At 44.6% G+C, this 57,671-nt stretch carries 40 protein-coding genes, 25 tRNA genes and 1 pseudogene (1 of these 66 running past the window's edge); 18 read left to right on the forward strand and 48 right to left on the reverse strand.

What is annotated here, in order from left to right; all coding sequences use genetic code 11:
- Nucleotides 1–141 precede the first annotated feature (141 nt).
- The 28 genes from QUB14_RS07225 to QUB14_RS07360 form a co-directional block, all read right to left on the reverse strand.
- Nucleotides 142–714: a dihydrofolate reductase family protein gene (locus QUB14_RS07225; protein ID WP_333215962.1), complete on the reverse strand. Its 573-nt coding sequence runs from the start codon at nt 712–714 to the stop codon at nt 142–144.
- Nucleotides 715–1,208: 494 nt separating this feature from the next.
- Nucleotides 1,209–1,661, reverse strand: a complete 453-nt coding sequence (locus tag QUB14_RS07230) for an HNH endonuclease (RefSeq protein WP_333215964.1) — start codon at nt 1,659–1,661, stop codon at nt 1,209–1,211.
- A gap of 186 nt (nt 1,662–1,847) precedes the next feature.
- Nucleotides 1,848–1,922 (reverse strand) — tRNA-His (locus tag QUB14_RS07235).
- 4 nt (nt 1,923–1,926) lie between these two features.
- Nucleotides 1,927–1,999 (reverse strand) — tRNA-Ala (locus QUB14_RS07240).
- Between the two features lie 5 nt (nt 2,000–2,004).
- Nucleotides 2,005–2,081, reverse strand: a tRNA-Ala gene (locus QUB14_RS07245).
- A 5-nt stretch (nt 2,082–2,086) separates the two neighbouring features.
- Nucleotides 2,087–2,163, reverse strand: a tRNA-Ala gene (locus QUB14_RS07250).
- 7 nt (nt 2,164–2,170) lie between these two features.
- Nucleotides 2,171–2,244, reverse strand: a tRNA-Arg gene (locus QUB14_RS07255).
- Between the two features lie 333 nt (nt 2,245–2,577).
- Nucleotides 2,578–2,650: transfer RNA gene (locus QUB14_RS07260), tRNA-Arg, on the reverse strand.
- A gap of 82 nt (nt 2,651–2,732) precedes the next feature.
- A tRNA-Gly gene (locus tag QUB14_RS07265) sits at nt 2,733–2,804 on the reverse strand.
- 180 nt (nt 2,805–2,984) lie between these two features.
- A tRNA-Gly gene (locus tag QUB14_RS07270) sits at nt 2,985–3,055 on the reverse strand.
- Nucleotides 3,056–3,060: 5 nt separating this feature from the next.
- Nucleotides 3,061–3,137 (reverse strand) — tRNA-Thr (locus QUB14_RS07275).
- Between the two features lie 173 nt (nt 3,138–3,310).
- Nucleotides 3,311–3,384 (reverse strand) — tRNA-Leu (locus QUB14_RS07280).
- 51 nt (nt 3,385–3,435) lie between these two features.
- A tRNA-Leu gene (locus QUB14_RS07285) sits at nt 3,436–3,511 on the reverse strand.
- A 4-nt stretch (nt 3,512–3,515) separates the two neighbouring features.
- Nucleotides 3,516–3,588 (reverse strand) — tRNA-Pro (locus QUB14_RS07290).
- 4 nt (nt 3,589–3,592) lie between these two features.
- Nucleotides 3,593–3,673: transfer RNA gene (locus QUB14_RS07295), tRNA-Leu, on the reverse strand.
- 130 nt (nt 3,674–3,803) lie between these two features.
- Nucleotides 3,804–3,877: transfer RNA gene (locus tag QUB14_RS07300), tRNA-Gln, on the reverse strand.
- Nucleotides 3,878–3,912: 35 nt separating this feature from the next.
- On the reverse strand, nt 3,913–4,599 hold the full coding sequence (locus tag QUB14_RS07305) for a hypothetical protein (protein ID WP_333215966.1): 687 nt from the start codon (nt 4,597–4,599) through the stop codon (nt 3,913–3,915).
- Nucleotides 4,600–4,679: 80 nt separating this feature from the next.
- Nucleotides 4,680–4,754 (reverse strand) — tRNA-Asn (locus QUB14_RS07310).
- A gap of 6 nt (nt 4,755–4,760) precedes the next feature.
- Nucleotides 4,761–4,833 (reverse strand) — tRNA-Phe (locus QUB14_RS07315).
- A gap of 4 nt (nt 4,834–4,837) precedes the next feature.
- Nucleotides 4,838–4,924, reverse strand: a tRNA-Ser gene (locus tag QUB14_RS07320).
- A gap of 8 nt (nt 4,925–4,932) precedes the next feature.
- Nucleotides 4,933–5,006 (reverse strand) — tRNA-Tyr (locus tag QUB14_RS07325).
- 34 nt (nt 5,007–5,040) lie between these two features.
- A tRNA-Tyr gene (locus QUB14_RS07330) sits at nt 5,041–5,122 on the reverse strand.
- Between the two features lie 8 nt (nt 5,123–5,130).
- A tRNA-Glu gene (locus tag QUB14_RS07335) sits at nt 5,131–5,207 on the reverse strand.
- Nucleotides 5,208–5,213: 6 nt separating this feature from the next.
- A tRNA-Trp gene (locus QUB14_RS07340) sits at nt 5,214–5,288 on the reverse strand.
- A gap of 3 nt (nt 5,289–5,291) precedes the next feature.
- Nucleotides 5,292–5,366, reverse strand: a tRNA-Met gene (locus QUB14_RS07345).
- Between the two features lie 102 nt (nt 5,367–5,468).
- A tRNA-Cys gene (locus QUB14_RS07350) sits at nt 5,469–5,542 on the reverse strand.
- Nucleotides 5,543–5,617, reverse strand: a tRNA-Glu gene (locus QUB14_RS07355).
- Between the two features lie 4 nt (nt 5,618–5,621).
- Nucleotides 5,622–5,695: transfer RNA gene (locus QUB14_RS07360), tRNA-Asp, on the reverse strand.
- Nucleotides 5,696–6,036: 341 nt separating this feature from the next.
- On the opposite strand from QUB14_RS07360, the gene QUB14_RS07365 reads away from it, so the two are divergent.
- Nucleotides 6,037–6,336: a glutathione S-transferase family protein gene (locus QUB14_RS07365; protein WP_333215968.1), complete on the forward strand. Its 300-nt coding sequence runs from the start codon at nt 6,037–6,039 to the stop codon at nt 6,334–6,336.
- A gap of 122 nt (nt 6,337–6,458) precedes the next feature.
- The gene (locus tag QUB14_RS07370) at nt 6,459–7,283 is read left to right on the forward strand and encodes a biotin--[acetyl-CoA-carboxylase] ligase (RefSeq protein WP_333215970.1); all 825 of its coding nucleotides are present in this window, start codon (nt 6,459–6,461) and stop codon (nt 7,281–7,283) included.
- A gap of 282 nt (nt 7,284–7,565) precedes the next feature.
- Here the strand turns inward: QUB14_RS07370 and QUB14_RS07375 are convergent, their stop codons facing one another.
- Both QUB14_RS07375 and pdxA read right to left on the reverse strand, forming a co-directional pair.
- Nucleotides 7,566–11,177: an OmpA family protein gene (locus QUB14_RS07375; RefSeq protein ID WP_333215972.1), complete on the reverse strand. Its 3,612-nt coding sequence runs from the start codon at nt 11,175–11,177 to the stop codon at nt 7,566–7,568.
- 120 nt (nt 11,178–11,297) lie between these two features.
- Nucleotides 11,298–12,395 carry a 4-hydroxythreonine-4-phosphate dehydrogenase PdxA gene (gene pdxA, locus QUB14_RS07380; RefSeq protein WP_333215974.1) on the reverse strand — a complete coding sequence of 366 codons (1,098 nt, stop codon included), beginning with the start codon at nt 12,393–12,395 and terminating at the stop codon, nt 11,298–11,300.
- Nucleotides 12,396–12,465: 70 nt separating this feature from the next.
- Between pdxA and petM the strand changes: the two genes are divergently transcribed.
- The 3 genes from petM to QUB14_RS07395 all read left to right on the forward strand — a co-directional run bounded on the left by petM (nt 12,466) and on the right by QUB14_RS07395 (nt 14,664).
- Nucleotides 12,466–12,570, forward strand: a complete 105-nt coding sequence (gene petM / locus QUB14_RS07385; RefSeq protein WP_071587849.1) for a cytochrome b6-f complex subunit PetM — start codon at nt 12,466–12,468, stop codon at nt 12,568–12,570.
- A gap of 197 nt (nt 12,571–12,767) precedes the next feature.
- Nucleotides 12,768–13,745, forward strand: a complete 978-nt coding sequence (locus tag QUB14_RS07390) for an NmrA family NAD(P)-binding protein (RefSeq protein ID WP_333215976.1) — start codon at nt 12,768–12,770, stop codon at nt 13,743–13,745.
- 1 nt (nt 13,746) lies between these two features.
- Nucleotides 13,747–14,664 (forward strand): NAD(+) kinase, encoded by a 918-nt coding sequence (locus tag QUB14_RS07395; RefSeq protein WP_333067431.1) that lies wholly within the window; start codon nt 13,747–13,749, stop codon nt 14,662–14,664.
- A 730-nt stretch (nt 14,665–15,394) separates the two neighbouring features.
- Here the strand turns inward: QUB14_RS07395 and QUB14_RS28715 are convergent.
- From QUB14_RS28715 to era, 9 genes and pseudogenes are all read right to left on the reverse strand, one after another.
- A complete protein-coding gene (locus tag QUB14_RS28715) occupies nt 15,395–15,550 on the reverse strand; it encodes a hypothetical protein (RefSeq protein ID WP_445251819.1) in 156 nt (51 codons plus the stop codon).
- Nucleotides 15,532–15,780 carry a PIN domain-containing protein gene (locus QUB14_RS07400; RefSeq protein WP_333215978.1) on the reverse strand — a complete coding sequence of 83 codons (249 nt, stop codon included), beginning with the start codon at nt 15,778–15,780 and terminating at the stop codon, nt 15,532–15,534. Before QUB14_RS07400 ends, QUB14_RS28715 begins: the two co-directional genes overlap by 19 nt.
- Entirely contained in the window at nt 15,777–16,016 is a 240-nt protein-coding gene (locus QUB14_RS07405; protein ID WP_333215980.1) for a DUF2281 domain-containing protein, read from the reverse strand. The genes QUB14_RS07400 and QUB14_RS07405 overlap by 4 nt, the downstream gene beginning before the upstream one ends.
- Before the next feature lie 213 nt (nt 16,017–16,229).
- Nucleotides 16,230–16,520 (reverse strand): annotated as a pseudogene (locus QUB14_RS28720) (hypothetical protein); the annotation flags it as partial.
- Nucleotides 16,521–16,644: 124 nt separating this feature from the next.
- Nucleotides 16,645–16,866 (reverse strand): hypothetical protein, encoded by a 222-nt coding sequence (locus tag QUB14_RS07410; protein ID WP_333215982.1) that lies wholly within the window; start codon nt 16,864–16,866, stop codon nt 16,645–16,647.
- 258 nt (nt 16,867–17,124) lie between these two features.
- Complete coding sequence (locus QUB14_RS07415; RefSeq protein ID WP_333215984.1) at nt 17,125–18,201, reverse strand: ATP-binding protein; 1,077 nt, start codon at nt 18,199–18,201, stop codon at nt 17,125–17,127.
- A gap of 329 nt (nt 18,202–18,530) precedes the next feature.
- Complete coding sequence (locus tag QUB14_RS07420) at nt 18,531–19,052, reverse strand: HNH endonuclease signature motif containing protein (RefSeq protein ID WP_333059568.1); 522 nt, start codon at nt 19,050–19,052, stop codon at nt 18,531–18,533.
- A 337-nt stretch (nt 19,053–19,389) separates the two neighbouring features.
- On the reverse strand, nt 19,390–20,940 hold the full coding sequence (locus QUB14_RS07425; protein WP_333215986.1) for an ATP-binding protein: 1,551 nt from the start codon (nt 20,938–20,940) through the stop codon (nt 19,390–19,392).
- A gap of 182 nt (nt 20,941–21,122) precedes the next feature.
- Nucleotides 21,123–22,034, reverse strand: a complete 912-nt coding sequence (gene era, locus QUB14_RS07430) for a GTPase Era (RefSeq protein ID WP_333216100.1) — start codon at nt 22,032–22,034, stop codon at nt 21,123–21,125.
- A gap of 508 nt (nt 22,035–22,542) precedes the next feature.
- Between era and QUB14_RS07435 the strand changes: the two genes are divergently transcribed.
- Nucleotides 22,543–22,974 (forward strand): hypothetical protein, encoded by a 432-nt coding sequence (locus QUB14_RS07435; protein ID WP_333215988.1) that lies wholly within the window; start codon nt 22,543–22,545, stop codon nt 22,972–22,974.
- 440 nt (nt 22,975–23,414) lie between these two features.
- Here QUB14_RS07435 and QUB14_RS07440 read toward each other — a convergent pair whose 3' ends face one another.
- Nucleotides 23,415–23,687: a hypothetical protein gene (locus QUB14_RS07440; RefSeq protein WP_190656983.1), complete on the reverse strand. Its 273-nt coding sequence runs from the start codon at nt 23,685–23,687 to the stop codon at nt 23,415–23,417.
- A 251-nt stretch (nt 23,688–23,938) separates the two neighbouring features.
- On the opposite strand from QUB14_RS07440, the gene QUB14_RS07445 reads away from it, so the two are divergent.
- From QUB14_RS07445 to QUB14_RS07460, 4 genes are all read left to right on the forward strand, one after another.
- Nucleotides 23,939–24,496: an NUDIX hydrolase gene (locus QUB14_RS07445; RefSeq protein ID WP_333215990.1), complete on the forward strand. Its 558-nt coding sequence runs from the start codon at nt 23,939–23,941 to the stop codon at nt 24,494–24,496.
- Between the two features lie 81 nt (nt 24,497–24,577).
- Nucleotides 24,578–25,333 (forward strand): ATP-binding cassette domain-containing protein, encoded by a 756-nt coding sequence (locus QUB14_RS07450; protein ID WP_333215992.1) that lies wholly within the window; start codon nt 24,578–24,580, stop codon nt 25,331–25,333.
- Between the two features lie 53 nt (nt 25,334–25,386).
- Nucleotides 25,387–25,848 carry a DUF29 domain-containing protein gene (locus QUB14_RS07455; RefSeq protein WP_333215994.1) on the forward strand — a complete coding sequence of 154 codons (462 nt, stop codon included), beginning with the start codon at nt 25,387–25,389 and terminating at the stop codon, nt 25,846–25,848.
- A 33-nt stretch (nt 25,849–25,881) separates the two neighbouring features.
- The gene (locus tag QUB14_RS07460; RefSeq protein WP_333215996.1) at nt 25,882–26,532 is read left to right on the forward strand and encodes an ABC transporter permease; all 651 of its coding nucleotides are present in this window, start codon (nt 25,882–25,884) and stop codon (nt 26,530–26,532) included.
- Here the strand turns inward: QUB14_RS07460 and QUB14_RS07465 are convergent.
- Nucleotides 26,519–27,154 carry a DUF1802 family protein gene (locus QUB14_RS07465; RefSeq protein ID WP_333215998.1) on the reverse strand — a complete coding sequence of 212 codons (636 nt, stop codon included), beginning with the start codon at nt 27,152–27,154 and terminating at the stop codon, nt 26,519–26,521. The genes QUB14_RS07460 and QUB14_RS07465 overlap by 14 nt on opposite strands.
- Nucleotides 27,155–27,639: 485 nt before the next feature.
- On the opposite strand from QUB14_RS07465, the gene QUB14_RS07470 reads away from it, so the two are divergent.
- Both QUB14_RS07470 and QUB14_RS07475 read left to right on the forward strand, forming a co-directional pair.
- The gene (locus QUB14_RS07470; RefSeq protein ID WP_333215999.1) at nt 27,640–33,573 is read left to right on the forward strand and encodes an AAA family ATPase; all 5,934 of its coding nucleotides are present in this window, start codon (nt 27,640–27,642) and stop codon (nt 33,571–33,573) included.
- Nucleotides 33,566–35,110: a response regulator gene (locus QUB14_RS07475; protein ID WP_333216001.1), complete on the forward strand. Its 1,545-nt coding sequence runs from the start codon at nt 33,566–33,568 to the stop codon at nt 35,108–35,110. Before QUB14_RS07470 ends, QUB14_RS07475 begins: the two co-directional genes overlap by 8 nt.
- A gap of 549 nt (nt 35,111–35,659) precedes the next feature.
- Here the strand turns inward: QUB14_RS07475 and QUB14_RS07480 are convergent.
- The 7 genes from QUB14_RS07480 to QUB14_RS07510 all read right to left on the reverse strand — a co-directional run bounded on the left by QUB14_RS07480 (nt 35,660) and on the right by QUB14_RS07510 (nt 47,943).
- Nucleotides 35,660–36,940 carry a glycosyltransferase family 4 protein gene (locus QUB14_RS07480; RefSeq protein ID WP_006634596.1) on the reverse strand — a complete coding sequence of 427 codons (1,281 nt, stop codon included), beginning with the start codon at nt 36,938–36,940 and terminating at the stop codon, nt 35,660–35,662.
- A 116-nt stretch (nt 36,941–37,056) separates the two neighbouring features.
- Nucleotides 37,057–37,785, reverse strand: coding sequence for a class I SAM-dependent methyltransferase (locus QUB14_RS07485; protein ID WP_333216003.1), 729 nt, complete (start codon nt 37,783–37,785; stop codon nt 37,057–37,059).
- A 135-nt stretch (nt 37,786–37,920) separates the two neighbouring features.
- On the reverse strand, nt 37,921–43,266 hold the full coding sequence (locus tag QUB14_RS07490) for a glycosyltransferase (RefSeq protein WP_333216005.1): 5,346 nt from the start codon (nt 43,264–43,266) through the stop codon (nt 37,921–37,923).
- 42 nt (nt 43,267–43,308) lie between these two features.
- Nucleotides 43,309–44,808: a methyltransferase gene (locus tag QUB14_RS07495; protein ID WP_333216008.1), complete on the reverse strand. Its 1,500-nt coding sequence runs from the start codon at nt 44,806–44,808 to the stop codon at nt 43,309–43,311.
- Between the two features lie 15 nt (nt 44,809–44,823).
- The gene (locus QUB14_RS07500) at nt 44,824–46,236 is read right to left on the reverse strand and encodes an ABC transporter ATP-binding protein (RefSeq protein ID WP_333216010.1); all 1,413 of its coding nucleotides are present in this window, start codon (nt 46,234–46,236) and stop codon (nt 44,824–44,826) included.
- Between the two features lie 134 nt (nt 46,237–46,370).
- Nucleotides 46,371–47,222 carry an ABC transporter permease gene (locus QUB14_RS07505; RefSeq protein WP_445251820.1) on the reverse strand — a complete coding sequence of 284 codons (852 nt, stop codon included), beginning with the start codon at nt 47,220–47,222 and terminating at the stop codon, nt 46,371–46,373.
- 181 nt (nt 47,223–47,403) lie between these two features.
- A complete protein-coding gene (locus QUB14_RS07510) occupies nt 47,404–47,943 on the reverse strand; it encodes a hypothetical protein (RefSeq protein ID WP_333216012.1) in 540 nt (179 codons plus the stop codon).
- A 74-nt stretch (nt 47,944–48,017) separates the two neighbouring features.
- Between QUB14_RS07510 and ruvB the strand changes: the two genes are divergently transcribed.
- The 6 genes from ruvB to QUB14_RS07540 form a co-directional block, all read left to right on the forward strand.
- Entirely contained in the window at nt 48,018–49,106 is a 1,089-nt protein-coding gene (gene ruvB / locus QUB14_RS07515) for a Holliday junction branch migration DNA helicase RuvB (protein WP_006634589.1), read from the forward strand.
- Between the two features lie 12 nt (nt 49,107–49,118).
- Nucleotides 49,119–49,682: a Uma2 family endonuclease gene (locus QUB14_RS07520; RefSeq protein WP_333216014.1), complete on the forward strand. Its 564-nt coding sequence runs from the start codon at nt 49,119–49,121 to the stop codon at nt 49,680–49,682.
- 109 nt (nt 49,683–49,791) lie between these two features.
- On the forward strand, nt 49,792–51,546 hold the full coding sequence (gene recN, locus QUB14_RS07525; RefSeq protein WP_333216016.1) for a DNA repair protein RecN: 1,755 nt from the start codon (nt 49,792–49,794) through the stop codon (nt 51,544–51,546).
- A gap of 602 nt (nt 51,547–52,148) precedes the next feature.
- Nucleotides 52,149–55,358 (forward strand): GAF domain-containing protein, encoded by a 3,210-nt coding sequence (locus QUB14_RS07530; protein WP_333216018.1) that lies wholly within the window; start codon nt 52,149–52,151, stop codon nt 55,356–55,358.
- A 453-nt stretch (nt 55,359–55,811) separates the two neighbouring features.
- Nucleotides 55,812–56,360 (forward strand): inorganic pyrophosphatase, encoded by a 549-nt coding sequence (locus QUB14_RS07535; protein WP_333216020.1) that lies wholly within the window; start codon nt 55,812–55,814, stop codon nt 56,358–56,360.
- A 160-nt stretch (nt 56,361–56,520) separates the two neighbouring features.
- Nucleotides 56,521–57,671, forward strand: partial view of a serine/threonine-protein kinase gene (locus tag QUB14_RS07540; RefSeq protein ID WP_333216022.1) — the 5' portion only. The gene runs 148 nt beyond the window's last position; the window shows 1,151 of its 1,299 coding nt (coding positions 1–1,151); the start codon lies at nt 56,521–56,523; its stop codon lies off the right edge, out of view.

A 57,671-nucleotide genomic window follows, 5' to 3' on the forward strand; every position in this document is an offset into this window, starting at 1 on the left:
TACAATTATGAGTTAGCTCTAGGGGGCTAAATTTAAAACTTCTGATTATAACATATATCTTTTTTGCAAGAGGTCTATTGTGTAGTAAACACTTCAGTCCTTTTTTGCCCCCAGCAATTGCAACGCCTAAAGTCCCGATTGCTAATGGTTTACTCGATAATGAAGCAACATGAAACCGTTGCTATAGATTTTGCGATCGGCAAGTTCCAAATTTGTCGGATCGATTGCATCGGAAAAAAGAGGAATTCCCGCTCCGATAACTACCGGATTCAACTTCACAATCATCTCGTCAATCTCCGAAAAAAGAGTTGCTGCTAAAGCGCCGCCACCGCAGAGCCAGATGTCTTTACCCGTTTCTTTTTTCAATTCCTGAACCAATGCGACAGGATTGTCCGAAACAAGTTGAATATTCTCATCGGGACTGGCTTCCATAGTGCGCGAAAAAACATACTGCTTCAAGGTGGGATAAGGATTAGTTACACCAACATTTAGCCCTCCCTCATAGGTTTTCCGTCCCATCAAAACCGCATCAAACTGCTTGTTCTCTGCACGAATGCCTCGTGCTTGCTGAAAGTGAGCCGGAAAAGTTTCAGGAAAGGAATCGAACAAATCAGCGAAATGCTCCCCTGACATAGGAAAACAATCAAATGAGCCATCTTCGCGAGCAATAAACCCGTCAACGGTGCAAGCAACGTAATATTTTAGTTTTCTCATATTTAACCTTTCTTTTGATAAACGGAAAAGACTACAAATGGAGAGGACGGGACTCGAACCCGCATCGATCGGCAGCAACTTTCAGGAAACGCGCTTCCTTACTGCCCGCAAGCAGATGAGAACTGCCCCCATCTCGGACTGTTAATTCCTTTCAGTGCCTCCGCAACCCGCTGCCAGTTTGCGTTTTCAGGGAACGTCGCGAAGCAACTTTTTACCCTACTCAACAAACCCGATCGTCCTTTTGGGAGCCGCTTTTCCAAAGTTTTTACGGTGCCATTCCAATTAGGCGACCTCCCCGCAATTTTTCTCAGTCTATAAGAGCAAATCTTGTGAAAAGAAATTAACCATCATCCTCCATTATTTATATATAAAATTATCAGAAATCCACCGAGGAGGTACTGCCCCTCCTATCGCCGCGTTATCAGCACCGCATCTCGCTTTTCGACTTCTGGTGAAAATTTGGCTTTAGTTATAAAGCTAGCGCTGCTTTTGAGCTACAGGTCGTTAATTTCATTAAGCTGTGCAAATTGTCCAAACAGTTCTATTGCAACTTCGTTGTACTTTAACGCTGCTTGTTTTGGAGTATCAAATCTTCCCAAATGCTTGACTTTACCATTTATAGAAATACGTGCAACCCATTTATCATAGTTTCGAGAAACTCCTTTGTATCCACATAAATTTTTAGGTCTATCAGCATTGGCAGCATTTTGACCAATAGTAGCTAATCTTAAGTTACACCTCCGGTTATCCAACTTATTTCTATTGATATGGTCGCAAACCATCCCGTCACTCACAACAATCCCCATTCGTTCAATAATAAGTTGGTGCATTCTCACGGTTTTACGAATTTTGTTAATTTGCTTAGCTGCCCTGGGATATCCCTTGGATAGATTCCAACTATTATAACTAAGTATGAAATCATAATCTTCATCATCAACTATAGCCACCAAGTTTGTATTAGTCAGGTTAATTTGTTTCCTAACAATTATGTATGATTGGCGATACCTATATAATTAGCATATCACTTTTCGACTTCGGGTGGAAAAAGGAAGATGAAGGAATCGAACTTTTACAGTTACCTGTACCCTGGTTTTCTAGACCAGTTGCCAACCGTTTAGCGGCATCTTCCAAGGGGTGTCCGACGGGGCTTGAACCCGCTAATAACTAGCTTCACAGGCTAGCGTCTCGACCGCTTCGACTTCAGACACCTTATGGAATCAAGGAGAATTGAACTCCTAACCGCTTGCGTGCAAGGCAAGCGCTCTACCAATTGAGCTATGACCCCGTTTTTGGTGGATCGTGGTCGGACTCGAACCGACATTTTCCTAGCAGCGAACTAGGTGCTTTTCCAATTAAGCTACAGACCCAAATTTGGTGGATTGCGATCGGATTTGAACCGATATCTTTCTAACAGCCAGTTAGATGCTTTACCAATTAAGCTACGAACCCCAGACAGCAGGAGCGGTAGGACTCGAACCCACAACATTCGAGGTAGAAGCTCGACACTCTATCCAGTTGAGTTACGCTCCCATGTTTTTTGTTAATGCGCGATTCCCTACGGGATAGCTGCGCTTCACGCACTTTGACGTGCAAGTTATCAGAGCATTGCGTTTTCTCAGTTACTAGAGGGACTCCGCCGATGAGTTATTACACACTCTTTAAAGGATGGCTACCTTCAAGCCAACCTGCCGGGTTCATCGCACTCCCCGTTCTCAAACGCCCGCTGATTTTGACAGCGTTACCTTTCCTCTCGTACTAAAGTATGTAGGCTCCAAAGATTGGGACACGCAAAGGGCGATCGCTCTTAATATAAAAAATTATCCATTCAATGGAATCAACCTCCTTAAATTAAAGCAAAAACAACGAGAGTGGCAGGACTTGAACCCACAACATCCGCGTCCGAAGCGCGGCGCTCTATCCATTGAGCTACACTCCCATAAATTAGTAGTCCTGACAGGAGATTACCCCGCGTCTGCTTGTAAGGCAAACGCTCTACCATCGAAGCTCAGGACTACAAAAGCGGATGATGGGACTCGAACCCATGCGCTGAGAATGGCATACTCAGATGCTAGCCGCTACATGACATCCGCAAACCGATTTAAAATTTGAGATTTTGGATTTAACTGAGATGTTGCACCCTTATCAATAAGCCTTTTGAACGGGTTCTAGGGCCCGTTCCACAAGAAAATCTACTCTTTGTGGAACAGGCATCTTGCCTGTTCTTGAGAATGGTGCAAAATGTGAGATTTAACAAACTTCTTGTTTCGCCAAGCGGATAACGAGGCTCGAACTCGTGCCTAGAGTTTGGAAGACTCGAATGCTACCGTTACACCATATCCGCAATTGTGGGGCTGGTGATAGGAATTGAACCTACAACCGACTGATTACAAATCAGTTGCTCTGCCTAATTGAGCTACACCAGCACGCCAAGCAGATGGTGAGATTTGAACTCGCAAAAAGGCTGTATGAAACCCTCATGTTGTTAATTAGATCACACCTGCATTTTTGGTGGCGGGGGCAGGAGTTGAACCTGCTATTAAGAGGCTTATGAGACCTCCAAGCCTACCCAGGCTACTTCACCCGCGATGTCACCAAATACCCCTGACTGGCATCGAACCAGCACTAACTAGATCCTAAATCTAGCGCCTCTACCGATTGGGCTACAGGGGCAAAACCGATTTGAGATTTGAGATTTGAGATTTGAGATTGAATAAAACCTCATACCCCTGACAGGCCTCGAACCTGCAAAAAACACTCGTTTTGAGCGAGTGATGTTTTCCAATTACATCACAGGGGTAAAGTCGGGATGGTTGGATTTGAACCAACGACTCCATGCTCCCAAAGCATGGCTTCTGGCCACTGAATTACATCCCGTTCATGCTCCTAGTGAGACTCGAACTCACACTCAAAATAAAACAGATTTTAAGTCTGCCGCGTCTGCCAATTCCGCCACAGGAGCAAGTAGAAACTTAGTTAAAAATTTGGTACTCGGGAGTGAGATTTGAACTCACACAACACAATTTTTGAAATTGCGGCCTCTGCCAATTGGGCTACAGGAGTGTAATTGATCTGCTTTGGTAATAGCAGAACTGGGAAGGCAGGGATCGAACCTGCATTTTGCCGCTTTCAAAGAGCGGTGCCATACCGATTAGGCGACTTCCCAATAACATTTACTCAACTTACTAAATATTTAGATATTTAATATTTTTTATTTCTGTTCCAATATCCTCTTGGCGGTTTCTGAATGCCATAAGTCTTACACCATTTTTCTATGGCCTTACCACTGACACCAAACTCTTTTGCTAAGCAAGTGGTTGGTTTTTCCCAGAGCATTTTTTCTAGCTCCTCTTTAGAGGGACGCTCAACTTTTCTGGCTTTCATATGAGGAACTCTTTTGTTCGGCTGAGCTATGTAATTATTTGCTTCCGGCTCTCGGCGTTTACTGCCATAATTTTCAGTTTGTCTGTGACAGTTAGGGCAAATAAATCTCAGATTCTCTTGCCTATTATCTTGCCAATCCCCATTGATGTGATCGATGTCTAAAACTAACTTCTCTCCTAACCATTCACTTTGCACCAAACATTTATTGTTTTCACATTTATACTCTCTCCCAATCTCCATTAATGCTCTTCTAAGTTGGAATGTTGGTGTTCTTTGATTGCGCGAACTTAGAACCAAAATTTCTTGGCAAGGCTTTTTGGGATTAAGCCCTTTCAAACTTTGCTCGGATTGTTTAAAGTGAGAGGTATCAATACCCAACTCTTTAATCCGCTTAGTTATGTGACCATGACTTCCACCACCTGCTATACCAAGTTGCCTTAAAACCCCACTGATAGAAAATGAATGTTTAACAGCTTCTTCCAAGATTTCTTTGGTGTATTTCATAAAAAGTGTAGAACTCAAGTAATTATTATTATAAATGAGCTCTGCACCATGCTTTACCAACTTTTTAACGTTGTGTAAAATGGCTGCCCCAGTAGGACTCGAACCTACAACCTAGCGGTTAACAACCGCTTGCTCTACCATTGAGCTATAAGGCAACGCAATCCCCCAAGTCAGTATCGAACTGACGACCTCTTGTTCTTCAGACAAGCGCTCTACCAACTGAGCTATCGGGGGAAAACGGAGAAGGAGGGATTTGAACCCTCGACGGCTGTTAAACCGCTCTTTCTTAGCAGGAAAGCGCCTTAAGCCACTCGGCCACCTCTCCACAGCGAGCGAGAACGGAGGGATTTGAACCCTCAATCTTCAGTTTTATTAACTGAGATGTTATCCGGCTACACCACGTTCTCAAAATTGCAACTGCATATTAAATGCAGTTACAAATGGGTCGGGCTGGAATTGAACCAGCAACGCTTTAAGCTACTGTTTTACAGACAGCTACCCACGCCAATAGGAGGGCCGACCCAGAAATTTTGGAAGTGCTGACGGGAGTTGAACCCGCAATCACTTGGGTGAAAACCAAGCGGCTTAAACCATTTGCCTACAGCACTATAAATTGGCACAGGAACTGAGATTTGAACTCAGAATGCTGGTTTTGGAGACCAGAGTGTTGCCAGTTACACCATCCCTGCTTGTGGTGGCAGCGGCCGGAATTGAACCCGCATTGACCAAGGTATGAACTTGGCGCTTTACCATTAAGCTACGCTGCAATGTCACTTTCGCTTCGTTCCTTCTCAAAGTTAAAAAACTCAATTAAAAGACTGTTAGTTTAATCTTTTAATTTCTATTTTTTAATTTCTGATTGGGAACAGAGGTTAGGGCGGGATTTGAACCCGCGAAAATCGGTTTTGCAGACCGACGCCTTCAACCACTCGGCCACCTAACCTGGGAGTCCCGACGAGGTTTGCACTCGCAATCTTCTCCTTGAGGGGGAGACGGCTTGACTTTTGCCTACGGGGCTTTGACGGGAGTAACGAGACTTGAACTCGCAACCTTTCGCTCGACAGGCGACTGCTCTGACCGGTTGAGCTATACCCCCGCGAAAATGAACAATATTCTGTCCTTGAATTACTCAAGTTGGGACGGGGTGGCGATTGATTCCGCGTACTACAACCCGATCGGGCTTTTGTTGCCGGAGTCTACACCGCCAATGTCCACAATTATGTGACATGATTAACTTCCTATTCAGTTGTCAAGGTTCATATTGCTCGTGGGGCAAAGCTTTGAAGCTCTTTCCCTTCGCCATACATTTATACTACATTGCGTATTACAAGACTGTCAAGGGGGTAATACAACTTTTTTTTAAAGTTGCTGCCAAGCGGGAAAACAGAGGCGCTGATTTTTGCTAAACCCCTTATAAATCAAACATTTGGCTGCTAAATGGGTAGTGTCGCGTTAGTTGAATCCGATGCTGAAGTCGTACTACAATCGAATTTCTCTAAATTCTCGCCGTCGCGCGAGGTGGCACTTCTGGAAAAGCAGATTGCGTTTGAGCCGATCGCACTTAATCTCGACGGCGACCAATTTAAGCCAGATTTTCTGGCAATTAACCCGTTCCACCGCATACCAGTTTTAGTGGATGAAGACTTGACTGTGGTGGAGTCGCTGGCAATTCTTGATGATCGCGAGGCGAAATGCCGCACGCCTGCACTGTCAATCCCCGCTGAGACATATCTATAGAAGACTTCGATCGCAACCGCAAGAATTAACACTGACGAAAATGCCGATAGCCCAAACTCGCACAAAAGATTAATCGCCCTGCGATAATCAGCTTTTAGATATCCAATACTACAAATCAAACCTTGTCTGAATTGCCCTTAATTCCCGTGCCCGCATTGCCAGAACCTGATCGCGCAAACCTCCCTCACTGGCTACACTCGTTAGATACCTGTCCGAGTACCAACAGTTGGGCTCACGCCCGCGCGGCCCAACTCCACCACGGAGATGTAGTATTTACTAAGCGACAAACCAGCGGGCGCGGTCAACACGGGCGCACTTGGCACGCCCCAACTGGTGTCTTGACTGTTAGTTTTGTACTCGACAACCTCAACCCCAATCTGTTGCCCGGGCTCAGTTTAGCAGCGGGTTTAGCCGTGATTTACGCGATCGAAGATTTGGTTCCCGACTGTCGCGATAGGCTGCGCCTGAAATGGCCAAACGATGTCTGGATCGATCGCCACAAATTAGCGGGAATTCTCTGCGAAGCTACTTCCGGCAATGTTTTTGGCAAAACTCGTGCCGTTGTGGGAATTGGACTCAACCGCTGCGTAGATTTCGCGGCTGCGGGATTGGATGAAAGGGATCTCGGCAATGCGGTAAGCTTGCATTCTATTGCTAGTACAGTACCAGATGAACTGTGTTTGGTCGATCGACTGCGGCACTATTTACTCGAACTAGCCGATATGTTTTCCACCACAGACAAGCCAGCCTCCAAGTCCGGTTTAGCGCTACTTTTACCCGAATTGCGCCGCCGCGATGCGTTGATTGGCTGCCCGGTGGCGATCGAACTTGCGTCGGAGACTATCTGCGGAGAAGCCGCCGGCATTGACGGATGCGGCCGCTTGTTAGTATGCTTGGCGGGCGATCGAATACAAGCCTTTACCTCTGGGCGAGTTCGATTAATTTAAGAGGAAGAAGGAAGAAGGAAGAAGGAAGAAGGAAGAAGGAAGAAGGAAGAAGGAAGAAGGAAGAAGGAAGAAGGAAGAAAGGAAATGCAGTCCGAGCAATATTTTCAGCGATAAAAAATGTTCTAACCTTCTTGCCAGTTACTATAAATTAAGAGAAAAAAGTCATTAGTCATTAGGGAAAATTCCCAATTAACAATGCCCGATGCCCGATGCCCGATTCCCTATCCCCAATTCCCAATTCCCGATGCCCGATGCCCAATTCCCAATTCCCAATTCCCAATTTTAATTTACCACCTCAAATACTACCAATCTGCTCAACCACAGCGGTTGAGTTGCCTCCACACCTTCAGGACGACCCTTAGTAGAAGCAACTTGTATTCTGTTGCCATTTATCCCTTGTCTAACCAAAATACCTTTCACATTTGTCGCCCTTTCCAGTGCCAACTTTTGATTTTCTACCGGAGTGCTTTTAAAATCGCTGTAGCCAACTATCCTTAAATTCTTCGTGCTATTTTTCTCCATATATTCCTTGACTTTACTAAGCTTTTGTGCTACATCTTTCGCCTCCAAACTTGCCGAACCTGCACCGAAATACACGCGAACTGGCATTATTATCTTTGGCGGCGGTGGAGTTCCTATTATCACTGTATTTGTTACGGACTTCACCCCCGGAATTTTCTCAAAAGCTTGAGTTATTTTCTGAGCATCTGGCACTTTGCTTACGCTGCCTGCAACGGCGACTTTTCCCTCTGCATAGCGAGCTGAGATATTAATGCTTTCTACTTTATTCAAAAGAGCTGCCGTCCGCTTGACATCGGCTTCGACTAAAACCGGATCTGGAGGTACTTCAACGGCTATAATTTTATTTTCAATTCTTGATTGTGGAGCCACTTGCTGAGCGATTTTTTCCGCTTTCAATCGCAGATTTTGATTCGGCACTCGTCCCGAAATCTGCAATAATTTATCTTTAACATCTGCCGCGATACGATAAACCGATAACTCGGGAGCAGATTGTAATGCTAAATTCGTATCTGCTTCTAAGCTCGCTTCAACTGCGCTGCGGTATTGATGAATTCCCCAAGGTACCCCAATTAAACCTAACGCTGCCAAACCGATAATTGGTAAAATGGGAAGTTTAGAAGATTTAACTTTTACCTCTGTATCGATTAATTTTTGCAATTTCGAGTTTACTTCTGGTGGTACAGTTGCTGGATCGCCGTTAAATGACCGAATTTGATCTCCGTATTCTTGAACAATATTGTTGAATATCGCTCGCATTTTGTACTTAAACCACTGGCGGGTTTCTCCTTGCATCACTACTGCCAGATAACACGAACCCGCTACTTCCAATACGATCGTAAATGGGCCGTATTCTATAGCATCAATCTCTGCAATATTTCCCGACTGAGATATGCAATCGTTGACAAAAGCCCGAATAGCAGTCAGCATCCCCGCTACCATGTCTGATTCTAGCTGTTCGCGTTCAGACTTCTGCACTGCTGAAATTACTAATCCCGATTCTGTTTGAATTAAAAATACAGCTTTAACACTCAGTGGTGTTGTTTCTTTCATCAGCAATTCTGCTTCAGAAATGCCCTGCAATTTGGATTTAATTTTGCGACTAATTCTCTCTGGACTTAAAGATGATTCGAGTTTTTCATTAATCTCCCGCATCATCTCGGCGATGTATTTTAAAATCGTGCTGCCGATGATCGGATAAAGTGCATCCGACATTGCTTCTCGCTTGAGATGAATTTGCTGTTTGATAGCGGCGGCCATTTCCGGCGCGAGCGCCATTGCAATTTCATCGGGCGATTCACTGATTCTGTGGCTGATTCCTACAGGAAGAGCAGGCGATATGGCTACTCCCATCGATTGCCTGTTTTCTCGGGTTTTGGTATTAATTACTTCATCAATTATCGGAGCTATGGTTTCGGCAAATGATTTTCTCGACTCATTAATCGTTTGGATCATCATTTCGGGAAACATGATTTTAATTCTGGCGAGTAATTCTTCCCGATTGCCTCCCCATTCCGCATCAGTAATTTTGCGATCGAGTTCGCCTACTTTATCGTTGAGTCTGTAATTATAACTTACAACTTCATCTAACAATGGTAAAATAGATTCGATGACCGACTTTTGCAGTTGGGCGTGATGGCTAACCATCAGCTCGTCAATCAAAGGTTTCAGTAAATCGGTAAACAAGTCTGTCGATTCATAAATCCGGTGTTCGATCGCCACAATCTGTTGTTCGATCTTCCCGAGTCTTTGATCGATCCTTTTATTCTGAATGATGGCATCGACAGCGGGGCCGATCGCAGATTCTATCTCTAGCTTTGCTTCCCCGATGTTTCGGGACAGCATCTCTACAATCACTGGCATTATTCTTGCCATCAAGCCTTCTATCTCGGCTAAAACTTGCTGCTGAACTTCGACAATCTTACTTTCATTATTTAATATTTGTGCTGCAATACCGCTGTTTTGAAGAGCTGTGTTGACACCAGGTGCGATCGCCTCTCTCACCTCTAACTTTGTCTCTTCGATTTTCCGGTTCAGCGACTCAATCATTAACGGCATTAACCTTGCCATTATATCTTCCGGCTGAGATTTTTGCTGTCGCTGAAGATTATTTAGTCTACTTTCTACGTCGCTCAATTTTCCTTGAACTTCTCTTTGAAGAATTGCTGATTCTATCAAAGGTTCAATCGTCGCTGCTACTTGTAATTTTGATTCATCGATTTTCTGATTCAGCAAATCAGCTATTGCGGGCATTAGCATCGCCAGTATCTCTTCTGGCTTCTGAATAGGCGACTGTTGTGTAGCCAGTCGGCGTTCGATGATGCTCAATACTTTTTCTTCTATTTCTACCCAAGCTATTCTTACCTGTACTGAGGGGGTAACAGCTTCTACAATCTCTGATTTTAATTCACTAATTTTGCGGTTTAGCAATTCGCTAACTACTGGTACTAGCTGCTTGATTATATCTTCAGGTTGCTGCTGGTAACGCTGCTGAATATTCGCAACTCTATCTTCAATTCTTACTACCTGTTCTTCAAGTCCGTTTTGATTGTGAATTACTTGATTGACTTTTGGTGCGATCGCCGAAGCTACCTCTAACTTAGACTCCTCTACCTTACGCTTGAGCAGCTCGCCCACCACCAACATCAGCCGTTGCATTAACTGTTCTGAATTCGGCAGTTGCTGCTGGTTGAAGCTAGCAATTTTATTTTCCAAATCCGCTATTTTTGTCTGCAATTCGAGCCTATTAATTTGATCGCTGCTAGCGAGTTCGACCGCCTTTTTTAATTCCGACTTCAACCCCTCTAATTCATCTCTCATTAACTCGGGAATTAACGGCTTCAGTAAAGTCATCAACTCTTGGGGTTCAGACATCAACTTCTCACAATTTTCTAACCTTTGTTCCACGCTCAAAACATTACTGTAAAATTCCGGTAAATCCCTTTCAAACAGCAGTTGCTGCAACCGCTTAAACTCCTCCACTGCTTGTTCTAATTCTTCCTCCGACGGCGGATTTTTTTTTGCTCCCTTCGCGGCTATAGATAAATCGGCTTCCTGATTACTTTTTTCTCGTCTTTGAGATGGGATCTCTTCATCGTTAGTTAATACTTCCGGTACAATACTCGGTGATTCTATCAGGAAAGACAATTGTTTGCGCCGATTTTCCTCATCCTCTAATCGCTGCACAGATTTTTCCGCAAGCGGTAATTTTAGCTCGCTTGGCTCTTTTTTGGATTTCTTCAATAACTGAAATTCAGTCAGTATGGTTAGCAATTCCTGAAGTTGCTCTCCAGCTTTAGAACTTGCCTGAGTTGCATCAGAAACCTCTTTTTCTGACTGATACATTTTGCCTGAATTATCATTAGATGCTGCCATACTGCCCTACCCAAACGTAATTTTTATCGACCGAAGTAAATTACCAGCTTGCTTGCCGCCTCACCCCAGCGACAATCAATAGGAATGACACAATTTCTCCAAGCGTCAGGCGTACTAAAGCTATCGCCCTATTTTAACTGCTGTTCTGCGACTAGCCAACTGGGCCGCCAACTGCAATGCTGCCTTCATGCTGGAGGCATCTGCAATCCCCTGACCTACAATATCAAAAGCTGTGCCGTGATCCGGAGAGGTGCGGACAAAAGGCAAGCCAATTGTAGTGTTGACTGCTTTATCGAAAGCCATCAATTTTACTGGAATCAACCCCTGGTCGTGGTACATTGCCAAGTAACCGTCGTGAGCTTCCTTGGCTAAACCGTACCAAACTTTAGCCGGTTTTACCCACAGGGTATCGGGAGGGACTGGCCCGTCTAACTGCACTTGAGGAAAGCGATCGCGCTGCGTTTCCAACCAAGGTATCATCCAGTCTTGCTCTTCATTTCCCAGTTTGCCATTTTCGCCGCTGTGAGGATTTAAGCCAGAAATCGCAATTTTCGGTCTTTCCAGCCCAAAATCTTCCCGCAAACAGTCTATCAGCAATTCTAGTTTTTCACTCAGTAATTCGGGACTCAACGCATCGGGGACTTGACGCAGGGAAATATGTGTGGTAGCCAGTAAAGTTACGAGCGTCCAGCCACTGTGGGGAGATGTGGCGGCAAACAGCATTCCGAACCGCTGCGATTTTGCTCTTTCTGCGAGGAGTTCTGTTTGTCCGGGATAATTGTAACCGGCCGCCTGCCAGCAAGTTTTGGAAATCGGGCCTGTCACGATGGCGGAGAATTCGCCGGCAATGGTACGGGCGATCGCGCTTTCCATGTAAGCAAAGCTAGCCGCCCCGCTAGCTGCACTACCGACACCGGGGACAATTTCGCCCCACTTGCTGTCTGGTTCGATATTAATAATGTTTAATTTTTCGGGATTTGCCGCTTCTGCTGCTGGATTGCTCGATCGCAACTTATCGTAAGTTTCCTGCAAAACTCTCCTAGAGCCTATAACCGTTGCCCTCAAACCAGCAGCGGGATCTGCCAATGCCTTGAGAATCACTTCCGGGCCAATTCCCGCCGGATCTCCCAGAGTTACAGCTAGTTGTGATTCCCGATCGAGACTCAAGGCAGTTTTCTCCAACAAAATACAGCAATTTCGGCACTGAAATTTTAGCATTCATGTACCTGGTTGCCCCAAATTATATTATCTTTATTTCATGCGATCGCCCAATTGGACATATAAAATCATGAATCCTGAAATTTTCACTGCAGCCTTTTTGTCCTTTTCCCTAATTTTCGTGGGTATAGGTGGAGGCTTCCTCCTGCTCAAATTGCAAGGCCGCGAAGAATAAGTTTTTTTCAACCAATCCTTCAGAAGCCTTCTACCTTCTGCCTTCTCGAGTCTACTTTCTGCCGAAAGCCAGCATTCTGCCGAATATCTCAAGCCTAAAATGAGAAAATTTCAGGTTTTTGTTAAGTTTTTATAACAAACTTAACAAAAACCTGATACCATCTTATTGAAAGTTTAAGATTCATAATTAATCCCTAGATGACTTTATTGATTTTAGGTGCCACCGGCACTCTCGGCCGCCAAATAGCCCGCCGCGCCCTAGACGAGGGCTACCAGGTGCGCTGTTTAGTCAGAAGTTACAGAAAAGCTGCATTTTTGAAAGAATGGGGCGCTGAACTCGTACCGGGGAACCTTTGCCAGCCAGACAGTCTGCCTCCGGCCCTAGAAGGAGTCAGTGCTATTATCGATGCAGCAACAGCGAGTGCAGCCGATTCTGTCAGCATCAAAAGAGTAGACTGGGACGGAAAAGTATCGCTGATCCAAGCAGCAGCAGCAGCAGGCATCAAGCGTTACATATTCTTTTCCTTTCTCGATGCGGAGAAATATCCCCAAGTCCCCTTGTTGGAAATCAAGCGCTGTACCGAATTGTTCTTAGCAGAATCCGGTCTAGACTACACAATCTTGAGACCTTGCGGCTTTTTGCAAGGACTGGTGAGCCTGTATGCAATGCCGATTTTGGACAATCAGGCAGTCTGGCTGCCCAACAAGCCATCCGCCCTTGCCTACATGAACACTCAGGACGTTGCTAAATTTGCCGTCCGGGCCCTTTCAGTTCCTGAAACCGAGAAAAAAAGCTTTCCGGTGGTGGGGAATCGCGCTTGGGATGCTGACGAAATCGTGCGGTTGTGCGAACGGCTGTCAGGGAAGCAAGCCAAAATTACGCGCACCCCAGACGCCTTGTTGAAGGCTACTCGTCAATTTGCTAAGTTCTTTCAGTGGAGTTGGAACGTAGCTGACAGATTGGCTTTTTCAGAAGTTTTGGCAGCCGGAAAACCCTTGAAAGCTCCGATGGATGACGTTTACAGTGTCTTCGGAATCGACCCTAAAGAAACTACTACTTTGGAGTCTTATCTCGAAGAATACTTTAATCTGATTATGAAGAAGCTCAAGGAAATAGAGTACGAGCAGCTTAAAACTAAAAAACGGAGTAAACAAAAAATGCCCTTTACATTTTAAAGTGCCGAAAGCAGGAATTATATACAACGATGTTAAACCTGTGGCTTGTCGCATCGCCGCAGAGTTGGAAGACAAGCTGACTGCCCGCGGCTGGGAGGTTTGCTCGGTTTCTGGTTCCGGAGGAATTCTGGGCTATTCTAGCCCCGATCGCCCGATGTGCCACAATCCGATCGAACAACTCGTCCCCCCCGGTTTTGACAGCGACATGGAGTTTGCAGTGGTTTTGGGCGGCGACGGTACGGTGCTGTCGGCATTTCGCCAAGTCGCTCCGATTGGAGTGCCGCTGCTGACTGTCAATACCGGTCACATGGGCTTTTTAACAGAAACTTACCTGAACTTGCTGCCGCAAGCTTTGGAAAAGGTAATCGCCGGAGAATACGAAATAGAAGAAAGATCGATGCTGGCGGTGCGGCTGTTTCGAGAAAACGACTGCCTCTGGGAAGCCCTTTGTCTCAATGAAATGGTGCTGCACCGGGAACCGCTGACTTGTATGTGTCATTTTGAAGTGGCGATCGGTCAGCACGCCTCTATTGACATTGCCGCAGATGGAGTCATCATCGCGACTCCCACAGGATCGACAGCTTACGCCCTTTCTGCGGGTGGCCCTGTCATCATTCCCGGAGTGCCGGTGTTGCAGTTGCTGCCTATTTGCCCGCATTCAATGGCTTCGCGGGCTTTGGTGTTTTCCAACACCGAGCCGATCAAGATTTTGCCGGCGAGTCCGAACCGCCTGGTAATGGTGGTAGACGGGAACGGCGGATGTTATGTTCTGCCTGAAGATTGGGTGCAAGTCGAGCGAGCTCCGTACCCAGCCCGGTTTATTCGGGTGCAATCTTTTGAGTTTTTCCACATTTTGCGGGAAAAATTAGGCTGGGGCTTGCCTCACATTGCTAAACCGAGTTCCGTTGAGTTGCCATGATAGTTGTTGTTGACACTCCCCGACTATCAGGGTACGGGGATTGTTGGCTCAACCAGTTGGCTTGCTCGTAGATGTCATATCAAGTCCTAGCTGTAGGAGACGGCAATTCCCGTTCCCGTTTTTCACCGATTGAAGGGATTTTGATTTTTTTATCTGTTGATAAATCGTAGAATAAAGCAGCAATTAGTGTTGGTAATGTAGGGCGACATTTAAATTGTATATTCAGGGCGGGCGGGACGCCCACCCCACAAGACTTTAATTTTTTTGACATACAATTTAAAGGCCCAACAGCTTAATGTAGGGCGACATTTATCCATCGGAATCCTTAATTCTCGATCGAGCTTCCGAATCATCTCCAAGGTCAGACAGCGTTTGCGAGATAACGCTCCAAATCAGTGGCGGTAGCTATCTCAGGACTCAGCACAGCGACTCTCGTCCGTCCGCTGCATTGGGGTTGTTATATTTCGCCTTCATTGCCTCAATGCTGATGCCCTTTCCTTCTCGGCAACTTGCAAATAACCTGACAGGTCGTTTTTGACTTCATCAATCGGGACTTGCTTAATTCCTCTCTCCTACCGAGCTCGGCTAACCACCTCATTGCCTCCGATTTCTCTCGAAATGGAGTTTATTTCTATTCCCTATTCCCTAATTTACACAAACATTTTTTGCAGCAAGCCTTTTTTGAATTGTTCGGTGCGCTGAATCTGTTACCCCACTGCTTCGGTTTGGGTCATGGGGACAGGGAAGATTCATATATTTTTAAGCCTTGGATAAAGCGAAAATCTTTGAGGTTTAGGGTATAAAGGCTAATGTTATGGGTTAGGGCGGTGGCGGCAATCATGGCATCGGGAATTGTGAGTTTATGGCTTAGGGAATATTGCGCCATGAGTTGAATGAATTGCTCTGAGATGGGTCGATCGATGGGATATTTTGAAGTAAGTCGAGGTGTTTTTGGATGCGGTTTAGTTCGTTTTTGTTGAGTGCGCCATAGTATAGTTCTGCTCTGGTGATAATGCTAATGGTTAAGTTCGGGATGCCGATTTGTCGTAGTTCTTGAATGATGGCGGTATTGTTTTTATAGAATTCGATGAGAATATTGGTGTCACACAAAATCATTGATTTTCTTTGCCCCATGCCTCTTTGCGAATGTCGTCTAGAGTGATATTTTTTTCTTCCCAGATTCCCGCTAGCTCAAAAAAGGATTGTTCTTGATTGGAGTCATCTTTTTTTGGTTCTATCGTTTTAGTTTGGCTGGCTTGAAATTCTAGAAATTCGATAAATTCAATAACTTTATTGCGTTGTTCGGGGGAAAAATGTTGGATTTTTTGGATTGCCATTTCTAGGGTTAACATGGGTTTCTCCTTGGTTGTTTTTGGTACTATTTTAACGATTTACACAAACATCTTTTTTTTGGAGCTACTAGCTTGTTGCATGGTTGTGCGATCGAAGCGTGTCTATTTATTCTACCAAGTTTCTGTAGGTCAAGCTCTCGATCGAGATTCCGAACCATCTCCAAAGTCAGGTTGCGTTTACGAGATAACGGTATAGTTGGAGTGTCTTCATTTCTATTCACTCTGCTTAGGACGGATTTCAAATTCTGAACGTGCCCGGAAGAAACAGACATCAAACTCGAAGAAGAAATTAGCTTGCCCCAAAATCAAAGGTACATTGGTTGCTTGTGTCCAGGCAAATGCCAGGTTAAGCGTTGGGAATGAACTAACTCGAGCATTAACAACGACTGCGCGGGCTTCAAATCGAGCCAAATTCCCAGCCAATACGACTGAGAGTGTCTCATTTTCCCAGACTAAGCCCAGTTGTAGCCCTAACTCGTAGGGCAAAACATTAACGCTTGCGCCTGTATCTAATAAGCCCTAAGCGTTCAAGGATTGACCGTTGAGGCTGAGTGTCAATGGCAGATACGGCATTCGATCGACCATGCCAAGACTGCTGTCAATGATTTTGTAGGGAAATCTCTAAGCGTCAACACTTCTGTTCTTGTTGTTTTGTCGTCAGAAGATTCATTAAAACATTGGCAGCCTCAGAGCAATTGTAAGGCGACCAGACCGGATACTCTCGATCGGCAACAAAAAAGTTTGTTGCATCTTCTTCTTTGACCAGTTCTGTTGCAAGAAACTGCATCAGCCGAAGCTTGTCAATTTTTGAAAGTTCCTGGATCTGTGACATTAGTTCAGCCAATGGCATTTGAGCATCTCCTCGTTTGAGGTTTGGCGAAAAGATTGGATCTACTAGCTTGTTGCATGGTGCGCGATCGAAGCGTGTCTATTTATTCTACCAACTTTCTGTAGGTCAAGCTCTCGATCAAGCTTCCGAATCATCTCCAAGGTCAGGCAGCGTTTGCGAGATAACGTTGCCCATCACCTGCCGCCAACAACCTTTCTATCATAACAAATTACCTTTCGACAGTCGGTGTGCATGGGCGTTGTTAGGCATCAAGGTCACCTAGACATTCTCATAGCTTATTGTCACTGAGAATGATGTTGCATCTTGCGTAAAAATTGCTGGAGAAAGATTTTGATGCTTTAGCATTTTTTTTACCCATAACAACCCACTACCAACTAACTCAACAAGCCCTTTTTGTCGAAGCTGCAATGCTAATTCTTCATTCCTTATTACAACGTATCCTCCAGAAATTTGATTGTTACTAAGACTTAGAGGAGGCAATAACCTTCCAGGATTTTTTACCTGAATCGAAGTTGGCATAACCTTAATAACTACATCATTAGCTCGATCGTATGCGCGATGTACTATCGCATTTACTAATAATTCGCGAAGCAGCATGATAGAGATGCGCTCTTGGTGAATCAGAGGTGAGAAATTAGGAATAATAAACTCTTCTAATATAGAAATTGCTGAGGATATTAATTCCTCTATTGTATCTTCAAGTCGATATTTCTTCCTAACGACTTGACCGCTAATGTCCAATACTTCTACTACTACTGCACATTTACTTTCAATGGTAGTGATAGATGAAATGATTTCGTCTGAGGGAACAATTTTTTTTTCAATCTCAGATATTAATTCTTGAAAACGACTGTTTAGATAATTGCAAGGATCAGCAGGAATTTTCCATTTTTGATTAAATAATATATCTTTGCAAGGTAGAGCAATGCGTATGTCAGCATCCAAAGACAAGTTATTATATGGACGATGCTTTGCGTTCCAAGATTCTTGTGAATGATAGACTTCTTGTATTTTTTGGCTGCCGTTTATAAACCATATTTCATTTGTTTCAGGACGGTAAATGGCAAGACATAAGTATGGTTGACGTTCTAAATATTTTTTCTTTAATCCCTGAATAAAATTATGTTTTCTATTTGTTTTTTCTGGAAATTGAACCGATTTAACTTGTATAGGAATTGCAATATTATGTTCTCCAATTTTTACTCTGAAGTTTACATCAATCTCGTCATCAATTTGTACAGGTTTATCAATATTGAATTCGCATCGCGACAAAACTGCTATGACATTCATTTCGCCAGCAGTACCAGATCGGGTATTTCTTAATTTATTGGGCATTTATATAGTTTCCCTCACATGGCATCTGTAGTTTCGGTAGTTCATAGTTGGAATTTTTGAGAATCTCCTAGTTTGAGGTTTGGTGAAAAGATTGGATTTACGAGCTTGTTGTATGGTGCGCGATGAAGCGTATCTATTTATTCTACCAATTTTCTTTCGGTAAAGCTCTCAAGCGAGCTTCCGAATCATCTCCAAAGTCAGACAGCGTTTGCGAGATAACGACTAAGATCACCCGCCGCCGGAAGCCGAAGCGAGGAACGAGCGCAGGCTGTAGGCGATCGGGTGCAGCGCCTTGTTAGCCCGTTGTTATTGACTGTTAATTCGTTCTCCTACGCAATATCGGCTCCTTCCGCATAGCGTTTGATGAACTCAACCCCAGCATCCGTAACCCAGAAGGTAAATGTCATTGGGAAATTCTTAGAAAACCCGTTGCTACCGCGCACTTCCAGCCCTATTCCTTCAACGTGTTTGTCCTCGAAGAAACCATCTTTCACTGCATTTGCGACAAGCAGGTCGCCGGCTGCTCCCAAGACAAAAACCCTTTCTCCTGACTTGGCAAGTATCTCAAAGAGGCGTCTCTCGAACTCACCATAGCGATTGTTCAAAACGCCCAAGTTATGCTTGTACATCTTGATTGATAGTCGATCAATTTCCTTCTTCTGATCGAACCGCGTGTGGCAATTGGGGCAAAGCGCTATTAAATTCTCAAATGAATCGTCCTGCGACTCTGCCCAAGGAACGATGTGTGCGATTTCTGTAGTAGTTGCTCTGCACGTTGGGATAGCACAACGATGCCCAGCTTCCACTAAGACAGCGCGTTTGATTGCGGCAGGAACAGAATTTCGTTGCATTTGCTTCTCCACAACTCCATACCAATAAGGATACGAAAACCGGCTTTTTGCCACAAGCAAAGCTGCGCGCGACGGGCTAACTTATAATTGTATCGCAGTTGCGGTACAATACTGGATATAGTCGAATAATACCGCAGCTCAAGGATGTATGTCAACCCGTTCTTACTCCCTATCGGAATCTCCTTTCTTCGATCGAGTTCGCCGCACGATTTGACTCAATCACTTAAGCCGTCGCACTGAAAAAAGCTATCTTTATTATATTTTAGATTAAAGAGTATTTAGAGTCGATCGCACACTCTCGGCCATCGGAAAAATCGAGACATTCATCACAACTTATTCACGCACGAATAACTGTAACGGTTCGCCCCATTGGTGTCAGATGAATTTCAGTATTCAGTCGTTCTTCTAATTCGATCGCATTCTCGCGACGATCGAATATCACCAACCACCCTTCATCTTGTCCCAATCGAGCCAAATATCCATCTAACTGTTCCAAACCTTTACTCAACGGATCGACTTTCCGAGTTCGCCAAACCTTCAGTTCAATTCCCAATGTTACCTCACCATAACGCAAACATAAATCCATTCTGTCGCGTCCGATCGCATATTCCCGTTCCAACGTTCCCCCACCATTAATCACCCGATGCAGAAACGCCATCAACACTAAATGCGGTGCAATTTCGGGATAAGACGCACTTTTGAGTAACGGTTCGCCATGCTGTAGCCAAAACGCAAGAAACGCTTGCAGGAGTGCATCTGGTAGTAGTTCGCCGCGATCGTTCAACCAACTCGGACGGATAATCGGTAAACTATCTTGCGGCCCTTGCGCCAAAACTCGCGGCAACACTTCTCGATAAATCGGATTGGCGATGACTAAACCCCCGGCTGGATCTCGTTTGAGCAAGCCCAAATCTACGAGGTATTGGCGATCGTCATTAGAAGATTCTGGCAATTCTCGTCCGGCTAGCATCGGCTCGATAATGGCTTTGACTCGGTTTTCTCGCAGTCGTTCTGCCAAACTATCTAAATGCGTATCTTGTCGTTTTATGAGAATTTCTTTGGCTTCTAAAATATGTTGTGGTGTAATTTCTATAGATTCATCGGTAACTAATTCTTCTACAATTTCCTTAGCTAAAGCATTCACTAACCAAGGTTGTCCCTGAGTCAGTTCAAAAGCTAAGGCTACGGCTTCAGGTGTAAAAAGTTGTCCGGTATCTTCGGTATGTTGCGCGTAGAGTTCGGCGACTTCTTCTGCATTAAAATCTCTGAGAGTAATCGATCGCACTTTAATATTAAACGGACTGGATGTATTGAGTCGATCGCTTCCCCCCGCAGCCACTTTGTAATCGCGAACATCCCGCAAACCAATTAAACCCACCGATTGCGGAAACGCTTTCGGGCGATTGGGATAACCATCGCGTAATTGGCGCAGAATAGAAATCAAAGCTTGGTCTTGTAGTGCGTCAATTTCGTCGATAAAAATGACCAAAGGACGAGATGAAACTTGTGTCCAAGCTTGTAAAGCAGCCCGAATTTTCTGTCCCGATTGCATCGCTGTCCAGTCAGGCGGTTGCAGTTCGAGTGGGAGACGGACGGAACTGTTATCTCGCCAAGCCCCCAAAATAGCCTCTTCTGCACCAGCAATGTCTTGACTGAAGGGTGCGCCGACTTCAACTGACAGCATCACGGCGGTGTATTGTCCGCTTTCGGTGAGTTGTTTGGCTAACGCCAGCATAGCCGTGGTTTTCCCCACTTGCCGGGGTGCATGGATGACGAAATAGTTGCGTTGAGCGATTAACCGTTCTAAGCTTGGTAAGCGTACCGTGGGCGACAGTGCGTAATGAATGTCTTCTTGGCAGGGGCCAGCAGTATTGAACCAACGCGGCATAGGTCAACTGGGGCGAATGGGGCTGCTCTGAGTTTAGTGTACTGTTGTTGGAATGGCGTTCTAGTTGTTAAGCGGGGGTTTGTATCGACTCTCCGGCCCCGATGAAACTCTCTCAGAGCGAAAGTCGTGCTCGATTCTTGATTCATAGAACGGAAGAACCCCAACTGCCAACTGCCAAAGTTTCACTCTTCTACCCGATAGCCCAATTCCGCCAAACGAGTGCGAGACTGCCGCCACTTCGGCTGCACTTTGACAAATAACTCCAAATATACTTTGCCCTCAATTAACTTTTGAATCTGTTCTCGCGCCGCACTGCCGATCGACTTGAGCATACTGCCGCTTTTACCGATTAAAATGCCTTTTTGGGAATCCCGTTCGACGTGAATTGTCGCCAGAATGCGAGTAATTTTTGCTTCTTCTTGAACAATGTCGATCGCAATTGCTACGGAATGCGGCACTTCTTCCCGCGTCAGCAGCAAAATCTGTTCCCGAATCAATTCGCCCATAATAAAGCGTTCCGGCTGGTCAGTCACCAAATCTGGCGGATAATAATAAGGCCCAACCTCCAAATGTTCGATTAACAATTTTTGCAGCGGCTCGACACCCTCGCCCGTGAGAGCCGAAAACTTCACTACAGGCCACTCAGGATTGACAATTTGCTCGTAAGTGCGATCGATCAACACGGAATCCTCCGGTTGTTCGTCCAACTTATTCATCCCCAAAATCACCGGAATTTTGGTATTGCTGAGAATTTCGACAATATATCGATCGCCCCCTCCCGATTCCACCGAACCATCCACCACAAACAGCACCACATCCACCGACTGAATCGCTGTGCGGGCATTCTGCACCAAAACCTTGCCCAATTGGTGATGCGGCTTGTGAATTCCGGGAGTATCTACAAAAATAATTTGTGCTTCCGGTGTCGTCAGGATGCCCCGCAGCCTGTTGCGAGTCGTCTGAGATACCGGCGAAGTAATTGCAATTTTCTGCCCCACCAACTGATTCATCAGCGTTGATTTGCCGACATTCGGGCGTCCGACAATACCCACAAAGCCGGATTTGTAACCCGCCGGAGCTGCGGGAACACCCATAATGTCCGATACGTCGATAAATTTACTATCTTCCACTAAAATCACCTATTTTCAAGCCCCTTCTCTGTCTATTGTCGCCTGAAAATACTCAAACGCCCATTGGTGCACTCTAGCATCTTTCTCGCTTTGGTATACCTTGCAACAGTCAAAGCTCGATCGAGCCGCAAACCAGTGTTAAAACGTGATAGGCGATCGGCAAAACTTGATATCTGAGACAAAATTTGATAAAGTTCCAATGACATCGCTCAAAAATGAATCATTCTGGTAAAACCGACTCCCAAATGCTGTAACAACTTCAGATGTGTAAATGTCTAACTCAACTGAAACTTTTATACAGTTTGTCAGGCCAACCCGTTATAACATTTTTGAGAATGTTTGGTAATAAATTAGGTAGGTTAAACTCAAACTCAAAAGCTCAATGTCATGAGGCGCTTTTTTCATAAAAGCTACTGTTTTTAGAGGCTACCTAATTAATGCTAATCGTCATAAAGTTGAGGAGATGAATCAGATGAAATCGAAATTATTTTGGAGTTTTTGCACCGTTTTGGTAGCCAGCCTGCCTGTTCCTGGGTTGGCTCAAACAAGCCCTCCCACAAGCCCTCAAGTAGATTTTGACTACAAGGGTGGCTCAATGAAATACCAGTTGCTACCGGGCAGAATCCAGGACAGAACCTTGCCCAGAGCCTTTGACTTTCCAATTATTACCAATGTTGGTACTGACACTAGCATCACCTCGGATTTCCTAATTACCGATCAGTTTCGCGCCCCAGCGGGTCGTACAGAATACACCGGAGCTCTCACCGCCTGGGCAACATCAATCAGAGAATGTCTCGCCAAACAGCCTCTCTTGATTCGAGCCAGCACTAAGAACCCGGTTCGGATTAATGGCAGAGCAGGCACGATTGTTAGAAACGTAAATAACCGTGCAGTTTGCAAATAAACCAGCCATATCATGACGGCTAAATTGACCATAATTGCTGTAAGGGCGGGTTCACCAATATCTTCCATGCGAGCATCAATACAGTAAACCCGTCACCGCAGCGATATTGGGGTCAATCGAGACCACTTGATATAAGTTCCGCTATCTACAGATAAAAACTAGAGAGTGTTTTTGAACAAAAAGAGCAATAGAAAACCTATTGCTCTTTTTGTTGGCGAAATTTCAATTAATCTCTATTAGGACTTATCTGATGTCCGCTGGAACGACATCATATAAGGGGTTTGCAGAGAGGAATGCAAGTCCTTATCAAACTTTGAGGACTTGCATTCCTCACTGCAAACGACATAATTACGCAGAAACCAGCTTTTGTCCAAAATATCCCGTGGAACCCGAGGGATATGGATTTTAACACCCGGTTTATGAAAGTTTGTCTGCGTAATTCAGGATTTAGTAGCGCAAAATTCATGTGTACTCAGTAAAATTTCGCCATAATCAGGAATCCAAGCTAGCCACTTTTCATCAGAACATTCACACAACAGCCACGCTTCGTCAAAGCTGAATGCTGTTGGCGGATTGAACAATTTAACCCACATAGAAGGAGCCAATTTTGGTGCAGGTACGGCGCAGCCAAATTTTTCCCAGTCGCGGACACTGGCGAAGCTTCCTGGCGTTGCTTGGGATTGCCAAGTACGAATATCTGTTTGCAGTTGCATAACTACTCCTTTTGAGCTAAGAGCCTGCACCAGTGCCTGGTTGAAACAACCCAGAGCGAAGGCGCAGATAAACTTTGATTCTGTAGTGTATGTTACCGAATTATCTAGGCGAATGTGTAGGGTTGTAGCAAAAATTTACAATCGAGAGGAAAAAACTGGTTCAAAGCTGAAAAGGTCGATCATTATTGTTCAGCTAGGCAAAAATCGCCTACCATAGCAAGCAACATCTGATTTATTTAAAAAATTCCGACATGAACCCAACTGCCAAATCCCAGTGGAAAACTCTAGATCGCTTTGTAGAGATCAACTCTCATTGGGTAAAACTAATCGCCGAACATCTCGAAACAACCGAAGGAAAAACAGTAGAATATTGGCGAGTAGAAAGAGCAGATTCAGTTGTAATCTTGACAATTCAATCTGGAAAATTGCTATTTCCCACACCGATGTATCGCCCCGGCGTGGCAGAAGCAACCCTGGATTTTCCCGGCGGTCGTGTACCACCCCAAGCCACGGCAGCAGCGGCAGTTCCAGCTATACTCAAGAGGGAAGTAGGCGTGATAGAAAGTGCGATCGCCCGCATCGAACCGATTAACACCGTCGGCTGGGCAATAAACAGTTCCTTCTCCAATCAAAAACTCTACGGTTTTGTTGCAGAATTGCACCCTACAGCAACAGTAAACCCCGAACTTATCGGTGCTGAATATCCTGTCACCCCAGACGGAATTCGCGACTTGCTCAAAAAATTAACTTGCCTCCAATGTCGAGCATTACTGCTAGAATGGCAAAATCAAGTCGATTTTAGATTTTAGAGTTTAGATTTTAGATTAGGAATTGTTTTCCGAGGGTCGCCGATTTTAAGTTGCTCAAAACCCAAATCACCAAAACTAATCATGCCTCTCAATAATGAAGTTGCTGTCGAATGCCTCGACGTTACATATCGCCTCAACCGCAGGCATTTAGTAGACAAACTCAATTTCAAAGTGCTGCAAGGAGAAGTTTTAGTATTGCTGGGACGAAGCGGGAGTGGTAAAACTACTACTATGAAATTGATTAACAATTTACTAACGCCAAGCAGCGGTGAAGTTCTTGTCATGGGAAAACCGACAACTCAGTGGAACCCCATTCAACTGCGTCGAAAAATTGGCTATGTGATTCAAGAAATCGGTTTATTTCCCCATTTTACCGTCGAGCAAAACGTCGGTTTAGTGCCGAAATTGGAAGGTTGGGAGGGCGATCGTATTCAATCTCGCGTCCGCCAACTGTTAGAATTAGTCAACCTCGACCCCCAGCACTTCGCCAAACGCTATCCCCATCAGTTATCCGGCGGACAGCGGCAGCGGGTAGGCGTCGCTAGAGCACTGGCGGCTGACCCTCCGATATTGTTAATGGACGAACCGTTTGGTGCTTTAGACCCGATTACTCGTCTGGAATTGCAGCGAGAATTCGGTCAATTGCAGCAGCAACTCGGCAAAACTGTGATTTTTGTGACTCACGGCATTCAAGAAGCTTTTTTGTTAGCTTCTAGAATAGGTTTGATGCAAGATGGACGGTTGATTGAATTGGCATCCCCCGATAAATTTCTGAAATCTCACCATCCAGAAGCTCGCGCATTTCTTGAATGTTTGCAAGTAGCTAGATTTGAATGATATTAGCAAAAGTTTGATAATATAGTTTTAGTAACTAAGCTGATAATCAAACGATGCACAGTCTTTACGAGACAGACTTCTATGCTTGGACGCAAGAACAAGCCAAGTTACTTCGCAAGTGTCAGTGGAGTCAACTTGACTTGCCAAATTTAATTGAGGAGATTGAATCTTTGGGCAAACAGGAACGTCAAGAGCTTAGAAATCGTTTGAGCATTTTGCTGGGACATTTGCTGAAGTGGCAATATCAGCCCCAGCAGCGGAGTCCGAGGTGGCTGTCTACAATTCGAGTGCAGCGGCGGGACACTCAGAGACTGATACAAGATAACCCCAGTCTGAAACCTTACTTGCAAGAAGCTTTCCAAGAAGCTTATCAAAACGGTAGAGATTTGGCAGTAGGAGAAACCGATTTACCTCTCAAAACATTTCCTCAAAATTGCCTTTACAGCTTAGAGGAAATTCTGGATTCTCGCTTCTATCCTGGTGAACCAAGTCCTGAAATGGAAAATGATTTATAAGATTGACAGCAATCAGTAATAACCAATTACCCAATGATAATTTTTATCAACCGCTATGGCGCTGAGATAATTAAGCGCGCGAGCGAACACTTATATTTAGTAACTGTGGCAATTTTTATCGCTATTAGTGTGGGGATTCCCCTCGGGATTTTAGTCACGAGAAAACCCAAATTGAAAAAGCCAATTTTGGGATTTGCTAATATTATGCAAACAATTCCCAGTTTAGCTTTGTTTGGCTTGCTAATCCCGGTGCCGGTAGTGGGTGGAATAGGCGATCGCACGGCAATTATGGCCCTCACTCTGTATTCTTTACTGCCAATTATCCGCAATACTTATACTGGTATTGTCGGCGTCGATCCAGCGATTACGGAAGCAGGAAGAGGCATGGGGATGACTGATATGCAACTGTTATGGCAAGTGGAAATTCCCCTGGCACTGGGCGTGATTCTGGCGGGCGTGCGAGTTGCCACAGTAATTGCGATCGGACTGGCAACCATTGCGGCTGCAATTGGTGCAGGTGGCTTGGGGGTGTTTATTTTTCGCGGCGTTGCTACCGTCAACAATCAGTTACTTTTGGCTGGGGCAATTCCGGCGGCTTTAATGGCCTTAGCTGCGGATTTTGGGCTGGGTTTGGTAGAAGCGCGCCTCTCGAAAAGTACCTTAAAAACTCTTAATGAGGACTAAAATCCTGAGTGCCCTCTGTCAGCGTTGTCACTCTCGGCGAACCAGAAGCATTCGCAGGATGCGCTATCAGATTGCGGATTTCATTTGAGTGTTCAATGTACTCGCGATCGCTCAAAACAGCTTCGCTTCCCTCCAGCGAAATAGGATCTGCCAAATCGATCCAAGAACGGCAACCGCCGTATTCAGGAATGTATGGAATTTCGCGGCTTTCTGCAAGGCGATAAGCCCGCAGCAATAAAATATAAATTGGCTGATTTTGTTTCCATTTCAGGCGATCGCTGACAAAATTTTCATTCCAAATATGGTACGAAAATAGCGCCGTAATTGCCGGTTCCCAAGCTACCAAAAAAACATCAGTAATCTCCGCCCAACTGCCAATTCTAATAACTTCAGGATGCCAACCAGATTCGACAGTTTTGACTTGATGTGCAAACTCCGGCTTTAATAAACCCGGCTGTTGGTGTTCAAAAGTTGGATACAGCAAAACCTGTTTGTCAGTGACATTGAACTGTCCTGCTTGCTCGCGAATTCCCCCCTTCCGCAACAGCACAATCGTTTGACCTTGTTCCAAAGCATTAACTGCTACATTCCATTCTTTCAGCGCCCTAGTAGTTGATTTCATAGGAATTTAGTTGAGTTTTAACAATAATAACAAAAATCGGTATTTTCAAGCAAGTACAGCCATTTTTTGCTGTTAAAATAAGGTAGTCGTGACTATGTAGGACTACCTTATTTTGATAAAGACAATAATTGGTTGGACTACATAGTGGGCCTACTGCTGTTTTCTTTATTACTCTAAGCGATAAAATAATCGTCTCTTCTGTGTCCCAGCTATCCTCTACTATCACATCGGTATATGCAGCAATTTTGCCGTGAATTTTTTCAGGACTTTACTTAAACATTTAATAAAATTTTTATATTCTCGCATATTAACTACCAAACAACCATATTGAGATTTGTTAAAATTTAAATATTCTTCAAAAAGCTTTGATTATACTTATTTACAGTGCATTGAAAATTGTTTTTTAATTCGGTTCTGTCATAAATATCAGTAGACCTACTGAAATACCGCCTGCTCTTCAACTTGTTATTAGTGAAATTACGCACATGAGCATTACTATTTTGGGTTACAACCTAAGCGCAGCTATTTACGAAAGTGTCAATACTATTATTTATCGCGGCATCAAAGAGAGTGATAGAACCTCAGCAATTATCAAAACCTTCAAAGCTGAGCATCCGACAATCGAAGAAATTTCCCGATTAAGACACGAACATAAAATACTCCGACATTTAGACAGTCAAGGAATAGTCAAACCCATAGCCTTAGAAAACTATCATAACGGCTTAGCGCTGATAGTAGAAAATTTTAGCGGTCAATCTTTGAAAGATTTTCTGAACAATCAACCCTTGGCTATAAACGCCTTTCTAAAAATCGGAATTCAGTTGGCAAAAACTCTGGGAGAAATTCATCACAGTAATGTAATCCATAAAGACATTAAACCCTCAAATATCCTAATTAACTCAGAGACCAAAGAAGTAAAAATTATTGATTTTAGCATTGCTTCTCTTTTAGAGCGAGAAAATCAAACGGTCACAAATCCAAACTTATTAGAAGGAACTCTTGCTTATATATCACCGGAACAAACCGGCAGAATGAACCGGTCAGTGGACTACCGTACCGATTTTTACTCCCTTGGTATTACATTTTATGAAATGCTGACGGGTAAGCTACCTTTTTCCGCAAAAGACCCCCTAGAACTCGTTCATTGCCATATAGCTAAAGCACCCATACCACCTAAAAAGCTGAATCCAGAAATCCCGGATGCAGTTTCTGAAATTGTAATGAAATTATTATCTAAAACTGCTGAAGATAGATATCAAAGTGCTTTCGGAATAAAAATTGACTTGGAAACCTGCCAGAAGATGCTTTCGGCTGGAGAGATTTTCCCCTTTATGATAGGTCAACTAGATTCCTACAGTCAATTTATGATTCCGCAAAAACTCTATGGACGGGAAAAAGAAGTTGCTAATTTGCTAGAAGCCTTCGCTCGCGTCAGTGGTGGGACAACGGAAATGATGCTAGTTTCCGGTTATTCAGGTATCGGCAAATCTTCCTTAGTTAACGAAGTTGATAAACCTATAGTCGGAGCACGAGGGTATTTTATTTCCGGTAAATTTGACCAATTTAAGCGGAATATTCCTTATGCTGCTTTAATTCAAGCATTTCAAGGATTGATGCGGCAACTGCTCACTGAAAATTCTGCTCAAATAGCAATTTGGAAAGCTAAAATTCTCGAAGCACTTGGTGCCAATGGGCAAATTATTATTGAGGTTATTCCCGAAGTAGAAAAGATTATTGATCCACAGCTTGCGGTTCCGACTTTGGGACCCACTGAATCTCAAAACCGATTTAATCGAGTGTTTCAAAAATTTATACAGGTGTTTAGTAAAGCCGAACACCCCCTAGTTATATTTTTGGATGACTTGCAGTGGGCAGATTCGGCTTCCCTCAAGCTTATCCAGCTAATTATGACCGATCCCGATAGTAAATATCTGCTATTAATTGGCGCTTATCGGGATAATGAAGTCAGTGCCACTCATCCCTTAATTTATACATTAGAGCAAATTCAAAATACCAACGCAACAGTAAATAATATTATCCTCCAATCTTTGGAAGTCTCTCATGTCAACCAGTTAGTGAGCGAAACGCTTCGCAGTCACATTTCCGAAGTTTTACCCCTGGCTGAGTTAGTTTTTAAGAAAACCCAGGGAAATCCCTTCTTCTTAACTCAACTGCTCAAATCCCTTTATCTAGACAAACTTCTATCTTTTGATTTCGCTCTAGTTTGTTGGCAATGGGATATCCAACTGCTTCAAGGCATTAATATCAGCGATAATGTCGTCGAATTGATGGTCAGCCAAATTCAAAAGCTATCCTCCCCGACGCAGAATGTCTTAAAATTAGCTGCCTGTATAGGAGATAAATTTAGTTTAGACGTTTTGGCAATTGCTAATAAAAAATCTCAGTCAGAGACGGCAAGGGATTTATGGGAAGCGCTACAAGCGGGTTTCGTTCTGCCACTAAATAATTCCTACAAAATCCCGCTGCTATTTGAATCGGAAATATCTACAGAAAACTCAACGGAGCAGTTTAATGTCACCTACAAGTTTTTGCATGACCGAGTGCAACAGGCGTCTTATTCTCTGATTCCCGACGATCAGAAAAAAGAAACTCACCGAAGAATTGGTCAACTACTGCTGAATTCCACAACCCCTGAAGAACGAAAAGAAAATATCTTTGCACTGGTTAACCAACTAAATTATGGAACGGATTTAATCACTTTAGAGTTGGAAAGATATGAGTTGGCAGAACTGAATCTGATCGCCGGACAGAAAGCCAAAGCTGCCACAGCTTATGAGTCTGCTGTCAAATATTTGAATGTGGGTTTAGGATTACTCGCGGAGAATAGCTGGGAGAGTCAATATGAGCTGATGTTTAACCTGCATCTGGAAGCAGCAGAAACTGAATATATAAACACTAATTATGAGCGATCGCAACAGCTTTGTGAGAGGAGCCTGACACAAGCGAAAACCCTTCTGGAAAAAGCCAAGTTCTACGAGCTGAAAATTCAATTAGAGATGTCTCAAAATAGGATGCAATCAGCTATAGATAATGGGATTGCCGTTCTAGAAAGGTTTGGAGTTCGCCTAGAGCAAGAACCCCCTCAAGAACTAATCTTTGATGATTTAGCTAACTTGCCGCCAATGACAGCTCCCGATAAGCTCGCAGCTATGCGGATATTAAATATCATGACAACGCCGGCTTTTGTTGTAAATCCAGCGATTTTTCCGCGGATTCTTTATACAAAAATAATGTTGTCTATTAAGTATGGAAATTCGCCTCAAGTCGCTGTTGCTTATGTGTGGTATGGAGTGTTACTCTGTGGAGGATTAGGAGACATAGATTCTGGATATCAATTTGGTAAACTAGCTATTTTGCTACTAGAAAGGTTTAACACGATTACCCTTAAATCAAAAATATTTTGTGTATTTAATTGTCTGATTAGATTTTGGAAAGAGCCGCTTAATACTACCCTAGAACCTTTGATTGATGCCATTCAAAGTGGTGTGGAAACTGGAGACCTAGAATATGCTTGTCACAGTACCGTCAATTATTGCAATCAGTTATTTTTCAGCGGGCGGGAACTACAGAAAGTTGAGCAGGAACAGGCAAAGTATGTTGGCTTAACCATTAAACTCAAACAAGAATACGATACTTTATTTATTAAAATTTACCAGCAAATAGTGGACAATCTACTCGACAAAAACTCAGATAAATACTTTTTGCTAGGTGAAAGTTTTAATGAAGAAGAACTACTGTCAGGAATCGAGGCGTCTAACACTGGGACTTTGCTTTATGCTTATTATGTCGGCAAAATGATTCTCTCTTATCTATTTAAAGAACCCGATAAAACAGTTTCGAGTGCCCATTTAGCATTAAAATATGCCGATACCGGTGCAGGATTAATGCATATGAGTATCTACAACTTATACTATTCTCTTGCCCTCATAGCACTGTATCCCGAAGCAGAACTAAGCCTGAAAGAACAATACCTAAGTGAATTAACAGCAAATCAAGAAAAATTAAAGACCTGGGCATTTTATGCACCGTGCAATTTCCAGCATAAGTATGACTTAGTAGAAGCAGAAAAAGCGCGAATTTTAGGACAACCTTTAGAAGCCAGCGATTATTACGATCGCGCCATAGCCGGAGCCAAAGAACAGGGATATATCCAAGAAGAAGCATTAGCCAACGAACTAGCAGCAGAGTTTTATTTTTCCCGCGCTAAAGATAAAATTGCTCGGGTTTATTTAACCGATGCTTACTACGGATATAGTCGCTGGGGAGCGAAAGCTATAGTCAAAGATTTAGAAGCCAGATATCCTCAAATATTTTCCCGGATAGCCAAGCCCGAAAGTCAAGGTAGCCCGGTGACGACGATCACTAGCTCGACGAGTGGAGGAAGTGCAGGATCTCTAGATTTAGCTACTGTGATCAAAGCATCCCAAGCTCTTTCTGGTGAAATTGTACTGAGTAAGCTGTTGGCAAAATTGATGAAAATTGCGATCGAGAATGCGGGCGCTCAAAGTGGCGTTTTCATTTTAGAAAAAGCGGGAACTTTACTAATAGAAGCTTATGGAACCGTAGATAGCGATGTAGAAGTTCTGCAAACAATCCCCGTGGAAAATAGTCAGCAACTACCCATATCTTTGATTAATTATGTTGCAAGAACTCAGGAAAATGTTGTATTAAGCGATGCAACTTGTGAGGGAACCTTCACAGCGGATACTTATATCGTCAACCAAAAACCTAAGTCAGTATTATGTACTCCAATCGTTCATCAAGGAAAACTTACTGGGATTCTATATTTAGAAAATAATCTCACAACTGGTGCTTTTACTCCCGATCGTTTAGAAGTTTTACAACTTTTATCTTCTCAAGCAGCTATTTCGATTGAGAATGCCCGTCTTTATAACGATTTGGAAGCAGCAAACGCTACTTTAGAAGCGAAGGTGGCAGAAAGAACGCAACAGTTACAAGAAAAAAATATCCATTTACAAAAAGCAGAAAAATCAGCGAAAGCCGCCAACTCTGCCAAGAGTGAGTTTCTTGCTAATATGAGCCACGAGCTCCGAACTCCACTTAATGGCATTTTGGGTTACACGCAAATCCTCAAACGACAAAAAAACTTTGCTGACCAGCAAAAAGATGGTCTGAACGTCATTAGTCAGTGCGGCGATCACCTCTTGACCCTGATTAACGATATTTTAGACCTCTCTAAAATCGAAGCCCGAAAAATGGAAATCCACCTGAGTAATTTCCATTTATCAGAATTTTTGGAAGGCCTGGCTGAAATTTGCAATATTCGGGCAGAACAAAAGGGAATCTCCCTGATTTACGAGGCAATTACTCAACTACCTATTGCCGTCCAGGGTGATGAAAAAAGGTTGCGCCAAGTTTTAATTAACTTACTCGGCAATGCGATTAAGTTTACCGAAAAAGGTGGGGTGGCATTCAAAGTAGGATATCACGATGGCAAAATCCGGTTTCAAGTTGAAGATACCGGAGTTGGTATGGCACCAGAGCAATTGCAAGATATATTTTTGCCTTTTCACCAAGTAGGGGATGCCAACCGCAAGGTTGAAGGAACCGGGTTGGGACTGGCAATTAGCCGCCAATTAGTCCAGATGATGGGCGGTGAAATAAAGGTGAAGAGTACATTAGGACAAGGGAGCATTTTCTTCTTCGATTTAGATTTGCCAGAGGTATCCGAATGGGCGACTAATGCAGCCAAAGCCAATGCTCACACAATCGTTGGTTTCAAAGGCGAAAAGCGAAAAATTCTCATAGCTGACGACAAGTGGCAGAATCGCTCGATCATGGCAGGAATGCTTCAGCCGTTAGGATTTGAAGTTCTGGAAGCAACGGAGGGTCAGGACTGTTTAAACAAGGTGGCAGAGTTTAAACCCGACTGTATTTTAATGGACTTGATGATGCCAGTAATGAGTGGCTTAGAAGCAACGCGCCGGATTCGCAAATCACTAGGTCAGACTAAGTTAGTGGTGATTGCTACTTCGGCCAGCGTTTTTGATTTCGATCGACAACAAAGTGTCGAGGTAGGTTGCAATGATTTTATTCCGAAACCCATACGAATCGAGGAGCTTTTAGAAAAATTACGTACTCATTTAGAGTTAGAATGGATTTATGAAGAAAATTTGGAAGAGATTAGGAAAGCACAAGGAGACAAAAAATCTCTAAGTTCTGAAATTGTAGCTCCCCCCGATGAGGAAATCGCCGTTCTATTCGATCTAGCGATGATGGGCGATCTCCGAGGGATTGCGGAGCAAGCTGCAAAACTCGAACAACTCAATGAGCAATGGGTTCCCTTTGCTACCCATCTGCGCCAGTTAGCAAAAGGATTTGAAGAACAACAAATCCTAGAGTTTATTAAACAATATAGGACGACAACTAATGAGTAGTGAACTTGCCGAACCAAGCACCATTTTAATCGTAGATGACACCCCGACTAATTTAGGTGTCCTGTTCGATTTTTTGGCTGATTTTGGCTTTAAAGTATTGGTAGCTAGGGATGGCCAAAGTGCTCTCCAGAAGGTCGCTTATGCTGCGCCCGACCTGATCCTGTTGGATGTGCTTATGCCGGGAATAGATGGGTTTGAAACTTGTCGCCGTTTGAAAGCGAATGATTTAACGAGAGACATTCCCGTGATTTTTATGACGGCTCTTGCTGATACGGTGGATAAGGTTAAAGGTTTGAGTCTGGGTGCGGTGGATTATATCACTAAGCCTCTTCAGCATGAAGAGGTTTTAGCTCGTGTTAATGTCCACATGAAGCTCCGCAATTTGTCGAAGAAACTCTTAGAGCAAAATGTGTACTTACAAGCAGAAATCGAACAGCGTGTCAAAGCGGAATCTTCGCTCTTGAAGCTGGCATCGGAGTTGGAAAGGCGAGTTGACGAAAGGACGGCTGAACTTTTTCTATCCAATCAATTGCTCAAACAGGAGATTCAAGAGCGTCTGCAAGCAGAGGCGGGATTACAAGAATCGGAAGCTCAATTGCGAACCCAAGCTCAATGTTTAGAAAAAGCTTTTCGCGAATTGCAATTGACCCAAACTAAACTTGTGCAGAGCGAAAAAATGTCTTCTCTCGGTCAGCTTGTTGCAGGTGTAGCCCATGAAATCAATAATCCCGTTAATTTTATTTTTGGGAATCTTTCTTATGCCCATGATTATACCAAAAATCTGATCGATCTAGTCAATCTTTATCACCAAGAATTCCCTGGGGCTGGGCAAATAATTGAACATAAAATAGAAGAAATAGAACTAGATTTTTTGGTTGAAGACTTACCTAAATTGCTGAGTTCCATGAAGGTAGGCGTAGACCGGATTCGGGAAATTGTTCAGTCGCTGCGAATTTTCTCGCGATTGGATGAATCTGAGATGAAACCAGTGGATATTCACCAGGGTATTGATAGCACTCTGTTAATTTTGCATAACCGCGTTAAAGGAAGGGGCGATCGACCTGCAATTGAGGTGGTTAAAGAATTCGGCAATCTGCCTCTGGTAGAGTGTTATGCGGGTCAGCTTAACCAGGTGTTTATGAATCTTGTTGCTAATGCTATTGATGCCATAGATGATTATAATACGACGCGATCCTTAAGTGAAATGAAAGCTAATCCTTCTAAGATTTTCATTCGCACGGAGGTCACGGAATCTAATCGGGTGTTAATTCATATTAAGGATAACGGCCCTGGGATGACCGAAGAAATTAGCCAACACCTATTTGAGCCATTTTTTACTACTAAGCCTATCGGGAAGGGTACTGGTATTGGGCTGTCAATTTCCCATCAGATTGTAGTGGATAAACACGGGGGCCAGCTCAATTGTATTTCAGCTCCTAATCAGGGGGCAATCTTTATTATTGATATTCCAATTAACCAAAAAAAATTTGCAAATAATTTAATTACGATGTCTGAAACAGCTTTGGGTATTTCTTAGTTGATTTTAACTGAAGGGGAATTCAATAAATTTTAAGGGTTGCACAACTATATCAAAATCGATCGGGCAGGGGGATATTCCAATACTTTAGGTAATGAAGTAAGAGACGGATAGAAGCCTTCGGTAGCATCTCACTTTTGCAGCCAAGCTAGAAATTGGAGTTTTGAGGCAGGAGGCAGAAGGAAGGAGAAGAAGTGTTTTTACAAATATGAGATGCTCCCTTGCTATTGCTGATGGGGGCGGATTCACATTTAGGACAGTTCATATTTCCATTATGCAAGGCCCGAAAATACACGGGACGGGCGGGACGCCCATCCCACAAAAAAAATCCCAATCATCCCGCTATTATCCAACGCCTAAATTATTGCTCTCGAAGCTAGTTTACGACTAGCCTAGAAAGGATTAATGGACTGCTATCAAACTATTTAATTTGGCAACTAAAGCGTCCAGATGTTCCGATGTTTATCGTCTGGTGGGTGGAGTCTCCTGTGCGGTGTAGTCGCACAGGAGAGCTTACGATCAGGGGTTTAGTGCTGACCAACTTTATTGCTAAATTCTCACTGCAAAAGATGCTGCTAATTCCCGTTCTGGTTCCATACCAACTGTAGGCGGCATGGAACGATTGGCTACTTGCTCAATTAGTTGTAAATGTTGCGGTAGCATTTTAGCTAAACTGTAGCGTTCTAGGGCGGTTTGACGGGCTTTGATGCGAATTTCTGCCATGCGGGTAGGATGGTCTAAAACTTCATCAATGCGATCGGCTACTTGTTTGGGCGAGAAGTAATCGACTAGCAAACCGTTTTCTCCGTCGCGGATAACTTCTCTGACTGGCCCTGTGTCGGAACCGATTACTAAACATCCGGTTGATAGAGATTCAATCATCGACCAAGACAGCACAAAAGGTCTGGTCAAATAAACGTGTACGTCGGATGCTTGAATTACTTTTAAATACAGTCCGTAAGGTAGCGGCCCGACAAAGTGAACTCGCGACAAATCTAGGGGGACTTTTTTGAGCATATAGTCTTTGTAAGACTCGCCGTTGGGTAAAGAACGCCCGTAACAAACTCTTTCGGAACCAACGATTACGACGTGACAGTTGGGGCGGCGTTCTTGCACATAGGCGATCGACTCAATGAATTCGGGAAAACCCCGGTAAGGTTCCATTCCCCGCGATACGTAGGTGACAATTTCATCAACGCCAGACAAGTCTAAGTTAGGCAAAACCAGTTTAGCACCGGGGTCTGGTTTGAAGTAATCGGTATCTACGCCGTCGTGGAGTGTGGATAATTTTTGTTGTAATTCTGGCGGAAATTGCGATCGCTGCCAATAAGTGGGCGACACACCCCAATCGCAAGAATATAAATCGATCAGAATCGGCGCATTTTTGATTCTAATTCTGGCCATATCGTCAACTGTTAAAGGTTCCGCTGGGTCGAAATCTGCGTCGGAACCTATCGCATGATAAAACCACTCGAAATAACACAAAAGCGGCGTATTTGGAAATGCTTCTTTGACAAATAATGTTGGCCCCCAACCGGAATGTCCGCAGATAATATCGGGTACGAAACCGTCTGCTTTGAGTTGTTCTGCCATTCTAAATACGGCTTGTCCGTAGATGACGGCACTTTCTAAAGGGCGGACGTATTGGTGAGTCTGCGCGTGGGGTTCCCGGCTGGGGGTAAATGCTGCTTTGCGAACGCCGGGAATGTTCCACTCTGGGCGCTCGTTTTTAGTGCCGAAAACAATTTGATTTTTGGGATCTGCGCCTAAAGCCGTGATAATGTGGCGGTATTGGGCGGGGAAGTTGGGATGGAGAAATAATGCTTTCATTGTCAGTTGTCTGTTGACTGTTGACTGTTGACTGTTGACTGTTGACTGTTGACTGTTGACTGTTGACTGTTGACTGTTAGAATAAAATATTTTGATTCGGCTAAAAAGCTTTGGTTTTATTCATTGGGGGTTGGTGCTTTGCAGATCCAGACGCAATCTCGCGGTACTGAAGATGTATTTTTCAGGATGATTTGATAGTTTAAATGGTTGAGAAATTTTTCCATAATTGTATCAGTCATAACTGAAAAGGCTGTGCCGTCTCTGTGCCCTAGCAAGTTTTTGTCCCACTCGCTGGCGAATTTTTGCCACCCTAATTCGCTAAAAATATTTGTGTGGTGAAACACGCAAATTCGATCGCCCCGCAGCAGTTTGGGAATTCGAGTCAGGTAGTTGAATATATCTACCGGCTCTACGTGTACCATTGTATCGTAACAAAAGCAGACATCGGCTGAACTTGGGGCGATGCCGTCTAATGTTAAACCGTCGAGTTTGACGTAAGAAACGCGATCGTCTCCCAAGCGCGATCGCGCCGCTTGCAGCATTTGACTGGAAATGTCGGCACAAATTAGTCGATCGCAATATTTCAGCAGCAGCGAACCGGTTTTTCCCCCGCCGATACCAATTTCTAAAACCGTATGTTCTTTTTTGATGTACGGTGCAATAAATTGCTGTTCTATCAGCGCTTCGTATTCGGCTAAGGAGTTGGCGGCACCGGCAGCTTTACCTATCCATTCGTCGCCAATATGGGCAAGTTCGGCATTAGTTTTTTGCCACTGTTGGGCGTAACTGTCCCATGCCCTTTCATAATCTACTCTTGGGCGATCGGTCATTTTTTCATGGTTCATTTTTGATTTTATAGTATTGATGGCTCAATTTTCAATATGTTCCGCAAGTCTTGGCAAATTATATCAAATCCTGCCCCAAGTCTACGAGTTGATTTACTGCGCTTGGCTGGGCGGGACGCTGGCATTGTAAGATGACTAATGACTGCTGAAATATGCTTCGCAGAAAATATCTGCATAATCTTGAGTCATTTCTTCAAAAGTATTAAGCGAATCCAAGACATATTTAGCGTTTCCAGCTAACTGCTGCCGCAATGATCGATCCTCCAATAAACTAATCAAACCTGCCACTAATTCGTCCGGACGATCGGGCGTATAAAACAAACCATTAATTCCAGACCGCACTTGTTCTCTAATTCCAAAAACAGGCGTGGTAATAATTGGCAAATCGCAAGCCATAGCCTCCAAAATCACTCTCGGAAAACTTTCTACGCGAGAAGTGCAAACAAATATATCAGCCGCTTTGTAATATTTTGCCGTCTCTCCAGTTTCCGGGACTACTGTCACCCTTTGTCGCAACTCTTGTGGCAATTCTCCCACCAACTCGGCTAATTTATTGCTGTAAATACTCGGGCGATCGCCCACAATAAAACACCTAATTTTATTGTGCCATTTGTCAGGCAAAAGAGAAAGTGCCTTAACTAAATCCTGCTGGCCTTTGCGTTCGCATACAGTTCCAAGCAGCAAAATAACCACATCTTCCGCTGCAACACCTAAACTTTTTCTAGGCAATTCACCATAGTCAGAATTTTGTAGTTTGCTCAAATCTAAACCGTTGTGAATCACGGTAAAATTGTGGTGGCTGTTGAGAGACCAATACCTGTCCCGCGTTGCATCCGCCACAAAAATCACCTTGTAAGGAAAGCGAAAACACTCTAAAGCTCTCGCCGCAATCTCAGAACCAAACCTGTTAAAATAAGTTTGCCAAGGTTCGCTTTCGTGTACGTTCCACACCACAGGAATTCCGATTTCTCGCGCCGCATCAACTACAAAAAAGTTTTCTAAAGTATTGGCATAAATTGTATCTACTTTTAAACTTGCAATTTCTGTGCTAAAACTGCGGATGGCTTCATCATAAGCATCGCGCTGATAGATGTGTTCGAGAGGATTGTCGCGCACAATTACTTCAATTCCCTGCTGTTCGTAAGCTTGACGCAGAGGCCCCTCTGTTGTGCAAAGTACGATCGGCTTAATCACACCCTCAGCCGCCAATTTCACCGCGATTTCGTACTGATGCAGCGGCGCACCAGTGAAATCCAGCGAATTGCTGCACATCAAAACTCTGATAGGATTTACAAAATTATTTACTGATATCAAAGCACCAAAATTATCACCTTTTATTTTTTCTTTCTTCTTTCCATCCGTTACATCCGTTACAAAATCCGTTGCCGAACCTTCTTCCTTCATAAAAACCCGTCGAGGTTGAATATGAAAATACTCATCTTCTAAAGACAAGTGAGGACTGTAAAAACTGTCTTTTTTCCCCGCATACTTGCGTCTAAAAGCCGCCACTTCTTGAGGATTGTCGGTAAAACCCCTAGAAGTTCCCTCTTTGTGCAACAACTCCGCCTCGGCACAATATACGCACCGATAACCCCGTTCTAACAGTCGGTATCCATAATCTGCATCATTGTAAGCAACAGCAAAATTCTCCTCATCAAAACCGCCCAATTCTAAGAACAATTGACGCGGAGTAATCGTGCAAGCGGCTGTTACCGCAGAGTAATTTCGCGTTACCATCGCTTGAGACAGATAGCCTCGATTGTCGCTGTTCATCAGCTTAAAAGCGTGACCAGCCAAGCCGTGATGCAGCCCGTGAATTACGCCCGCGTGCTGAATTCTGCCGTCGGGATATAACAGCCTCGCGCCGACTGCACCCACGCCAGGGATTTGAGCGTATCCCACCATTTGACTCAGCCAGCGCGGGTTAATTACTTCAGTATCGTTGTTCAAAAACAACACATATTCGCTATCAACTTGTTCGGCAGCGCGGTTGTTAATTGCTGCAAAACTAAACTTGCCACCAGGATTTTTTATATGCAAAACTTGGCAATTTAATTGCTTTAAATATTCTAGAGTTTTAGGATCGTCGCTTTCGTTGTCGATGACGGCAACTTGATAATTTTTATATGTGGTAGTTTCTAGAGAATCCAGACAGGCTTTCAGCAATTTAAACTGATTTTTAGTAGGAATAATTAGCGTTACTGATGGGCCATTATCCGGGAAATCCTGGGAAAATATGCCCAAATTTTCTTTAATCGCCCATGCGTGCTGAGCGACATTGCCGTTAATTTGGCGACGGTTTAGTGCATCTTGAATGGCTTTTTGACCTGCGGCAAAACTGGCAGGTTTCGCGGCCCCAGATATGGCTGTAGAACCGGGTGCGGTTCGCCAGTGATACAGCACTAACGGCAGGTGCGCGACGTGGCGAGAAATTTCGGTTGCTCTCAATGCAAAATCGTAATCTTGCGAGCCTTCAAGACCTATCCGCAAACCGCCTATTTGTTCAAAAATGTGTCTTCTCACGGCGCACAAATGACCGAGATACATATAGGAAAGCAGCAGTTCCGGCGACCATTCCGGTTTGAATTGCGGGGCGAAGCGGCGACCTTTAGTGTCGATTTTGTCGTCGTCGGAATAGAGAAAATCGGTAGCTGGATGTGAGGCAAAATATAAGGCGACTTCGCCTAATGCGTCGGGAGTGAGTTCGTCGTCGTTGTCTAAAAACAGGAGGATGTCGCCTGTTGCGAGGGCGGCGGCGCTGTTGGTGGCTGCGCTGATGTTGCCGTTTTCTGTACGAAATGTGATGCGGATACGATCGTCCTTTTGAACCCAGTTTTTCAAAGTGTCAGCAACAGTGAAATCGCTGCTGCAATCGTCGGCAATGCAGAGTTCCCAGTTTGGATAAACTTGATTGATTACGCTGTCGATCGCACTTTCGAGAAAATCTATCTGCGGGTTGTAAACTGGCATTACTACCGAAATTTTTGGCAGGGGTTCCCGGCAGGATTTTAACCGAGAAATTAAGTAATCGCGCGCGCGATCGTTCCACTGATTCACCTGAAGCCATGCGTCATATCTATCAATTGGTTGAGGCACCACAAAACCCGCAGGTGGCAGTAAATCTCCCGGCGCAGTAAACTGTTTTTGCTGCCGATAAATTTTCCCCAACTGGCGAATCACCTTCACAATTTCCCAAGGCATCGGCACAATTCTGCCGAGACGCTGTTTTCTCTCCTTCGCCCGCTGCTGAATTGCGGCTGTAAACCTTGATAACTCCTCAAATTTCTCAGCACTTCGCTGCCAGATCTCGTAGCGCCGCACGGTCAATATTTTAGGCGCTTGAAAAGACAAAATTTCCCCGGTTTCTAACTCAGCTTGCAGAGAAACGTGCCATTCGCCCGGAGGCAAATCGACAATGGCCTCAAAACCGCTTTCCGAACTGTTAACCCAGTCAGGAAACACTTCGCCGACATCTTTTCGCCGCAAACCGTAGGCGCATTCTACAGAAATATCGCCGCACAACAAGCTTAATTTAGCAATTTTGCGATCGTGGTGGCAGCACCAACCTGCAAACAAAATTTGACCCTGACGCTGTTCCCACACCACCGGTACATCTAACGATGCTTGAATCGTTGAAACTAACAACGGATAAGCTGCCAACAAATGCCATTTACCTCGATCATCTTGCGCTTCCAGTAGCACTTCGTGCCGTCCGGCAGGCGCTTCCAATTCAATTGTAAAACCTGATTTCTTCGCAGCCGGAATATTAGAGTGTGCTAGCGCTATATCACTTCTATCTATGCCGTAAACGCCCGCAAAACTCTGGTCTTTAATTCTGGCCCGGACTGCTGTAGTCTCTCTTTTTTTGTGAAAAACCCAGCCCACAATTAGCAGGTGGGAATCGCAAACTTGCCAAGTAGTGGGTTGGTCTAACGAAAAAATAAATTTAGGGAACAATTCGCGGATTCTGCGCTGAACTTCCCACCATTTTTCTCTCACTTGCCACCATCTAGAAGACTTGATTGTAGCAAGTTCTGCCCGAAAAAGTTCATTTTCCTGGCAGGCTTGTTCTAAATTTTCCTGAGTATCCTTTAATTTTTCCTGAGTTTGACTTTGTGCTGTTTCTAACTGAAGTAATTCAGCTAACTTTTGCTGCAATATAAATTCAGTCTCTTCAAATTGTACCTGAGTTTGTCCTAATTCTGCTTCTAATTCTAATACTTTCGCTAAAGCTGTTTGAAATTGCGATTCTTTGCCTGCAAGCTGTACCTGAGTTTGTCCTAATTCTGTTTCTAATCCGAGGAGTTTCGCTAACGCTTCTTGAAATTGCGATTCTTTGCCTGCAAGCTGTACCTGAGTTTGTCCTAATTCTGCTTCTAATTTTAAGACTTTTGTTAAAGCTTCTTGAAATTGCGATTCTTTGCCTGCAAGCTGTACCTGAGTTTGTCCTAATTCTGTTTCTAATCCGAGGAGTTTTGCTAAAGCTTCTTGAAAATTTGATTCTTTGCCTGCAAGCTGTACTTGAGTTGCTCCTAATTCTGTCTCTAATCCCAACACTTTCGCTTGGGCATGGTGAAATTCTTCTTGCCACTGTTTGAGTTCGGAAGACCTAATTTTTTGCTGTTTTTCCAGCAAGCGGATTTTTAGCCAATCTTCAAATGGCCAGACTGGAGAGGCGGGGAAATGAATAACTTGAGCGATCGCACCTTTCGATTCGCTGCTCAGATTGCCAGCTTGGGTTTCCAAAAGTTCATATAGTTCTAATGCTTCGGGAAAATATTTTTCTATTAAACTCGGTCTGTGACTTTTGACAATATCGTTGACTAATAAAGATTCTTCAAAATTGTCGCCCGGTATGGCACCTAAGTTAACATTAAATTTTTCGTTGACTCGATCGAGGAAAAGTTCAGGAGTGTTGCCGATGGGGTAAACGTTGGCTAGGAGACAGCGATCGGGGAAACGTTCGTAAAGTTCTAAAACTTTTTGATTGTAGTGAATCCACATTTTTACTGCCATTTCGGGATTTTGCAGCAAGCTGACATCGGTTCCCCGGCGGTAAAGGGAATCGACTACTTCCCAGGGCGATCGATAAACACAGATAAAATTAGCTTCGGGGAGTAAAGTCAGCCAAAAATCCCAAAAAAGGGCTGTTCGCGGGTCTTTCCAACCCCAATGTTTGTGAGTTTGTTGATTTTGGTCGATCGCGCGTTTGGCGATTTCCACGTATTCCGCTGCTACCGGAATCGTTTTTTCAAACGTACATCCGAGTTCATCAATACCGTGCGATCGCAAAACACTTTTGTGAAACTCCACAAAATCAACATTCTCGAAATGACCTTTCACATTTCCGTCGGCCGGGCCCACTAACTTTTTGCCAATATCAACCCCGACTTTCTGAAACAAAGAAGCTGTTAAAGACGTACCGGAACGGTGCATTCCGGTAACAATAAAAACCGACGGTTTGCTGTCATTTGTACTCACAATTTATCTCCCTCGCCCTAATTCCCACACCAAATTTACTCGCTACTCTCCCGCTAAGCCCAGGGATCGCCTGACTTGAAACCACGCGCTTCTGATCTTCCAGAACTTGCTGCTTTCCATTGCTAAAACTCGACACTTCGCTTGCTCTAGTTCTTGTTTGAGATTAATTAGTTGATTTTCCGTTTTCTCCAACTGCATTTGCACGGATAATAAGTGATTTTGAGTTTGCTCCAATTGCGTTTGAGCTAAAACTAATTCAGTTTGAGTTTCTTCCAACTTTGTTTCAGTAATCATTAACTTACTTTGCTTTTGCTCCCATTCTATCTTAGCCGAAGCTAACTGAGTTTCGAGTAATTTTAGTTTGGTCTGAGTAGACCCCAACAAAGACTGCGATTGCCTTTGGTTAAGCAGCGATTTAACAGTGCAAGTTTCCAGAATCCATTCCAAACCGTAGTTATTGATTGCTTTGACTATTAACACATCCTGCAGCGCCACCGTGTTTTTTGGTAAATAACACCTCCAACCCGACTGCAAAGCCCCATCATTTTCAAAATATCCAGCCACATCAGGGCGATCGTAAAAAGGCTCGCACTTCTGTACAACCTCGCCGTTTACCAGCACTTGCAGCTCCTCAACTCGACCGCCGGAATTCACATCAGCCACCCATCCTTCCAGATACAAATTCTCCTTATTCGTAAAAGCAGCAACATCAATATATCCTTCCGGATGATGATGGAATTTAAACTCCGAAAAATCTCTAACTAACTCATTTGTGACAACATACAAATCCTGAAACCTGCATATGCCTTTTTTGATGCGGTGAACAAAAGCTTTGCCTCCGCTAACTTTCTCGACACATTCTCTCACAAACTTTTCAGTTACATAAGTTGTGCCGTATTCCTCCTTATCTAAGGACTGGCTTTCGCTTTGAGGACTAAACAAAATACCATTTGCCGGCATTTCTATATTGGCTAGGCGCAAACACTCATCGTGAACGCTGAACATCAAAATGCCGTTAGGAGTCAACAAATCGTACAAATTTTGCAACCAACTTGTAAAAGTCCTTTCGGGCATATGGCTGAAAAAAGAATTAGCCAGAATGCAGTCAAACTTGCGGTCAATTAAATAATTTTCTGGTTGTCCCGTCGAGACAATACCGTTGACGCCCAAGTATTCTGTTTGAAACTTAACAGCGTTAGCATAAATATCAGAAACCCAAATTTTTTCCGGCGACATTTCCTGAATCAAAAACCGGGTAAATCGACCGTAACCGCAGGCAAAATCTAGAAAAGAGGGAACATTTTCAAAACTGCCAAAATGCCATTCCACAACTTGTTTAACCGTATCCAAGATGCGACGCCCGATCGAATAATAGCGCACCAAAGCCCGATCGCGATCGTCTTTGACGTTGTTCAAGCTGAACAAATACATTTCATCGTCTTCGCAGATATTCAGTTTAAAATTTTCGGCAAACTTAGCTTGATCTTGAATAAATGCTTTGATTACGGGATTTTCTACTAAATCTAAATTGATATCGCTCATTGTTTTTACAGAATTTTAGATAACCTCTGTTGACTGCTCTTTCACTATAGAATCAGCATTAACAACAGTTAAACACGGTTCGATCAGCAAGTCAACGATGCCGTTACCGCAGGACTCTGTACAAGACTGAACTCTAAACATCGCCACATCAACGCAGCGATCCAGATAAGTTAAATCTCCATCAACCGTTCCCACAACCCCAGCATTCAGAAAATAAACCCCGGGATTCAGCAAACATTTAAACTGAAACTTAACTACAATTGTCGTTCCCGCTTCCACATACCTAACTGACTGAGTAGAAGCCTTCAAAGAAGCACCCGCCAACTCAAAACCGCTAATCGTTTTAATCAACATTCCAAACCTAACCTTGGAAGTTGACCGCGAGAAAGTGACCGAGTAAGTATAAATATAATCTTGACGCCCTAGCAAGTGATTTACCACATTTCCCTTCAGCGTCTCGATGTGGGGGTTGATAATTTCCGCTCCGCGAGACGGATACCTTACCGTATTCGACGGTATCATCCCCGGATCGTAAAATTCATCGTAATATTCCTTGGGTTTAGAGAGATGTTGATCCGGTTTAACTTCCCTCTTTGTGCTTTCTAAATTAGCCTCCTGAAGGTGGTCTTGACTTTCCTGTTTTGTCAGTTGGTTCAGAGAGCGAATATCTGACTTCAACCCCAAAACCTGATCCGGATCGGCATAAATAAGCTTTTGATACTTAGAAATTACCACCTTCGGCGTGTGAGCGAGCAGCAATTCACCGCTATCCATTAAAATCGCCGATGTACAAAGTTGCACCACAGAAGTAGCAGCGTGAGAAACAAATAAAATTGTTCCGCCACCTTCCTGAATGCTTTGCAAGCGGGCAAAACACTTGCGTTGAAAAGCTTCGTCGCCCACCGAAAGCGCCTCGTCAACCACCAAAATATCTGGCTCGACGCTAGTCGCAACAGCAAAAGCTAGCCTGACAAACATACCGCTAGAATAAGTTTTGACTGGCTGTTCGATGAAATCGCCAATATCAGCAAAAGCAGCTATATCGTCAAATTTTTCTTCAGTTTGTTTTTGATTGAATCCCAGTAACTGAGCGTTAAAAAACACATTTTGTCGCCCGGTAAATTCCGGGTTAAACCCGCTTCCGAGTTCCAACAAAGCGGAGACTCGCCCTTTAACCTCCACGCTTCCTGCGGTAGGCGTTAGCGTCCCCACAATTATTTGCAGGAGAGTGCTTTTCCCCGAACCGTTGCGACCGACGATTCCCAGAGTTTGTCCTTGAGGAATTTCCAGATTGATGTCGTGCAGGGCCCAAAATTCGTCAGCCAGTTTTTTGCTGGGGTAAATAATTTCCTTTAAGCGGTCTCCTGGACGATCGTACCGCTTAAAGCATTTGGAAACATTTTTTAGTGAAATTACATTTTCTGTCATTGGCGGCAGTCAATCGATTTTAGATTTTAGATTTTAGATTTTAGATTGACTTGAAATCTCAAACATATTTACAGCACAATCGATTTTAGATTTTAGAATTTAGATTTTAGATTGACTGTAGATCTCACACAAATTTACAGCACGTCAGCAAAAGCGGGACGCAAACGCCGGTAAACCGCCAAACCTCCACAAAATATAACAGCAGAAATCAGCGTGGCGACACCCCATTCGCCCCAATGCTTCACTTCTCCAAGCAGTATGAGGTCTCGATAAACCTCCGAGATGGCGGCCATTGGATTTAGCCAAAATACCCACCCTCGCCACTCTTGGGGGATGATTGATGCTGGGTAGACGATCGGCGTCAAATAAAACCAAAAATTTAGAATAACACCTAATGTCTGAGGAATGTCTCGCAAAAATACAGTCAAGCCCGCTGTCAAATATCCCAAGCCAGCAGTTATCAGCAACTGAGGTATCCACACCAGCGGCAGCAAGCATAAAGTAGCGTTGAGCTTTTGCGACGACACTGCAACTATCACAATCAAAGCTGCTAAACCCAGAGAACTTTCAAGAAAAGCTGTAAAAATCGGCACTAGGGGCAGTAAACCGAGAGGAAATACCACTTTTTTCACTAAATTTGGCTGCCCCACCACCGATACTCCCGACTTGATCAAACCGCTGGTGAAGGCAGTCCAAGGCAGCAAACCTGCAAACAACCAGACTCCAAATGTAATGTCGCTGTTTTCTGGGAAGCCTGCAAGGCTGAGCTTTACCTTGAGGACGATCGAAAATACGTATGTGTAAATCACCAATTGCGATAGCTGATTCAGCAGCGGCCACAAATTGCCCAGAATCGAGCCTTTGTATTGAGCTTCCAAGTCCCGGCGCACCAATGTTGCCAGCAGATTCAGCTTCGCCCACCGCCGGGGCGTAATTGCGGGCAGCCTACCGCGCACCCTTCGGGCTTTTTGGGCAACTCCTTTCACCGTTCTCAGCAATTTTTTCGCCCTCGTTCACTACCTTCACACCTAAATCAACTCAAGCTACAATTGTGCAGCTTTTGTTAAACCGCAATTATTCCACAGCCCCGCCGCTTTGATCAAGGATCTGCCACCCTAGCTTCGGCTTCTTCTTTCTTTCTTCTTTCCTCTTCCTTCGGAGGTTATTTTAGCCGATCGCCGATCGAACTGCCGAACCCATCGCTAGTTTTTGCTCGTCGTCGTAGCCCCACCGCTGGAAAAATTTTTCATACTTGCCGTTGGCACTTTGCAAACTTTCTAGCATTTGCGACGCTATAGTTTGACAGGCTGGCATTTGCAGCATTTGAATTAAATTGCGCGATCGCTCCTGCACTCTAGCAGAATCGGCCGCCATTTCCTCCTTTTGCTGGCGCGAATGATGTACAACCATTGCCGCCGACATCGCCAAATTTTTCACCAGCAGTTCTGCTACGATCTCAGGAGCCGATCGCAGCGCCTCGACTACTCCGGGTGACGGGTGATCTGCCTCCTGTCGATCGTCCGTTAGATAGGTGACAAAAAAACCCCTAGCACCGTTCTGTGTTTTCACCAGAGATGTAACAGCTTGCTGGATGTCGGCTTGTAAAAGTCGATCGGCCTCCATGAACGACAGTAAAGATTGAGTCAGCTCGATCGCCCCCTCAAAAGTTATGCTTTCCGATGCTAATAAAGAAGATGGAATACTCATAACGAACTCAATAATTTTAAAGATTCTGCTAACAACAATTGTAAACACTTCCCGCTGCCCGATCGCAAATAAATATGGCTATTATCTCCTCCAAACAACAGCCCCCCGACCCAAATCTACCCGAAGACATAGCCCCGGCCCGTCGCAAAAAAGTGGCCAAACCCGAGGCGGAATCGCTGCTAGAATCGCAAGAACTACCCGACGAAATCAACAGCAAACAAGACGACAAAATCCGACCCCAGCGGTTAGCTGAATACATCGGGCAAAAAGACTTGAGAGAAGTTTTGGCGATCGCAATTGCAGCCGCCAAATCTCGCGGCGAACCGATGGATCACCTGTTACTCTACGGGCCTCCAGGGTTGGGCAAAACCACAATGTCGCTAATTTTAGCAGCAGAAATGGAAGTTGAATGCAAAATCACCACCGCCCCAGCTTTAGAAAAACCGCGAGATATTGTGGGATTGCTGATCAACCTCAAAGCAGGCGACGTGCTGTTTATCGACGAAATTCACCGCTTATCTAAAGTTACAGAAGAAATCCTCTATCCGGCGATGGAAGACTGCCGCTTAGATATTACGATCGGTCAAGGCAAAAGTGCCAAAATCCGCAGCATTCCCCTGAAACCCTTTACCTTAGTAGGAGCAACCACAAAAGTCGGGTCCCTGACATCTCCATTGCGCGATCGCTTCGGCTTGATCCAAAGATTGCGCTACTACGAAATAGACGAACTCAGTCTAATTGTCCAAAGAACCGCCCAAGTTCTCGACACTAAAATCACTCCTGAAGGAGCCATAGAGATTGCCCGCAGAGCTCGCGGAACGCCCCGGATCGCTAACCGTTTGCTGCGGCGAGTTAGAGACTACAGCGAAGTCAAAAACTTAAAGCCAATTGATGCCGAAGTTGCCTCACTCGCCCTGGAATTATTCAACGTCGATCCGCTAGGTTTAGATTGGACAGATCGGCGGATTTTGACAGCAATGATTGAGAACTTTAACGGCGGCCCAGTGGGCTTAGAAACTCTCGCAGCTTCTACAGGAGAAGACACTCAAACCATTGAGGATGTATACGAACCTTATTTGATGCAAATCGGATTTTTGCAGCGGACAAGTCGGGGCAGAATGGTAACTCTTGCTGCTAGAAAACATTTGGGTTTTATGGAATAAAAGGAGTAAAAGATGGTACAAATACCAACAAAAACACTAACTTTGTCCGAGTTTCTAAAACTGCCCGAAACCGAACCAGCTAGCGAATATATCAACGGTCAAATCATCCAAAAACCTATGCCACAAGGAAAACATAGCCGGATTCAAGGTGAATTAGTCCCAGCAATCAATGTCGCAGTTAAAAATCAGAAAATTGCCTTAGCTTTTCCTGAATTACGGTGTACTTTTGACGGCAGGTCAATCGTGCCAGATGTCACAGTATTTACTTGGGAAAGAATACCAGTTGATGAAAATGGGGATGTTGCTAATGTATTTGAAACTTACCCAGATTGGACAATTGAAATTCTGTCTCCAGGGAAGAGTCAAACTAAAGTAACTGGGAATATTTTACACTGTCTGAAAAACGGCACTCAAATGGGTTGGCTGATCGCTCCGATGGTGCGCTCGATCTTAATTTATCCCCCTGGAAAGCAACCAGAAATTTTAGCGAAACCCGAAGAAGTGTTGCCCGTTCCAGATTGGGCAGCAGAATTGCGGCTGACGGTAGGAGATTTGTTTGGGTGGTTGAAACTATAGCCGAAGTCAGTTGCCAGTTGACAGTTGTTACCAATTCCCAATTACTAATTACTAATTACTAATTACTAATTCCAATTTCCAATTCCAATTTCCAAATTCCAAATTCCCCATGTTAATATCCCTCAGAATAGAAAACTTTGCCTTAATTGACTGCCTGGATCTAGATTTTTGCCCGAGTTTGAACGTATTTACAGGGGAAACCGGGGCCGGCAAATCGATTATTCTAGATGCGATCGATGCAGTGTTGGGTGGGAAAGTCGATCGCCGATCGATTCGCACCGGAGCAGCGCGGGCAATATTGGAAGCTACCTTTGAATTGGACAAAGCCGCAGCTTTGTGGCTGGGCGAGCAAGAAATCGAACCCATAGACGGAAATTTAGCCGTTTGCAGCCGGGAAATTAACGCATCAAGCGGCGCTCTACGCACCAGATCGCGCTTGAACGGAATTCTCGTCAACCGCCAGTTAATGGATCAACTGCGCGATCGGCTGGTCGAAATTACCGCCCAAGGCCAAACCGTCCACCTCGGACAAGAAACCCTCCAGCGAGAATGGCTGGATTTATACGGCGGCAAAAAGCTTACTGAAGCACGATCGATCATCGCCTCCGCGTGGATCTCAGCCAGCAATGCCAAAACAGCCCTCAAACGCAGGCGTCAGTCGGAACAGCAGCGACTGCAAAGACTTGATTTGTTAGAATACCAAGTCCGAGAACTCGGGGAAGCCCACATCGAAGACGCCGACGAACTCGAACAGCTAGAACAAGAATCAATCCGGCTGGGCCACGTCGTCGAATTGCAGCAGCAGAGTTACCAAGTCCACCAAGCCCTCTACCAAAACGACGGCGACAGCGCATCAGCCGCCGACTTGTTGAGCAAAGCCGAAGTAATTTTAAGCGACATGGCGGTTTACGATGTGCAGTTGCAACCAATCCTAGAAATGGTCAGCGATGCTTTAGCCCAAGCCACAGAAGCCAGCCGGCAAATTAGCAGCTACGGCGAACAATTAGAAGCAGATCCCGAAAGACTCGAAGAAGTAGAAGATCGGATTCGCGAACTCAAACAAATTTGCCGCAAATACGGGCCGCTTAAAGAAGCGATCGCCTACTACCAAAGCATTCAAAACGAACTAAATGAACTTTTAGAAGGAGGCGAGTCAATGGAAGCCTTAGAACTCGCATATCAGAACGCTTTAGAGCAATTAAAAGACGCTTGCAACCACCTCACCACCCTGCGGCGCGAAGCAGCCCTCAAACTAGAAACGCACCTCGTAGGAGAACTTAAGCCGTTAGCAATGGAAAAAGTGCAATTTCAAGTCGAAATCTCGCCTTGTACCCCAACCGCTACCGGTGCCGACCAAATCGCCTTTTGTTTCAGCCCCAATCCGGGCGAACCTTTGCAACCTCTGGGCGCGATCGCCTCCGGGGGAGAAATGAGCCGCTTTCTGCTGGCCATCAAAGCTTGTTTTTCCCAAATAGAAAGTGCCGGTACGCTGATTTTTGACGAAATCGACGCCGGAGTCTCCGGGAGAGTCGCCGGGGCGATCGCCAAAAAACTCTACCAACTCTCCGACAAACACCAAGTTCTCTGCGTCACCCACCAGCCGCTGATCGCTGCGATGGCTGATTTTCATTTTCGCGTCAACAAACAGACGATCGAAGCAGAACCAAGTATCGAGGAAGCCGCAGCCCACTCCGAACCAATGGAACGTACAGTAGTCAGAGTGGCCGCCCTCAACAGTGAGCAGCGGCGCGAAGAACTCGCCCAACTCGCCAGCGGCCGCTCAGCAACAGAAGCCATCGCCTTCGCCGAATCCCTGCTTGTCGAAGCCGCCGGATTGCGCCAAACTCAGTCTGCCAAACCCTAAGCTGACCCTCAAGCCGATCGTGGGGTTAAAAGGCGGAGTTTTTCCGATCCGGAGGTTACACTAAAAATGGCAACCGCAAGTTTTACAAAAAAAAGCTGAAAGCCCCGTGAGTTTAGTTACGGGATGAAAGCTAAGAGCAGCAAAATTGAGAGAAATTCTAGTTAAAAACCACAATTGTGTAGAGAAGGGCACACATCACTAGCAACTGGTGGTGTCACAATTGCCGATAGTCCTACAATGCCATCCCTCTTTCAGCAGTCCTCCCAGCAGTACGCATTCATGTTCCTGCAGGCGATCGGCTCAAAGATCGGCAGAACCTACTTAAACCAGGTACGCACAATGTCAAAATCAGTTAATAAACCATTTAAACAACATTCGCGATCTCTAAAAAGATTGCAGCACTCCCATAGCCTCGTTACTCTCCCACCCTCCGTTCAGCAGCAAGGCCAACTGAATTTCCCTTGGCCTGTGGCCGGAGTTCTGTAAACTGGGAAATACTTTCACACATAATTGAGTTTTGTGCGACAGGTGACTCACTAATGAACTTGCCCGCTCTCCTAGCTTAGAGACTAACCCTTACGCTTAAGATTCTGTAAAGGTCTATGAAATCTGCATCTCCCAATCTGCCAGCTATGGAAAACAACACGACAGTGACAGTAGAGGCCACTGTTGTCAGTGAAAACCATGATTTTACTGTTGTCAGTGAAAACCATCAGGAAAAATATTCTCAGCCTTCCTCTAGCAGTAGCGCTCTTGCCAAAAGTCCAGGATTATCCGGTGTTCTCGATCTCCTAAATAAGGAAAGCTTTACAGAAGTAGTTAAGGAAGTAGAAGAGAAACTTAAGGTTGTCAATCAAACCCTGGGAATGCTGGACAATATTCTTGACGCGCAGGGATTCGACGCCATCCTTAACGAAATGTTGCAGTCGATTACCCTCAAAACCGGGGAATTGCTAAATGCCGATCGCAGCACGATATATTTATTAGACGACGAAAAAAATGAACTCTGGGCGATCGTCGCTAAAGACGAAAATGGCAAAAGTCTAGAGATCCGAGTTCCCGCCCATGTGGGCATTGCGGGAGAAGTAGCCACGGAAAAAAAAGTGGTGAACATTCCTTATGATTTTTATAACGACCCCCGATCGGCTAACGCCCAAAAATTTGACGAAAAAAATGGATATCGCACTTATACAATGCTGGCGATGCCCCTGCTCAACGAAGAAACAGGAGAGTTAGTAGCAGTAGTTCAACTGATTAATAAACTCAAACCCAACCACCAACATTATGGTACTTTAGAATCACAGATTGACAAGGCAGGATTTACTCAAGAAGACGAACAAGTTTTTCGAGAATTTGCCCCGTCGATTCGCCTAATTCTAGAGTCTTCTAAATCTTTCTACGCAGCAACTCAAAGACAACGGGCCGCGACAGCGCTGATGAACGCCGTCAACGCTCTTTCTCAGAGCGGTTTAGACTTAGAAGATACCCTAAAAAGGGTGATGGATCAGGCCCAAGAACTCATGAACGCCGATCGCAGCACCCTGTGGCTGATCGATGAAGAGAAAGACGAACTGTGGACGAAAATCCCGTTCGCCGGCAGCTTGAAAGAACTTCGCATACCCAGAACAGCAGGTTTTGCAGGCATCGTGGCCGAATCCGGCGAACCGCTGTTGATTCCCTTTGACGTGTACGACGATCCTCGCGCTGAAATGGCCAAAGAAGTGGATCCAAAAACTGGCTACCGTACTTGCAGTATGCTCTGTATGCCAGTCTTTAATGCAGATCACAAATTGATCGCAGTTACTCAATTAATGAACAAAAAAAAACAAGGAGAATTTCCCCCCTACAACCCCGAAAACTGGCCACAAGCCCCAGAACAATGGAAAGCGAGTTTCAATCGCAGCGACATGGAATTTATGAAGGCGTTTAATATCCAAGCAGGAGTCGCCTTGCAAAACGCCAAACTGTTTGCAGAAGTCAAACAGCAAGAACAAAGACAAAAAGATATGCTGCACGCCCTGACTAACGGCGTGATTTCTACAGATAAAAAAGGCCATATAGTAGCGACCAATCCCAGTGCCACAAAATTACTGGGTGTCAGCGATGCCGAATTAGCCGAAGGTCAATCTTTGCGCGAGTTAATTAAGTTAGAAAAAGGCGATTTTGCTAAGTGGTTTGATGCGTCTTTGTCTCCCGAAGACGATAAGGATCGCCAGCAGTATTACCCCGATCAAGTTTTGGTATCCTGTGTAGGGAAACCGCAGAGTATCAATCTCTCGATAAATTCTATGACGGATGCGATCGACCCCAGCAAGGTCAACGGCGCGTTAGTCGTCATGGAAGATATTAGCGAGGCCAAGCAAGTCAAGAACTTGATGTACCGTTACATGACGCCTGAAGTAGCCGAAGCTTTGTTAGCTTCAGGGGATATTGGATTGGGCGGTAAGCGCAAAAACGTTTCAGTGCTGTTCTCAGACATTCGCAGCTATACCACACTTACGGAAAAATTGCAAGCCGAAGAAGTGGTAGTGATGCTAAACAAATATTTTGAAGTGATGGTAGATGTCGTATTCGAGTACGGAGGGACTCTCGACAAATACATCGGCGACGCTCTGATGGCAGTTTTTGGCTCTCCAGCGCCCCTAGAGGATCATGCTTGGTGCGCGATGCAAACCGCAGTGAAAATGCGGGAAAAACTGGCAGAGTTCAATCAAGAGCGCATGGCACATGGGGAATTGCCGATCGGCATCGGTATGGGCGTGCATTCCGATGAAGTTGTCAGCGGCAACATCGGCAGTAGCAAACGCATGGAATTGACTTCGATCGGAGACGGCGTAAACCTCGCCTCTCGCTTAGAAGGCGCCAGCAAGCAATACGGCACCGACTTGATCATCAGCGACAATACTTACAGAGATTATGCCGATCGGCTCTACGTGCGAGAACTCGACTTTATTACTGTCAAAGGCAAAAGCGAACCCGTAATCGTTTACGAACTCATCGGCATCCGCGAGGGATACTCGCCCGTTGGCAAGTCACTAACCGAAACACAGCAAAAAATTGTAGAACATTACACCAAGGGGCGCGAACATTACAAAACTCCAGTCAGCCAAAGACTCTCAGAAAGTGAGGTGAAAAACATCTTAAAGGATGTCGCCGAAATGCCGGAGGCAGAGATTAAGAAACTGTCCTACAATCTAGAGCAACAGTTGGAACACGAACTAAGGAAGCTGTTATATCAACTGAAAAAGCTGTCAGAGTACGACCCCAAAAACCTGTCCGAAGCAGACAAACTCATCGTACTGTTGCAGACAGAAATCCAACTGCTGAAATTGGAAGGAATCAAAAACCTCTCGGAAGACGAAGCCAAAATGCTGCTGCAAGCAAAAATCAAGCCGCTATCAGCAGACGATATTAAATACTTGCAAGAAGGCGAAGTCAAAAAGCTCTTGGAAGCAGACATCTTACAACCATCAAATCCCCAAATCAAGAGGCTGAAACCCGCAGAGATCAGGCAGCTATTGCAGGCGAAAATTAAAAGTCGGGCCTGCGAGACAGTTGCAGAAATGTTAGATGAGGAATTTGAAAACCTGGGACTCGATCGGGTGAAAAAACTGCTGAGCGAGTTTAAGAAAGCCTTAGAACCAAAAGCCAAGCAAGCCTTTACAGACGCTGAAGGCGAATTTAAGGCCGTTCTGGATGTTGACCCGAAAAACAAGGCAGCTAAATTGCACGTCGATCGCTGTATGTTATTTCAGCATGCGTTTTCAGATGTACTCAACTGGGATGGTGTGTGGAATCTCACAGAAAAATAGCAGTAGCCCACAGCAAATCCTCGCGGTGGCGCCAGGGTTCCGGGTGGGGCAATCGCGATCGGGGGGTGCGCCTCCCACCCCACCACCTATTAACCTGAATATCCTATTGAGGTAATTGTAAATAAGCTCCAACAGGTATTATGGTTATATAACCGGATTTGAATTTGCCAGCGAGATGCCGGGGTTTCGCCCTACGTGTTTCCTTCGCACTACCTACGGCAACAAACTTAGCACTTCTATTATTTGAAGCGCTTAAAAATAGTTATGACGGGCGGCAGCGTTACCAGGTTTCTGAGAAAAATCTTGGAGAAAGGCGACGAAACATCCGCTCAAAAACCGGGTTTCTCACCCCGCCCGCGTAAGTCTTAATAGCGTTAGTGGCTCCTAAAAAGAGCTTCCTTCGCAGATAGTCAATGTTCTAGTCTTAGATATAGAAAACCACTAGCGTCAGTTATGAATAATTGGAATTCGCAATCGGGAGATGTTGAGTGGGTAGATCAGGTTTACCAACTATTGCTGGAGATTGCTCGGAGCTCCTTGTCAGATATCCCCAGAATCCCGGAAAACATCACTGTTAAGGCTATCCCTCTGATCCAGAAGGTACAAAGCATTCAGCAAAGACCTGACGGACAAGTGTTCAAATCCGGTTCCTTTTCAGTAAACGATCGCGAATGGGTCGATCGAGTCTGTCAACTATTGGTAGAACTAACCAGCGCGTCTTTGTCCGAACAGCCCAAAATGCCGGAAAACCTGGCAGGCAGATCTTTAGCCCTCGCCGATAGAGCACAAAAAATTAAAGAAGATATCGAAGAAAATGCAGCCCAAACCCCAGCAGATGAAGAGGAGAATTCCTTACAGTCTCCAGACGCGCTGCTTTCCCTCTTGCACCACAGTTTGAAAACTCAGCGCGCCAAAAGCTACAACCCCGATGCCCCCGAATGGCAGCAAGTCTTGAGCCTGCTCGACGTAGTGCAGTCAATTTACAAGCAAATCCAAAATTAAATTCAAACTTAACTCAGGGGCGTCTTTATGGTGCTTGATCGCTGGCTCTTAAAGGCGGTTGCTCTTTGACAGAAAAAGTTTTTTGCTGTAGCCCGAACATTTCCGATTATTGCGCTTTTGTCAACTACACTAGGTTTAATCGGTTCTAGGGCAAGAGAACATGAGCGGACAAAACATCGGCGATTTGTCAAAAGAAATATTAGCCGATCGCTATCAGTGCGATCGGCGGCTCGGCAAGCAAGCAGGAAGGCAAACCTTACTCGCCCGCGACTTAAAAACCCAACAGCAAGTAGTAGTCAAACTCCTCTCATTCAGCAGCGACTTTAACTGGGAAGACTTAAAACTGTTTGAGCGAGAAGTCGAAACCTTAAAATCCCTATCCCATGTCGCAATTCCCCGATATCTAGACTCCTTTGAAATCGACACCCCCAACCGCAAAGGATTCGCCCTAGTTCAGAGTTACATCGAAGCCAAATCCCTACAAGAATATCTTTCAGACGGCCGCACCTTCAGCGAAAGCGAAGTCAAACAATTAGCAACAGCATTATTAGACATTCTCGCATACCTGCACCAGCGACAGCCCCCGGTCATTCACCGCGACATTAAACCCAGCAATATTTTACTCAAAAATCGATCGGGCAACAGCGTCGGCGAAGTCTACCTAGTCGATTTCGGTGCAGTTCAAACTCTAGCAACCCAACAAGGGAAAACAGTCACCGTTGTGGGAACTTATGGCTATATGCCACCAGAACAATTTGGCGGGAGGGCGGTTCCCGCTTCCGACTTGTACGGCTTGGGAGCAACATTAATCGCCTTAATTACCAAGCAGCATCCTGCCGATTTACCGCAACAAGATTTGCAGATTGAATTCGAGCAATTCAGCCAACTGAGTCCAGGTTTTACCAATTGGCTGAAGTGGATGACACATCCCAGTTTAGAACGCCGTCCCACCTCGGTTCAGATGGCAAAAGAAGTTCTAGAAAAACCGCAGCAAATCAATAAATATTCCCTGCCATTGAAACAGGGAAAAACCGTGAATACCTTTAGCTTGTTCTGGAATGCGATCGGGCGCAGCACTTGGATGGGAACTCTAAGTGTAGGAGCTTGTGCAGCAATTTACGGCACCTTTTTTTTGCCGATAGCGGGGACAATTATGGGAGCATTCATCGGTAGTTTTCTCGGCTTGCTGCTGGGGTGGGGGAACGCAATAATCGTAGGGATTGTGACGCGCTTGTGTTTTTTTCCCCTAACTAATCCCAAACTTCACCGACAGGTTTTAACTGCAATTAGTATCGTGTTCTGTACCTCTCT

It is taken from the genome of Microcoleus sp. B3-D2 (assembly GCF_036705345.1).
Classification (GTDB): domain Bacteria; phylum Cyanobacteriota; class Cyanobacteriia; order Cyanobacteriales; family Microcoleaceae; genus Microcoleus.

What these genes read in the sequence shown, in the direction of transcription:
- QUB14_RS07440 (WP_190656983.1), bottom strand. Translation starts at nt 23,687, where the DNA reads ATGCAACTGCAAACAGATATTCGTACTTGGCAATCCCAAGCAACGCCA.
- QUB14_RS07450 (WP_333215992.1), top strand. Translation starts at nt 24,578, where the DNA reads ATGCCTCTCAATAATGAAGTTGCTGTCGAATGCCTCGACGTTACATAT.
- QUB14_RS07390 (WP_333215976.1), top strand. Translation starts at nt 12,768, where the DNA reads ATGACTTTATTGATTTTAGGTGCCACCGGCACTCTCGGCCGCCAAATA.
- QUB14_RS07405 (WP_333215980.1), bottom strand. Translation starts at nt 16,016, where the DNA reads ATGTTAACCCTAGAAATGGCAATCCAAAAAATCCAACATTTTTCCCCC.
- QUB14_RS07375 (WP_333215972.1), bottom strand. Translation starts at nt 11,177, where the DNA reads ATGGCAGCATCTAATGATAATTCAGGCAAAATGTATCAGTCAGAAAAA.
- QUB14_RS07400 (WP_333215978.1), bottom strand. Translation starts at nt 15,780, where the DNA reads ATGATTTTGTGTGACACCAATATTCTCATCGAATTCTATAAAAACAAT.
- QUB14_RS07500 (WP_333216010.1), bottom strand. Translation starts at nt 46,236, where the DNA reads ATGACAGAAAATGTAATTTCACTAAAAAATGTTTCCAAATGCTTTAAG.
- QUB14_RS07475 (WP_333216001.1), top strand. Translation starts at nt 33,566, where the DNA reads ATGAGTAGTGAACTTGCCGAACCAAGCACCATTTTAATCGTAGATGAC.
- QUB14_RS07485 (WP_333216003.1), bottom strand. Translation starts at nt 37,785, where the DNA reads ATGAACCATGAAAAAATGACCGATCGCCCAAGAGTAGATTATGAAAGG.
- QUB14_RS07425 (WP_333215986.1), bottom strand. Translation starts at nt 20,940, where the DNA reads ATGCCGCGTTGGTTCAATACTGCTGGCCCCTGCCAAGAAGACATTCAT.
- QUB14_RS07455 (WP_333215994.1), top strand. Translation starts at nt 25,387, where the DNA reads ATGCACAGTCTTTACGAGACAGACTTCTATGCTTGGACGCAAGAACAA.
- QUB14_RS07495 (WP_333216008.1), bottom strand. Translation starts at nt 44,808, where the DNA reads ATGAGCGATATCAATTTAGATTTAGTAGAAAATCCCGTAATCAAAGCA.
- QUB14_RS07530 (WP_333216018.1), top strand. Translation starts at nt 52,149, where the DNA reads ATGAAATCTGCATCTCCCAATCTGCCAGCTATGGAAAACAACACGACA.
- recN (WP_333216016.1), top strand. Translation starts at nt 49,792, where the DNA reads ATGTTAATATCCCTCAGAATAGAAAACTTTGCCTTAATTGACTGCCTG.
- QUB14_RS07535 (WP_333216020.1), top strand. Translation starts at nt 55,812, where the DNA reads ATGAATAATTGGAATTCGCAATCGGGAGATGTTGAGTGGGTAGATCAG.
- QUB14_RS07225 (WP_333215962.1), bottom strand. Translation starts at nt 714, where the DNA reads ATGAGAAAACTAAAATATTACGTTGCTTGCACCGTTGACGGGTTTATT.
- pdxA (WP_333215974.1), bottom strand. Translation starts at nt 12,395, where the DNA reads ATGCTAAAATTTCAGTGCCGAAATTGCTGTATTTTGTTGGAGAAAACT.
- QUB14_RS07445 (WP_333215990.1), top strand. Translation starts at nt 23,939, where the DNA reads ATGAACCCAACTGCCAAATCCCAGTGGAAAACTCTAGATCGCTTTGTA.
- QUB14_RS07365 (WP_333215968.1), top strand. Translation starts at nt 6,037, where the DNA reads ATGGGTAGTGTCGCGTTAGTTGAATCCGATGCTGAAGTCGTACTACAA.
- QUB14_RS07465 (WP_333215998.1), bottom strand. Translation starts at nt 27,154, where the DNA reads ATGAAATCAACTACTAGGGCGCTGAAAGAATGGAATGTAGCAGTTAAT.
- QUB14_RS07480 (WP_006634596.1), bottom strand. Translation starts at nt 36,940, where the DNA reads ATGAAAGCATTATTTCTCCATCCCAACTTCCCCGCCCAATACCGCCAC.
- petM (WP_071587849.1), top strand. Translation starts at nt 12,466, where the DNA reads ATGAATCCTGAAATTTTCACTGCAGCCTTTTTGTCCTTTTCCCTAATT.
- QUB14_RS07470 (WP_333215999.1), top strand. Translation starts at nt 27,640, where the DNA reads ATGAGCATTACTATTTTGGGTTACAACCTAAGCGCAGCTATTTACGAA.
- ruvB (WP_006634589.1), top strand. Translation starts at nt 48,018, where the DNA reads ATGGCTATTATCTCCTCCAAACAACAGCCCCCCGACCCAAATCTACCC.
- QUB14_RS07460 (WP_333215996.1), top strand. Translation starts at nt 25,882, where the DNA reads ATGATAATTTTTATCAACCGCTATGGCGCTGAGATAATTAAGCGCGCG.
- QUB14_RS07520 (WP_333216014.1), top strand. Translation starts at nt 49,119, where the DNA reads ATGGTACAAATACCAACAAAAACACTAACTTTGTCCGAGTTTCTAAAA.
- QUB14_RS07305 (WP_333215966.1), bottom strand. Translation starts at nt 4,599, where the DNA reads ATGAAATACACCAAAGAAATCTTGGAAGAAGCTGTTAAACATTCATTT.
- QUB14_RS28715 (WP_445251819.1), bottom strand. Translation starts at nt 15,550, where the DNA reads ATGGCGCAATATTCCCTAAGCCATAAACTCACAATTCCCGATGCCATG.
- QUB14_RS07435 (WP_333215988.1), top strand. Translation starts at nt 22,543, where the DNA reads ATGAAATCGAAATTATTTTGGAGTTTTTGCACCGTTTTGGTAGCCAGC.
- QUB14_RS07510 (WP_333216012.1), bottom strand. Translation starts at nt 47,943, where the DNA reads ATGAGTATTCCATCTTCTTTATTAGCATCGGAAAGCATAACTTTTGAG.
- QUB14_RS07410 (WP_333215982.1), bottom strand. Translation starts at nt 16,866, where the DNA reads ATGCCATTGGCTGAACTAATGTCACAGATCCAGGAACTTTCAAAAATT.
- QUB14_RS07415 (WP_333215984.1), bottom strand. Translation starts at nt 18,201, where the DNA reads ATGCCCAATAAATTAAGAAATACCCGATCTGGTACTGCTGGCGAAATG.
- QUB14_RS07420 (WP_333059568.1), bottom strand. Translation starts at nt 19,052, where the DNA reads ATGCAACGAAATTCTGTTCCTGCCGCAATCAAACGCGCTGTCTTAGTG.
- era (WP_333216100.1), bottom strand. Translation starts at nt 22,034, where the DNA reads ATGGGTGTTCCCGCAGCTCCGGCGGGTTACAAATCCGGCTTTGTGGGT.